This window comes from Oscillospiraceae bacterium (assembly GCA_025757685.1).
In the GTDB taxonomy this organism is placed as follows: Bacteria; Bacillota; Clostridia; order Oscillospirales; family Acutalibacteraceae; genus CAG-217.
The window spans coordinates 1,010,244-1,067,914 of record CP107220.1 but is presented as its reverse complement, the minus strand read 5'-3'; the positions used below and the strand labels follow the sequence as shown (position 1 = coordinate 1,067,914).

General features: G+C 52.6%; 48 protein-coding genes and 1 pseudogene (2 of these 49 cut by a window edge). 45 read left to right on the top strand and 4 right to left on the bottom strand.

All coding sequences use genetic code 11. The features are described 5' to 3' along the window. The 14 genes from OGM59_04905 to OGM59_04840 all read left to right on the top strand — a co-directional run. On the top strand, nt 1–694 hold the 3' portion of the coding sequence (locus OGM59_04905) for a hypothetical protein (protein ID UYI90050.1). Its footprint begins 200 nt before the window's first position; the window shows 694 of its 894 coding nt (coding positions 201–894); its start codon lies beyond the left edge, outside the window; its stop codon occupies nt 692–694. Next, nucleotides 691–1,632 carry a hypothetical protein gene (locus OGM59_04900; GenBank protein ID UYI90049.1) on the top strand — a complete coding sequence of 314 codons (942 nt, stop codon included), beginning with the start codon at nt 691–693 and terminating at the stop codon, nt 1,630–1,632. Before OGM59_04905 ends, OGM59_04900 begins: the two co-directional genes overlap by 4 nt. Then, entirely contained in the window at nt 1,629–2,345 is a 717-nt protein-coding gene (locus OGM59_04895) for a DUF1919 domain-containing protein (protein UYI90048.1), read from the top strand. The genes OGM59_04900 and OGM59_04895 overlap by 4 nt, the downstream gene beginning before the upstream one ends. After that, nucleotides 2,311–3,432, top strand: a complete 1,122-nt coding sequence (locus OGM59_04890; protein UYI90047.1) for a glycosyltransferase — start codon at nt 2,311–2,313, stop codon at nt 3,430–3,432. The genes OGM59_04895 and OGM59_04890 overlap by 35 nt, the downstream gene beginning before the upstream one ends. Before the next feature lie 21 nt (nt 3,433–3,453). Beyond that, a complete protein-coding gene (locus tag OGM59_04885) occupies nt 3,454–4,650 on the top strand; it encodes an EpsG family protein (GenBank protein UYI90046.1) in 1,197 nt (398 codons plus the stop codon). Nucleotides 4,651–4,659: 9 nt separating this feature from the next. Then, the gene (locus tag OGM59_04880; protein ID UYI90045.1) at nt 4,660–5,694 is read left to right on the top strand and encodes a glycosyltransferase; all 1,035 of its coding nucleotides are present in this window, start codon (nt 4,660–4,662) and stop codon (nt 5,692–5,694) included. Then, on the top strand, nt 5,694–6,638 hold the full coding sequence (locus tag OGM59_04875) for a glycosyltransferase (GenBank protein ID UYI90044.1): 945 nt from the start codon (nt 5,694–5,696) through the stop codon (nt 6,636–6,638). The genes OGM59_04880 and OGM59_04875 overlap by 1 nt, the downstream gene beginning before the upstream one ends. An 8-nt stretch (nt 6,639–6,646) precedes the next feature. Further along, nucleotides 6,647–7,561, top strand: a complete 915-nt coding sequence (locus OGM59_04870) for a beta-1,6-N-acetylglucosaminyltransferase (protein ID UYI90043.1) — start codon at nt 6,647–6,649, stop codon at nt 7,559–7,561. After that, a complete protein-coding gene (locus OGM59_04865; protein UYI90042.1) occupies nt 7,551–8,585 on the top strand; it encodes an acyltransferase family protein in 1,035 nt (344 codons plus the stop codon). Before OGM59_04870 ends, OGM59_04865 begins: the two co-directional genes overlap by 11 nt. A gap of 125 nt (nt 8,586–8,710) precedes the next feature. Next, entirely contained in the window at nt 8,711–9,112 is a 402-nt protein-coding gene (locus OGM59_04860; protein ID UYI90041.1) for a glycosyltransferase, read from the top strand. 149 nt (nt 9,113–9,261) lie between these two features. Beyond that, on the top strand, nt 9,262–10,353 hold the full coding sequence (locus OGM59_04855) for a polysaccharide pyruvyl transferase family protein (GenBank protein UYI90040.1): 1,092 nt from the start codon (nt 9,262–9,264) through the stop codon (nt 10,351–10,353). 94 nt (nt 10,354–10,447) lie between these two features. Beyond that, complete coding sequence (locus OGM59_04850; GenBank protein ID UYI90039.1) at nt 10,448–11,905, top strand: oligosaccharide flippase family protein; 1,458 nt, start codon at nt 10,448–10,450, stop codon at nt 11,903–11,905. Further along, nucleotides 11,899–13,032, top strand: coding sequence for a Coenzyme F420 hydrogenase/dehydrogenase, beta subunit C-terminal domain (locus tag OGM59_04845; GenBank protein ID UYI90038.1), 1,134 nt, complete (start codon nt 11,899–11,901; stop codon nt 13,030–13,032). Before OGM59_04850 ends, OGM59_04845 begins: the two co-directional genes overlap by 7 nt. A gap of 273 nt (nt 13,033–13,305) precedes the next feature. Beyond that, nucleotides 13,306–13,755, top strand: a complete 450-nt coding sequence (locus OGM59_04840; protein ID UYI90037.1) for an Hsp20/alpha crystallin family protein — start codon at nt 13,306–13,308, stop codon at nt 13,753–13,755. 142 nt (nt 13,756–13,897) lie between these two features. Here the strand turns inward: OGM59_04840 and OGM59_04835 are convergent, their stop codons facing one another. After that, on the bottom strand, nt 13,898–15,073 hold the full coding sequence (locus OGM59_04835; protein UYI90036.1) for a glycosyltransferase: 1,176 nt from the start codon (nt 15,071–15,073) through the stop codon (nt 13,898–13,900). A gap of 223 nt (nt 15,074–15,296) precedes the next feature. Here OGM59_04835 and hprK point away from each other — a divergent pair, with 223 nt between their 5' ends. The 9 genes from hprK (at nt 15,297) to spo0A (ending at nt 26,697) form a co-directional block, all read left to right on the top strand. Beyond that, nucleotides 15,297–16,262 (top strand): HPr(Ser) kinase/phosphatase, encoded by a 966-nt coding sequence (gene hprK, locus OGM59_04830; GenBank protein UYI90035.1) that lies wholly within the window; start codon nt 15,297–15,299, stop codon nt 16,260–16,262. Nucleotides 16,263–16,277: 15 nt separating this feature from the next. Beyond that, nucleotides 16,278–17,228: an ROK family protein gene (locus OGM59_04825; GenBank protein UYI90034.1), complete on the top strand. Its 951-nt coding sequence runs from the start codon at nt 16,278–16,280 to the stop codon at nt 17,226–17,228. Continuing rightward, nucleotides 17,228–18,139 (top strand): UDP-N-acetylmuramate dehydrogenase, encoded by a 912-nt coding sequence (gene murB / locus OGM59_04820; GenBank protein UYI90033.1) that lies wholly within the window; start codon nt 17,228–17,230, stop codon nt 18,137–18,139. The genes OGM59_04825 and murB overlap by 1 nt, the downstream gene beginning before the upstream one ends. Nucleotides 18,140–18,149: 10 nt before the next feature. Next, nucleotides 18,150–19,025 (top strand): RNase adapter RapZ, encoded by an 876-nt coding sequence (gene rapZ / locus OGM59_04815; GenBank protein UYI90032.1) that lies wholly within the window; start codon nt 18,150–18,152, stop codon nt 19,023–19,025. A 5-nt stretch (nt 19,026–19,030) separates the two neighbouring features. Next, a complete protein-coding gene (gene whiA, locus OGM59_04810) occupies nt 19,031–19,927 on the top strand; it encodes a DNA-binding protein WhiA (protein UYI90031.1) in 897 nt (298 codons plus the stop codon). 28 nt (nt 19,928–19,955) lie between these two features. Beyond that, complete coding sequence (locus OGM59_04805; protein ID UYI90030.1) at nt 19,956–23,402, top strand: DNA polymerase III subunit alpha; 3,447 nt, start codon at nt 19,956–19,958, stop codon at nt 23,400–23,402. A 133-nt stretch (nt 23,403–23,535) separates the two neighbouring features. Further along, nucleotides 23,536–24,504 carry a 6-phosphofructokinase gene (pfkA, locus tag OGM59_04800; GenBank protein UYI90029.1) on the top strand — a complete coding sequence of 323 codons (969 nt, stop codon included), beginning with the start codon at nt 23,536–23,538 and terminating at the stop codon, nt 24,502–24,504. A 126-nt stretch (nt 24,505–24,630) separates the two neighbouring features. After that, on the top strand, nt 24,631–25,845 hold the full coding sequence (spoIVB, locus tag OGM59_04795; protein UYI90028.1) for a SpoIVB peptidase: 1,215 nt from the start codon (nt 24,631–24,633) through the stop codon (nt 25,843–25,845). 87 nt (nt 25,846–25,932) lie between these two features. After that, on the top strand, nt 25,933–26,697 hold the full coding sequence (gene spo0A, locus OGM59_04790; protein UYI90027.1) for a sporulation transcription factor Spo0A: 765 nt from the start codon (nt 25,933–25,935) through the stop codon (nt 26,695–26,697). Nucleotides 26,698–26,795: 98 nt separating this feature from the next. Here spo0A and OGM59_04785 read toward each other — a convergent pair whose 3' ends face one another. Further along, entirely contained in the window at nt 26,796–28,139 is a 1,344-nt protein-coding gene (locus OGM59_04785; protein ID UYI90026.1) for a glycoside hydrolase, read from the bottom strand. A 149-nt stretch (nt 28,140–28,288) separates the two neighbouring features. On the opposite strand from OGM59_04785, the gene OGM59_04780 reads away from it, so the two are divergent. The 5 genes from OGM59_04780 (at nt 28,289) to OGM59_04760 (ending at nt 34,916) form a co-directional block, all read left to right on the top strand. After that, nucleotides 28,289–29,500, top strand: a complete 1,212-nt coding sequence (locus OGM59_04780; GenBank protein UYI90025.1) for an iron-containing alcohol dehydrogenase — start codon at nt 28,289–28,291, stop codon at nt 29,498–29,500. A gap of 72 nt (nt 29,501–29,572) precedes the next feature. Further along, entirely contained in the window at nt 29,573–32,590 is a 3,018-nt protein-coding gene (locus OGM59_04775) for a hypothetical protein (GenBank protein ID UYI90024.1), read from the top strand. Then, on the top strand, nt 32,583–32,897 hold the full coding sequence (locus OGM59_04770; GenBank protein UYI90023.1) for a holo-ACP synthase: 315 nt from the start codon (nt 32,583–32,585) through the stop codon (nt 32,895–32,897). Before OGM59_04775 ends, OGM59_04770 begins: the two co-directional genes overlap by 8 nt. Before the next feature lie 4 nt (nt 32,898–32,901). After that, nucleotides 32,902–34,407, top strand: a complete 1,506-nt coding sequence (locus OGM59_04765) for an NAD(P)H-hydrate dehydratase (GenBank protein ID UYI90022.1) — start codon at nt 32,902–32,904, stop codon at nt 34,405–34,407. A gap of 14 nt (nt 34,408–34,421) precedes the next feature. Next, nucleotides 34,422–34,916: a hypothetical protein gene (locus OGM59_04760; GenBank protein UYI90021.1), complete on the top strand. Its 495-nt coding sequence runs from the start codon at nt 34,422–34,424 to the stop codon at nt 34,914–34,916. 61 nt (nt 34,917–34,977) lie between these two features. Here OGM59_04760 and OGM59_04755 read toward each other — a convergent pair whose 3' ends face one another. Together OGM59_04755 and OGM59_04750 are read right to left on the bottom strand one after the other, a co-directional pair. Continuing rightward, the gene (locus OGM59_04755; protein UYI90020.1) at nt 34,978–35,919 is read right to left on the bottom strand and encodes a TIGR01212 family radical SAM protein; all 942 of its coding nucleotides are present in this window, start codon (nt 35,917–35,919) and stop codon (nt 34,978–34,980) included. Continuing rightward, nucleotides 35,916–36,692 (bottom strand): inositol monophosphatase, encoded by a 777-nt coding sequence (locus OGM59_04750; GenBank protein UYI90019.1) that lies wholly within the window; start codon nt 36,690–36,692, stop codon nt 35,916–35,918. The genes OGM59_04755 and OGM59_04750 overlap by 4 nt, the downstream gene beginning before the upstream one ends. Nucleotides 36,693–36,788: 96 nt before the next feature. On the opposite strand from OGM59_04750, the gene OGM59_04745 reads away from it, so the two are divergent. From OGM59_04745 to hisD, 17 genes and pseudogenes are all read left to right on the top strand, one after another. After that, complete coding sequence (locus OGM59_04745; protein UYI90018.1) at nt 36,789–38,066, top strand: MurT ligase domain-containing protein; 1,278 nt, start codon at nt 36,789–36,791, stop codon at nt 38,064–38,066. After that, a complete protein-coding gene (locus OGM59_04740; protein ID UYI91757.1) occupies nt 38,063–38,803 on the top strand; it encodes a glutamine amidotransferase in 741 nt (246 codons plus the stop codon). Before OGM59_04745 ends, OGM59_04740 begins: the two co-directional genes overlap by 4 nt. Nucleotides 38,804–39,060: 257 nt before the next feature. Beyond that, complete coding sequence (gene rpsB, locus OGM59_04735) at nt 39,061–39,843, top strand: 30S ribosomal protein S2 (protein UYI90017.1); 783 nt, start codon at nt 39,061–39,063, stop codon at nt 39,841–39,843. 43 nt (nt 39,844–39,886) lie between these two features. Then, entirely contained in the window at nt 39,887–40,822 is a 936-nt protein-coding gene (gene tsf / locus OGM59_04730; GenBank protein ID UYI90016.1) for a translation elongation factor Ts, read from the top strand. Between the two features lie 251 nt (nt 40,823–41,073). Continuing rightward, nucleotides 41,074–42,732: an MBL fold metallo-hydrolase gene (locus tag OGM59_04725; protein UYI90015.1), complete on the top strand. Its 1,659-nt coding sequence runs from the start codon at nt 41,074–41,076 to the stop codon at nt 42,730–42,732. Between the two features lie 151 nt (nt 42,733–42,883). After that, nucleotides 42,884–44,743, top strand: a complete 1,860-nt coding sequence (locus OGM59_04720) for a leucine-rich repeat protein (protein ID UYI90014.1) — start codon at nt 42,884–42,886, stop codon at nt 44,741–44,743. 188 nt (nt 44,744–44,931) lie between these two features. Continuing rightward, nucleotides 44,932–45,648 (top strand): UMP kinase, encoded by a 717-nt coding sequence (gene pyrH / locus OGM59_04715; GenBank protein ID UYI90013.1) that lies wholly within the window; start codon nt 44,932–44,934, stop codon nt 45,646–45,648. 6 nt (nt 45,649–45,654) lie between these two features. Beyond that, complete coding sequence (gene frr, locus OGM59_04710) at nt 45,655–46,215, top strand: ribosome recycling factor (GenBank protein ID UYI90012.1); 561 nt, start codon at nt 45,655–45,657, stop codon at nt 46,213–46,215. Between the two features lie 135 nt (nt 46,216–46,350). Continuing rightward, nucleotides 46,351–47,082 carry a polyprenyl diphosphate synthase gene (gene uppS / locus OGM59_04705; GenBank protein ID UYI90011.1) on the top strand — a complete coding sequence of 244 codons (732 nt, stop codon included), beginning with the start codon at nt 46,351–46,353 and terminating at the stop codon, nt 47,080–47,082. Between the two features lie 12 nt (nt 47,083–47,094). Continuing rightward, nucleotides 47,095–47,964, top strand: coding sequence for a phosphatidate cytidylyltransferase (locus OGM59_04700; GenBank protein UYI90010.1), 870 nt, complete (start codon nt 47,095–47,097; stop codon nt 47,962–47,964). 11 nt (nt 47,965–47,975) lie between these two features. Then, on the top strand, nt 47,976–49,121 hold the full coding sequence (locus tag OGM59_04695) for a 1-deoxy-D-xylulose-5-phosphate reductoisomerase (protein ID UYI90009.1): 1,146 nt from the start codon (nt 47,976–47,978) through the stop codon (nt 49,119–49,121). After that, nucleotides 49,118–50,161 carry a site-2 protease family protein gene (locus OGM59_04690; GenBank protein ID UYI90008.1) on the top strand — a complete coding sequence of 348 codons (1,044 nt, stop codon included), beginning with the start codon at nt 49,118–49,120 and terminating at the stop codon, nt 50,159–50,161. Before OGM59_04695 ends, OGM59_04690 begins: the two co-directional genes overlap by 4 nt. A 9-nt stretch (nt 50,162–50,170) precedes the next feature. Then, nucleotides 50,171–51,220 (top strand): flavodoxin-dependent (E)-4-hydroxy-3-methylbut-2-enyl-diphosphate synthase, encoded by a 1,050-nt coding sequence (gene ispG, locus OGM59_04685; protein ID UYI90007.1) that lies wholly within the window; start codon nt 50,171–50,173, stop codon nt 51,218–51,220. Between the two features lie 8 nt (nt 51,221–51,228). Further along, on the top strand, nt 51,229–54,993 hold the full coding sequence (locus OGM59_04680) for a PolC-type DNA polymerase III (protein UYI90006.1): 3,765 nt from the start codon (nt 51,229–51,231) through the stop codon (nt 54,991–54,993). A gap of 73 nt (nt 54,994–55,066) precedes the next feature. Beyond that, nucleotides 55,067–55,975: pseudogene (gene hisZ, locus OGM59_04675) on the top strand (ATP phosphoribosyltransferase regulatory subunit). A 132-nt stretch (nt 55,976–56,107) separates the two neighbouring features. Then, entirely contained in the window at nt 56,108–56,680 is a 573-nt protein-coding gene (gene hisG / locus OGM59_04670) for an ATP phosphoribosyltransferase (protein UYI91756.1), read from the top strand. A gap of 14 nt (nt 56,681–56,694) precedes the next feature. After that, a protein-coding gene (gene hisD, locus OGM59_04665) for a histidinol dehydrogenase (GenBank protein ID UYI90005.1) crosses the window boundary here: on the top strand, nt 56,695–57,671 show its 5' portion. Its footprint extends 307 nt past the window's final position; 977 of the gene's 1,284 nt are visible here — the first part of the coding sequence; its start codon is at nt 56,695–56,697; the stop codon falls past the right edge of the window.

Genomic DNA, 57,671 nt, shown 5'->3' with positions numbered 1-57,671 from the left:
GGGTATGCTGGGGTATCGCACCGTATCTAAAGACGGCTGTGGCAAAATTCAAGTGTTTTACGAGAGCACTGGACACCTGTCTTATCCCTTCCTGTTCGAAAAAGAGGGCGAGTTATATATTATACCGGAATCCAGCGCGGAGAAAGAGCTGTTTTTGCTGCGCTGTGTATCTTTCCCGGATCAGTGGGTGAAGGAACGAGTGCTGCTGCAAGAGTCCCTTGCCGACACCACGCGCCTTGTGTTTTCCGGTGGCACATTCTATCTCAGTGAGCAAGTAGATGATACCCGCATCTTTGATCGCTTGGATTTGTTTTATGAAGACGGTGCGGGTCGCCTTTGTCCCTGTGCGGCCAATCCGGTAAAACGCGATCTGACTACCGCCCGCTGTGCCGGTGCCTGCTTTCAGCAGAACGATCAGTGGTTTCGACCCTCCCAGGATTGCGGTGAGACTTATGGCGGCAAGTTGAATTTTAACCGTATAGATGATTTGACAGCCGATGGCTATGCGGAGACCTGCATAAAAACCCTCTCTATTTCTGACATACAGACAAACAGCAGCGAGGTGTTTAGCGGTATTCACACTTACAACACTTGCGGGCCAGTGGAAGTGGTCGATCTAAAATTGCCGTCCTGTTTTCATCTGCTCAATTTGATTGGTGCTGTGTGGAAGCGTATAAGGAGGAAAAGCGGATGAACAAAGTTGCTTTGATTTCCCTGTACTTTGGCAAGTTTCCTGCAAATTTCGGCTTGTGGCTCAAGAGCGCGGCGCGTAATGCGGATATTGATTTTCTTTTGTATGGAGACTGTGATGTTTCCACTTATTTGCCGCTCCCGCCCAATGTTAAGTGCTTTTCCTATACCTTTGAGCAAATGAAAGCCAAAATCCAAAGCAAGTTTGACTTTACCATTGAGCTGTCCAGACCTTACAAACTCTGCGATTACAAGCCCATCTACGGTTATCTATTTGAAGAGGATCTAGCAGGGTATGACTATTGGGGCCATATTGACCTGGACACCATTTTGGGCGATCTGCGTGCTTACTTCCCCAAGGAAGCCTATGAAAAGGTGTACCAGTTCGGTCATCTGACGATGTATCGGAATACACCGGAGAACAACCGGCGGTTTATGGCTGATGTAGGGCAGGATTACAGAAAGTCATTTACCACTTCTTTTATCACTGTGTTTGACGAACTTCCGGGTATGAAGAAGAAATACGATCTGTTGGGTATTCCGCAGTACAGCGGACACGATTTTGCAGATATTGCCCGGCGGCGTAAAAATTTTACCCTAAACAGCGAGATCTGCCGCAAAAACTACAAGTACCAGATCTTTTACTATCAGGACGGGCGCGTGTTTCGGGATTATGTGGATAAGGGCGCAATGCATACGGACGAATTTAATTATATCCACTTTTCCAAACGCCAAATGCCGGACCATACCGGCGGAAGTCCGGCGTACTACATTACCCGGTTTGGCTGTGTGCCCAAGACCGGCGCCACCACGCCGGAGATCATTCGGCAATATAACCGACCGACCCCGGTGCAAAACCTGTTTTGTGCCATAGACACGCAGGTGATCCGCCGGATCAAACGCTATTCAAAACTGATATACACAAAGTTGATGAGAAAATGAAACAAAAGATTATTGATTTTTGGAAGAACTCAGCAATTTTAAGTCAAATCACAAAGGCGGAAAACCGATATTTTCGCCGCCGCTGTGAGAACACCCACTATACCATTTTGACCCCCAACTGTATGGCCGGTTTGATTTACAGTCGACTGGGCGAGCCGTTTTACTCGCCAACCATCAATACCAGTATGCAGAATGAGGACTTTATCAAGTTCCTGTCCGATCTGGATTACTATTTGGCACAGGATGTGCAGGAATGGGTGGACGATACGGTGGATTACCCTGTGGGTATTATACGCGGGCGCACCCCGGAGGACGATGTACGGGTAAACTTTGTACATTACCCCTCCTTTGCCGTCGGTCGGGAAAAGTGGAATACCCGTAAAAAGCGCATTGATCCCAATAATCTCTATGTGATCGTGTGCGATATTGATGATATTTATGAGAAGGATTACCGCCGCGTGGGGCGCTTGTCTGCGGCGCAGCTGGAGCGGCTGGAGCGCGTGCCTTGTGCCAACCTGGCCCTGCTTACCAGCCATAAAGACCGTACCCAGTCCTATGCGCATTATATTAAGCCGGATTACGGCCGACCGTATCCGCTGGTGTATATGAACAGGGACGCACTGGGATTAAACGGCTTTGAACGGCATTTTGATTTTGTAGGATTTTTGAACCATCGCAATGAACCAAAAGAAAAAAGTATTGATCGTAAATGACCCTTTGCAATACGGCGGCTCGGATATTGTGGCCGTGCGGTTGCAGCAGGGATTGAATACAGAAGAATTTGACTGCACCTATTGTCTGCGATATGAAGAACCGGGTCCCATGGAGCCTGAGATCGCTGCCACCGGTGTGCGTATTTTGCACCAGCCGGACGATCAGCTTTCCTACCGGCGCAGCTATCGTTATTACAAAGCGTTGTTTGCAAAGGAGCAGTTTAACATTGTGCACTGCCACCTGCCTTTTTACAGCGGCATTGTGCTTGCGGCGGCAAAGTGGGCCGGTGTCCCTAAGCGTGTGGCGCATGCACATTTTTCACAGCCGCTGGAATATGCCCATTCGCCCATAAGTCGGCTTGTTGCCAACTTGTACCGTTGGGTTATGCGCCATGTGGTCAGCGCCACTGCAACGGATATTATTGGGTGCAGTCAGGCGGCAGGCGAATATTTGGCAGGCAAGCGTGGCTTTGCCAAAAAAGGTGTGGTGCTCAATAACGGCATTGACTCGGAAAAGTATCGTTTGTCCGATGCAAAGCGCGCTGCCGTGCGCCGTGCGTTAGGCGTAGAGGACCAAATCGTTTTGGGTCATATCGGCCAGATGTATTATGTAAAAAACCACGGCTATTTGTTAGAGGTGTATGCCGCTTTTCATCGTGCGCATAAGAATAGTACCTTGCTGCTGGTCAGCGATGGCCCAGATAGGGAGGCACTTGAGCAGAGAGCGCAGGATCTGGGTATTCGGGACAGCGTGCAGTTCTTAGGTTTTCGTACAGATATACCGGAGCTGCTGATGGCCATGGACTGCTTTGTGTTTCCGTCTATTCACGAGGGCTTCCCACTGACACTGATCGAAGCCCAGGCGGCGCAGCTGCCCTGTGTGGTGTCAGACACCATTACGCCTACAGTGAAGCTCACCGAGGCGTTGCAGTTTGCCTCTATTGAGGCGCAACCGGAAGAATGGGTAAAAAAAATTGAAACGGCGTTGCGTATCGACCGCCACACCATTTCCCGCGATCGGGTGGTCGAGGACTTTGATATTGCCCGGGTGTGCAAAAAATTGGAGCAAATTTATTTGCGTAAATAAGAAAAGTAAAAAGAGGATTTCATGTTAGGATTATCTGCACTTACATGGTTTGTGATCATTGTTGCAGGCTATGCGCTGCTGCTTTTGATTTTGCCAAGAGAATATATGTGGATCCCGTTTGTTGCGGTTGTGGTGGCCATGACGGTTTTGGCCTATCACATTGTGCCGGATGAAACGGACGATCTGTATCGCTATTACGGTATGCTGGATATTATGCGAGAGCAGGGGAAGGCCGGTTTGGACTATATCGTCAATCTGAACTGGTACAACTGGAAGACATACATTACATTTCGCTATTATTTCTATTTCCTCAGCTTTTTTCCCAACAACCGCTATGTGGCTGCGGTGACCATGTTTATCGTTTATGCCTTAATGTTCCTGGTGATGTACAAAGCAGCCCAGCGCTATCAGGTGAGCAAAGGCTATGTGCTGCTGGGTACACTGTTTTTTCTGTCTACCTACTGGTTTTATGATACAGCGTCCGGCATTCGTAACGGACTGGCCTTTGCCATTGTGATCGCCTGCGCTTATTATCATTTGGCAGAAAAGCGCAATATCATCCTGTGCCTGTTTGGTTATGTGGCGGCGTGTCTGCTCCATTCCTCACCGATTTTGCCGGTGGCGTTGGTGTTGTTGACCTTATTGACCATGAAGTTTAACAGCAAGTTTATCAATGTGGTTATGATCTTGGGACTGGCTGTTGGTGGTGCGTTTATCCAATTTATTGCTGAAAAATCAGACAATGAATTCATACTTTCTATTGCTGAAAAGTCTGAAAATAATACAGAAGCAGTACGACTAAATACAAGTACAGGCTTTTTGGTTAATATCGTCACCTTAGTAATTGTGCTGCTCGTGATTTGGTACTTCTCTGTCTATTTTGTGCGGGATAAAGAGACAGATCCCATCTATCGCTTTTATCGCTACTGCTCCACCACTGCGTTTTTCATGATCGGCTGTCTGTTCAGTTCCCTGATCTTTTTGCGCTTTGCCCGGTGGATCCTGCCGATCATGGGCGCTGTGCTCTTTATGGTGGGTATGCAAAAGCAAGCGGATTTTGTGAAGAAGCAACCGCCTAATTTTATTTACACCGGTGAGAAGAAAATGGTGCTGCGTGTGCGTACCCAAGGCGCCATGCTGCTTGTCTACTTTGCTTATATCTGCGTGCATTTTTTGTATGCTTGCGTAGGAAGTTCATTGATTTGGATGCATTTTTAAGGAGCGTTTATGACCATTAGCGTAATTGTTCCCATATATAAGGTGGAAGCATATCTTCGCCAGTGCGTGGACAGTATTTTGGCCCAGACTTACACGGACCTGGATATTGTGCTGGTGGACGACGGATCAACCGACAACTGCCCGGCCATTTGTGATGCCTATGCCCGCAAGGACGCGCGGGTGCAGGTGGTGCATAAGCCCAACGGCGGCTTGATGTCCGCACGGCAGGCCGGTCTGCGGGTGGCCAAAGGGGATTATGTGGGTTTTGTAGACGGCGACGATTGGATCGAGCCGGATATGTATGCCCGCTTTGCGGCGGCGATTGACCGATATGCGCCGGATATGGCTCTTTGCGAGTTCTATTATGCCTTTGCGGACCATAACGAGCCAAGTACCCAGCATTTGCAGCGGGCGTATTATACGAAAGCGCAGTTGGCGCAGGAGATCTATCCCACTATGCTGTACCATGCACCTTATTATTCCTTTGGTATCAACCCCTGCTGTTGGTCCAAGGTGTTTAAAAAGGAGCTGCTGGAGCAGTGCCTGTACCCGGTCACACCGAAGGTGAAGATCGGTGAGGACGCCGCGTTTACTTATCCCTGTTTGCTGGCGGCTGAGAGTCTGGCGTATGTGGACGGCTGTTTGTACCATTATCGCAACAATGCCCAGTCCATGACAGCTGCGTTTGACCCGCATTTAACGGAGACAATTTTTATTCCGCTGGATATTTTGCGGACATATTTTGACACAGATAAACGGGCGCTTTTTGCCCAGTATCAAATGTATGCTGCTTATCTGCTGCAACTTTGGGTGCGCAATCAGGCATCACTGGACTGTGATCTGGATCGTAAGGGACTGCGGCAGTCCTGTGCCCGAGTTTGCCAAAATCAGGAGTTGCGGGCGCTGCTGGCGTCTGTTCCCGGTGCCTTGCCAAGACAGGTAGCGGTTGCCGTGCGTGCTGTGCAGCAGCAAAAGCCGGGTCAGCTGTATCTGCTGATCAAAGCCTGGAATTTGTATTACAAATTGCGTAATGGGAGAGCATAATGGATTATGGAAAAGTCAGCGTGATCGTACCGATCTATAAGGTGGAGTCGTATTTGGATCAATGCGTGCAAAGCATTGTGGACCAGACCTATAAAAATTTAGAAATCATTTTAGTGGACGACGGCTCGCCGGATAACTGTCCGGCCATGTGCGACACTTGGGCGGGGAAAGACAATCGTATTCGCGTAATACATAAAGAAAACGGCGGCTTTTCGTCAGCACGCAACGCGGGACTGGACGCGGCAACCGGTGATTACATACAATTTGTGGACAGCGACGACTGGATTTTGCCGGATATGACTGCCGCGCTTGTGTCCTGCGCCGTTAAGGAGAACGCAGATGTTGTGCGCTGTGGTTATTGCGAGAACGTGGACGGCGATATGCAAGAGATCTGTACCAATTCGCAGACATACTGCCCGGAGTACAACAAACTGGTTATTGACATTATGAACGATGGGCTGATGAGCGGCGCCGTGTGGAACAAATTGTATAAGCGCAGTGTGCTGAACGGTATGCGCTTTCGCCCCGGATATTCCGAGGATATTTTATTCAATTACTGTGTGATCCAAAAGAAGCCGAAGATGGTTTATATGACCGGCACTTACTATGTTTATCGGGTGAACCGGGCGTCTGTGACCAATTCTGTGTTCCGGCCGACGGCGTTCTCCATAATTGAAGTGAAAAAACAGATCATGGGTGAGCAGACCGATGAGCAGGTCAAACCCTATTGCTTGAAAGGTTATCTGAATTCCGCCATGATCGTGATGAACAATATGCTCAGCAGCGGGCGGTGCCTGGAGTATTATCCCGGTCTGCGGGCGGAAATCTTGAAGTATAAATGGACGGTGTGGTGCTCCTCTTTGTACGGGGCGAGAGACAAGGCAAAAATGCTGTTGCTGGCCCTGTCGGCCAAACTCTATCACAAGGCTATGCCTAAAAAGTAGGTGACTGTATGCAAAAGCACGCATATATGATTATTGCGCACAATGAATTTGACCTGCTGGAGATCTTGGTGCGACTTTTGGATGATCCGCGAAATGATATTTATGTTCATATAGATGCTAAGGTCAAGGACTTCGATTTTAAGTCCTTTCAGGCGCTGACACAGTATTCCAGGTTGCGGTTTACGCCGCGCCGAATATCCGCGACCTGGGGCGATTTTTCGTTAGTAAATACAGAGCTGCTCCTTCTACAAACGGCAGTGGCAGGGGAGGATCCGGCGCAGCCGTATGCTTATTACCATTTGATCTCCGGCGTGGATCTGCCTATTAAATCTAATGATGATATTCACGCTTTTTTTGAGAAAAATGCTGGGAAAGAGTTTGTACATTTTTCCGAAAATGAGCCGAATTCGGCTTTTGCTGCAAGAATTCGCTATTATCATTTGTTTCGTAAAAAGCGGAATTTCTTTACCAAGATACTTGCACAAATTGCTTTTCGGTTGCAAGTTCTGTTTCGTGTAGATCGGCTGAAAGGACAGAATCTGGTTGTACAAAAAGGCACCAACTGGTTTAGCATTACCGGGGACTTTGCTAAGTATATTGTCAGTCAGGCGGGGCGGGTTGAACAGCTGTTTGCCTATTGCTACTGCGGGGACGAAGTGTTCGTGCAGACCATGTTGGTGAATTCGCCCTTTGCCGCCAACTTATATATGCCAAATTGCAATAACGACCAAATGGCTTGCGCGCGGCTGATCGACTGGGAGCGGGGGCATCCGTATGTGTTCCGTATGGCAGACTATGATGAAATTATGCAATCTCCGGCTATGTTTGCCCGCAAGTTCAGTATGCAGGCGGATTCGGAAATTGTAAAAGCAATACAGGCTGCGTTATGTAATAGAAAAGGAAATATTGTTTGTGAAGAGTGAGCAGTGGAAATGGGTGGATATAGCTAAGGGTATTGGCATCATTCTTGTGTTTTTAGGACATTTCAATATCCCGGATACATTGAGAGCGGAAATATACACTTTCCATATGCCTTTATTTTTCTTTTTGTCCGGCGTTGTTTTTAATGGCCATAAACCGATAAATCGTTTCTTAGGTGATGAAGCAAAGCGAATGATCGTGCCTTACTATTGTTGGGCGTTCTTCTATTTTGTTTTGTTCAAGTTGCTTGTGCAGACCGTACGCGGACAAAGTGTCAATATTGGCAAAGATGTATATACATATCTGACCATGGGAAGAAAAGATACGATATGGTTTTTGAGCGCCTTATTGTGCGTGCAGGTGATGGCATACATATTTTTGCGTTTGGTCAAATATAATAAGGCATTGCTTATGTTCTTTGCATTGTTACTTTTTTCAATCTGTTATTTATTTTTCTACAAGCGCGGGATTCATAATTTCTGGATAAATGCAGATGCGGCAATGATGGCACTGCCTTTCTTTGCATTGGGGTACAATTATCGTTATTACAGAACTGATATCGAAGTAAAATTACTGCATGGCGGTTGGACATACTGGCTTTTGTTCATTACGCTTTCCTTAGCAAATATAGGTTTGGGATATTTGAATTATCATCTTACCGGTGTGCAGGTGGATATGTTTCACAACAGCTATGGAAATCCATTTTTGATGTTGCTGTCGGCTTGTAGTGGTATAGCGGCAGTGGTGCTGTTATCCTATCGGCTAAATGTGCGGTGGATTGCATACGTTGGTAAAAATTCTATGATTTATTTTGTAGCGCACCAAAGATTTTATACAGTAGTAGATCCGTATGTACTGCGCATATTGGGTATTTATATTAAAAATACACTACTATTGCAATGGATCAATGCTGTGGTGATGGTGATTGCTTCTATTTTGCTCTTTAGCTTGATTAATGCGGTTTTGTCGCATATTCCGGCTATGGCATTTATGTTTGGAATTAAACCGAACAGATCCTCTAAATGATAAAAGGGTCAGAAGAAAGATTGTTGTTACAAATGAGGTTGAATATGAATGAAGCGCCGTTGAACTCGGCGATCGTGCCGATCTATACAGCGGAGCCGTACCAGGATCGGTGCGTGTAAAGCATTGTGGACCAGATCTACAAGGAGTTAGAAATCATTTTGGTAGACGACGGCTCACCGGATAACTGCCCGGCCATGTGCGACGCTTGGGCAGAGAAAGACAGCCGTATTCGCGTGATTCATAAGGAAAACGGTGGCGTTGCGTCTGCGAGAAATGTCGGCCTTGATAATGCGGTTGGACAATATATTAGTTTTGTTGATTCGGATGATTGGATTGATTCGACGATGATAGCGGAGTTGGTTTCTTGTGCTGCCGAGTATCATACAGATGTAACCGGAATGCTTTATCGCATTGTTTATTCAAATGGCTGGAAGACGGATATGCGTATTGCGGATGATGTACCTAATATCATCTATTCTACACACTGCATGGAATCATTTTATGGATGCAACAAAGAATTCTGTTAAAGAAAACAAAAAGGCGCTCACAGGTATCACGCTTGACGGACAGGAGAAGTACTTGTGGCTGTTCTATTTTCGGTTTCCGCATTTGTATTGTAAGTTGCTGCATTTCTACTACTTTTTACGGAAAAATCTACATTAAGGATTAATTGAGGATGAATAATAAACGAAAAGACAAGGTCGGAATTGCCACAATTGTTGGCCAGGCGAACTATGGAAATCGATTGCAGAATTATGCACTGGATTCTGTTTTGCGCAATCTTGGCTTTGATACGGTGACTTTTAATGATCCGCTTCAAGTGTCCTTTTCAATAAAACATTGGGCCAAACAGGAAGTTAAGCGCATTTTTGGATTGCGGGATGGCTATAGGCTGCGGCGCTTTCGACAGTTTGGGAAATGGGATAAACGCCATCTGCGGTGGCAGGACTATCACCGGGCGAGTGATTGCGATTATGTAGTGCTTGGTTCCGATCAAATTTGGAACCCTGATTTTTGGTTTGTGCGTGAAGCGCTGGACTTTTATTTTGGCACATTCGCTGAATCGCAAAAACGGATTGCCTATGCGGCCAGTATTGGGGTGGATCAAATCCCAAAAGAATTAGAGGACAAGTATATACAAGAATTATCGGCACTTAAATCTATTTCTGTTCGAGAAACACAGGGCGCACAAATCATACAGAATCTAACCGGTCGATCTGTCCCTGTGGTGCTGGATCCGACGATGTTGCTGACAGAACAGGCGTGGACAGCACTGGAAAAGAAGCCAAACTATAAGGTGAAAAAGCAATTTTTATTGACTTATTTCTTAGGTGCGCTTTCTGCAGAACGGCAAGCGTTTATTCAAAACATTGCAGACAAGTACGATTTGCAATGGATCGCTTTAGATAGCGAATGGGTGGATGAGCCTCAAAATTTGGCGCACTATATGACCACGCCGGACGAATTTATTTGGCTGGTGCATCACTGCCGGTTGATGCTGACGGATTCGTTCCACGGCAGTGTGTTTTCTATACTCTTTGGCAAGCCGTTTCGCAGCTTTACTAGAGAAGACAACAACTTAGATATGGGAAGCAGGCTTGATACTCTTTTTGGCAGCCTTGGCATTGGCGATTGGTGCCGCGGCTCCGTGCAGGAGGACCCGAACCACATTTTCTATAAAGACTATGCTTCTGTTCCGCCGGTTTTGGAGCGGGAGCGGCGATTTGCACTGGATTATTTGAAAAACGCATTGGAGATTCATGAGTAACGACAGCAGGACGAAAAACGCGGCGCGGAATTTGTTTTTTGGCACGATAACGCGAATTTACAACTTAATCATTCCGTTTTTAATGCGCACGGCCATGATCTATTGGCTGGGTATGGAGTATGTGGGGCTGAACAGTCTGTTCACCTCTATTTTGTCCGTGCTGAATTTGGCAGAACTGGGCGTCGGTTCAGCCATGACTTTCAGTATGTACAAGCCCATTGCTGAACAGGACACCACCCGCATTTGCGCCCTGATGCGGCTCTATAAGATTTATTACCGTATTGTGGGGGCTGTAATCTTAGTGGCCGGTTTAGTGATTATTCCGGTGCTGCCCATGTTGGTGAAGAAAGACCTGCCGCCGGATGTGAATCTGTATGTGCTGTATTTGATCAATTTGCTGACCACGGTGGTCAGTTATTGGCTGTTTGCGTACAAAAACTGCCTGCTGTTTGCCCATCAGCGTAATGATATCGGCGACAAGATCGGCTATGTTATCAATACGGTGAAATACGGCGTGCAGTTGGCGGTGCTGTACTTTATGCGGGACTATTATGCTTATATTATTGTTGCGTTGTTGTCCGGCGTGGTGAGTAATATTGTAACCGCTATTGTGGTGGACAAGTTATATCCCCAGTACAAGGCCATGGGCAAGCTGCCGAAGGAAGATGTGCAGATCATCAACAAGCGGATTAAAGATCTGTTTACTTCAAAGATCGGCAGCGTGGTTTACGATTCTGCGGACACGCTTGTAATTTCCGCATTTTTAGGCCTGACTGCGCTTGCAAAATATCAAAACTACTTCTTTGTAATGAATACCATTTTCGGCTTTGTGACCCTGATCACCAGTTCCAGCTTGGCGGGGATCGGTAACAGCCTGGTAACCGAAAGCGAGAAGAAAAACTATAAGGATCTGCGGAAATTTACTTTTCTGCTGTCCTGGCTGTCGGCTTTTTGCATTTGCTGTTTTGCCTGCCTGTATCAGCCGTTTATGACCCTTTGGGTGGGCAAGGACAACTTGCTGCCGTATGGTATGGTAATTATACTCTGTGCCTACTTCATCATTCGCCAGATCAATAATCTGCTGAATTTGTACAAAGACGCAGCGGGCATGTGGCACGAGGACCGCTGGCGCCCACTGATCTGCTCCCTGGTGAACCTGGTGGTGAATCTGATCTTGGTGCAGTTTTGGGGGCTTTACGGTATTTTAATCTCCACCATCATTGCCATGTTGGTGGTGGGTATGCCATGGCTGACCCATAATTTGTTTACTGTGGTGTTCCATTGCAGTTGGAAGCCTTATGTGGGCCGCACCCTGCGCTATGTGGCACTGGCGGCGGTTTGCTGCGGCGCGTGCGTTGGCGTTTGTCATTTTATCACGCTGCCGTCGCTGATTGTGACTATGATTTTACGGCTGCTTGTGTGTGCCGTGCTGCCCAATGGTGTGTTCCTGATCGCGTATCGAAAAACAGATGAATTCGCCTATTTTGCCGGGTTGCTGAACCGGCTGACCAAGGGTAAGGTGCCTGTGCTGCGGAGGTGGTCCGGTTGCTGAATACGCCGAAAGTGCGGTGCACCGGCTGTACCGCTTGTGTGGCTGCATGCCCCAAAAGCTGTTTGCATATAGAGCGGGACAAAGAGGGATTTTTCTACCCTGTGGCAGAGGAAACGGTTTGTATAAGCTGTGACCGCTGCAACCGGGTTTGCCCGGCACAAAAGTCGTTGCCGGTGGATGATAAGGAACCCCTTTGTTATGCCGCCATTTCTCGGCAAGACCGACAGCGGACACAAAGCTCCTCCGGTGGTGTATTCTCCCTTTTGGCGGAGAAAGTGTTGGAGCAGTGCGGCGTAGTCTACGGTGCGGCAATGGAGCCGGATCTGACGGTGCACCATCTGCGCATAACGCATACAGAGGATCTGCCCCGTCTGATGGGCAGCAAATATGTGCAAAGCCGTATGGGGGATTGCTTTACTGGAGTACAACTGGATTTGGAACAGGGCAGGAAAGTGCTGTTCTCCGGCACCGGCTGCCAGGTGCAAGGACTGCTGGGCTATTTAGGCGGACCAAAGCCGGGACTGTTGACGGTAGATGTGATTTGCCACGGCGTGCCGTCGGAAGCGGTATGGCAGGCTTATGCCAAGGCCATCGATGCGCAGATGCCCTTGTTTTTTCGCGACAAATGCACCGGCTGGCAGCAGTATTCCGTGCAACTGAACGGTACGGCACACCCGTACAGGCAGGATCCGTATATGCGGCTGTTTCTTTCCGATGTGATCCTGCGCCCGTCCTGTTATCATTGCCCGGCAAAAGGTGCAAGCCGCGTGTCGGATCTGACCTTGGCGGACTTTTGGGGAATCCAAAATGTGGACTCCACCATGTTTGACGATAAGGGCACCTCACTGGTGCTGGTGCACAGCGCCGCCGGGAAACAAGCCTTGGCGCAGATCCGATCGGATCTACTACTGAAAGCAGAACCGTTGGAGTCGGCCTTAGCCGGGAACCCCAGTGCGCTGCATTCTGCTACGGAGCCGAAAGCACGGGCTGCGTTCTTTGCAGAATTTGAAAAACGGCAAGGTGATTTAGACTACCGGCGGGCGGCGGACAAATATTGCCTGTTCTATGGCAAAAGTGTAAAACAAAAGGCGGTTGCCTGTGCCAAAAAGCTGCTGCGCAGAGGATAAAGCACTGAAAAATGTAATAAGTGGCACATATTAGCACTCTTGCAAAAAGAGTGCTAATTGTTTATCTTTTGTTCACACATTATTCATAAATGGGGTCTATAGTAAGAATTGTTCCAAGGGAGGAACAAAAGAAAGAGCAATGCAAACCGTGCGTTAGAATCAGAAAGGAGTTGGTACCCATGGGTAGCAACCAAGCGCAGTCGGCAACTTAATCTTACCGAATCTGCATATAAAGTTAGCAACAGTTTGAATTTCATTTTGGAGGTAACAGATATGCTGAATCGTAGAAATAATCATGCAATGACCGCTTATGATCCCTTTAGAGAGATGGATAACTTTGAGCGCCACTTTTTTGAGGACCCCTTTGGTGTGTTCTTCAGTAACGATAGTCAGTCTGCCTTTAAGACGGATATTACCGATGAGGGTGACGCTTACAGATTGGAAGCGGACTTGCCCGGATTTGATAAGAAAGATATTCATGTGGACATTAACGGCGATCGGATGACCGTCAGTGCGCAGCGCCACTCCGACTATGAGGAGAAAGACAAAAAAGGCAAGTACATTCGCTCTGAGCGTTCTTATGGCACTTACAGCCGCAGCTTCGATGTAAGCGGTGTAGATACTGAGGGTATTAAGGGCGGCTACAAGGACGGCGTGCTGACCTTGACCTTGCCGAAAAAGGCGGAGGACACCCCCACGAGCCACAGAATTGAACTGGAATAACCGTTTACGCCCTCGGGCGCAGATAGACGCTGCTGTTGGATTTTCCCCTTTCTTTGATATACAACAGTACCCACGAACAATGGCAGCAAAAAAGCCGGCGGCGGACCGAAAGGCCCACCGCCGGTGTTTTTTTTATTATCCTTTATTGCCTGGATTTGAAGTTGTCGATCACAATATGGTAGCGATCGTAGGCGCGGCGCACAGCGTCGTCCCAGCTGATATAGATTTCCTCCTGGGCGGCCTTGCCCACGCGGTGGAGATAATCTTTATGGTGCATGATCTGTTGCAGGCGCACTGCAATGCTGTGGGCGCTCTCCAGGCAAAGAAAACCATTGTGATCGTCGGCAATGCCCTCGGCGGCGCAGCTGCCGGCCACCAGCAGACTGGGGGTGCCGCAGGAGGCTGCCTCACGAACAACTAAGCCGTTGGTGTCAAATACAGAGGGGAACAGCAGCAAATCGGAAATGCCGTAATAGCCCTGAATTTCTGCCCGATCCAGCACCTTGCCGGTGTAGATGATTTTGTCCGTCAGACCCAGTTTGCGAAAATACTTTTGTATGGCGTTCTCGTTGGCGCCGAAGCCTACCATCAGCAAACGAAAATCCTCGCCACGCTCTTTCAAAATCTTGCAGGCGTCTAAAATTAAACGAATGTTCTTGTACCAAATCATACGGCCTACATAGATAAACACCGGTACACCGTCAGGAATATTATGCTTGCGGCGGATTATATCCATTTGGGATTGGGACACATCTACCTTGGGCATATCGCAGCCGTTGGGCATCACCACATAATCGCCTTGGTAGCCAAAGCGGCGCAAACTCTCTACCGTGCCCTCGCTGGTGACCCATACTTCATCGGCGGCACTGATGTTCTTTAGCATAAAATTATAGGCGAAGTCCTTGGCTGGTTTGCCGGGAATGCACCGGTCGAAGTCATACTCATACTTGGTGTGATAAGTGAGTACCGTAGGAATGGGGTGCAACTGTGCTACCCGCTTAAAGTAGTAGCTGGTGGCCAGGGGACAGTGGGAGTGCAACAGATCAAAATGCCGGTCAATAATGGCTTGGTGCAGCTCCGGCTTAAATGGCCACCCGACGCTGTATCCTTCTTTGGTGGGAACCCACCAGCTTTTATAGCGGAAGATCTCATACGGATATTTATAGTCCTGCTGATTCGGATTCTTTGGGGTGACGATCACAGCCTCACCAAGACCTTGATTGATCTTCTCCGCATAGCTTTGGGCCACATTGCTGATCCCGTCCGTGGTGGGTGGGAATGCATCTGTGCCGATGGCAATTTTTAATTTATCGTTCAAGTTTTCACCTGCTTTTGCAAATCATAAGGATTTTTGGGCATTATAGCACAATTTTGCCTGAATGTAAATTGCCGGGCAGCGAATTTTACAGTTTGTTTATGCCCTGCGGCTAAATCCCGCGTTACGGCCTAAGAATTTGGAAAAGCGGCAAAAAAGGCTTGCTATCCCGGCCACCTTTCTATATAATGATATATGTATAAATACCTATGGGAGGGGGAGAAAAATGACCCAGAGCTATTCTGTATCGCTGGAGAAGATCATAACGGCGCATAATTTGGAAATCATCTATTTGCCAAAGCCGGCGGATGAGATCTTGATTACCACCAATGAGGTCAACCGGCCGGGGATCGTGATGACCGGCTATACGGATTATTTCGATGCCGATCGGGTTCAGATCTTAGGGTGGACGGAGTTTGGCTTTTTGCTGAATATGGAGCCGGAAAAACGGCGCCGGGCACTCCAATATTGGTTGGCACTGCACCCGGCTGCGGCTGTGGTGACTCGAGGGCTGGACATTCCGGATTATTTCGTTGAGGAGTGTAAGGCGCACCAGGTGCCGCTGTTGCGCACCCAAGAAGAGACCTCGCCCTTCCTGGCAACTTTAATCGCTTATTTGAATGCAGAACTGGCCCCTCGGATCACACGCCACGGCGTGCTGGTGGAGGTGTACGGCGAAGGTGTACTCATTACCGGTGAGAGCGGCGCGGGTAAAAGCGAGGCGGCCGTAGAGTTGATCAAGCGCGGGCACCGACTGATCGCCGATGACGCGGTGGAAATTCGCAAGGTCAGCGACAAAACGTTGATAGGCGCGTCTCCCAGCAACATTCGCCACTTTGTGGAGCTGCGAGGCATTGGCATTATCAATGCGCGTCGGATCTTCGGTATGGGTGCTGTTAAGAATACGGAGAAAATTGATATGGTCATTCAGCTGGAGGCTTGGGATTCCACCAAGGCGTATGATCGGCTGGGACTGGACAATGAGTACACCCGTATTTTGGATATTCAGGTGCCGGTGATTACCGTACCCATCACCCCCGGGCGGAACCTGGCGGTGATCGTAGAAACGGCGGCCATGAACAACCGCCAAAAGAAAATGGGCTATAACGCTGCCAAAGAGTTGATGGCCGGTCTTGGGATGGAAGAGATCGAGCCGGAGGATAAAGAACTGGAGATTTGGAAGAATTCATAACGGAGGATAAAAGATATGTACAGCTTAGGAATTGACTTGGGGGGCACGAATATTGTTGCCTCCGTGGTGGACGATCAATATAATATTATCTCTACTGCAAAAACCAAGACGAATGCGCCGCGCCCTGCCAACGCCATTTTTGACGATGTGGAGAAGGTGTGCCGCGAGGCCGTGCGGGAGGCCAAGCTCACCATGAGTGACCTGGTGGCCGTAGGTATGGGCTCTCCCGGTACCTGCAATGCAGACGGCGTGATTGAGTTTGCCAACAACCTGGCCTTTAACAATGTGCCTGCCCGGGAAATGCTTCGGGAGCGCCTGGGGGTCGACAATGTATTTGTAGAGAATGACGCCAACTGCGCCGCACTGGGTGAGGCGTTTGCCGGTTGCGGCAACGGGTCTAAGAATTTTGTGGCTGTGACCCTGGGCACCGGCGTAGGCAGCGGCATCATTTTGGACGGCAAGATCGTCAACGGTGTCAACTGCGCCGGTGGCGAGTGCGGCCACATGGTGATTATGGTAGACGGCGAGCAGTGCTCCTGCGGTCGTAAGGGCTGCTGGGAGGCTTATGCTTCCGCCACGGCGCTGATCCGCCAGACCAAGCGTGCTATGGACGATTACCCGGACTCCATTATGCACCGCCTGGCTGAGGAAGAGGGCGGTGTCAATGGCAAGACTGCGTTTGACGCCATGCGCCTTGGCGATATTGCCGGTATTGAAGTGGTGAATAACTATATCAAGTATGTGTCTTGCGGGCTGATCAATTTGGTCAACGCCTTGCAGCCTGAGATCATCTGCATCGGCGGCGGTATCTGCAACGAGGGCGATACTTTAATGGAGCCCCTGCGCCGCTATGTGCAGGCAGAGCGTTACAGCATTCACAGCAAAATTCAAACCCAGATTGTAAAGGCACAGCTGGGCAATAACGCCGGTATCATCGGCGCGGCGCTGCTGTACCAGGTGAAATAATGCAGGGTGATGGCGTGAGAGAACTCCTTGCGGCAGCCCGAGAAATGGGCTGTGATTATTTGGAAAACGAACCTATGCGCCTGCACACCACCTTTAAGATCGGCGGCCCGGCGCGGGTGCTGCTGTTCCCGGAGACGGAAGAACAGATCACGGCGCTGGTGCAGTGTGCCCGGGCAAACGGCGTGCGACTCTTGACCATTGGCAACGGCTCTAATTTGCTGGTGGCAGACAAGGGCATTGACGCGGCGGTGCTGGTGATGGATAAGCACTTTTCTGCCGTAACGGTAAAGGGCAATACCATTTTTGCCCAGGCCGGTGCGTCGCTGATGAAGGTGTGTCGCACAGCGCTGGAGCACAGCCTGACGGGGCTGGAATTTGCCTACGGCATTCCCGGCTCCTGCGGAGGCGCGGCCTTTATGAACGCCGGTGCCTACGGTGGTGAGATGAAGGATGTGCTGGTGCGCTGCACCCATATTGATCAAGACGGCAAATCGGGTCAGCTGGCAGGGGAGGACCTGCACCTGTCCTATCGCCACAGCGCGTATTATGGCAACGGCTGCATTATTACCGGGTTGGAGCTGCGCTTGCAGCCTGGCGATCCGGCGGAGATCAAAGCCAAGATGGACGATCTGATCGGCCGCAGAAGGGAAAAGCAGCCTATCGAATACCCCAGTGCAGGCTCTACTTTTAAACGCCCGCCCGGCCACTTTGCCGGTGCGCTCATTGACCAATGCGGTCTGCGAGGTACAAGTGTGGGTGGTGCCCGGGTCAGCGAGAAGCACGCCGGCTTTGTGATTAATACAGGCGGTGCCACCTGTGCCGATGTGCTGGCCCTTTGCCGGCAGTGCAGAGAAAAGGTGCTGGCGGAGACCGGTGTAGAGCTGGAAATGGAAATACGAGTAACGGAGTAAGTAAAAGTTAATGGAATTTGCAAACAAGGAACTGATCATTATAACCGGCGTCAGTGGTGCCGGTAAATCCAGCGCAATGGGCTTTTTGGAAGATGTGGGCTACTACTGCATTGATAATATGCCTCCGGTGCTGCTACCCACCTTTATCGGCTTGATTGCCAATCGGGAGGAGTATCGTAAAGTAGCCATTGTGGTGGATGTGCGCTCCAGTGAAGTGTTTGAGGACTTCATTAAGAGCGTGAACGACGCCAAGTCCAATTACGGCTATGATGTGAAGATTGTTTATTTGGATATTAAGACCCCGGTGGCTTTGAAGCGTTACAAGCTTACCCGCCGCAAGCACCCCTATGCAGATCGCTTTAACGGGGATATTGCCGCTGCACTGGCTTATGAAAAAGAGATTTTGGCGCCCCTGCGGCTGCGGGCGGATCATGTGATTGACACATCGGACGCAGCGCCCAATCAGCTGCGTACGCGCTTGGCCCAGATCCTTCTGGGCAGCGATAAGGATATGATGAACATTCATGTGATGTCCTTTGGATTTAAGCACGGTATTCCCAGTGAAGCGGATTTTGTCATTGATGTGCGCTGCCTGCCAAACCCCTACTGGGTAGAGGCGCTGCGCAGCAAAACCGGTCTCGATAAGGAAGTGAAGGACTATGTGTTCTCCTTTAAAGAGTCGGAGGAGCTGTTGCAAAAGCTCATCGGCCTTTTGGATTTCCTGAACCCGCTGTATATCCGAGAGGGCAAGAGCCAGATCGTCTTTGCCATTGGCTGCACCGGCGGCAATCATCGCAGCGTGGCGATTGCCGAGGCGCTGAAAGATCATTTTGAATCACGGTGGGACAATGTGACCGTCCATCATCGGGATATTAACCGAGGTTGACGCAAATGTCCTTTTCTCAAACCGTGAAGGGCGAACTGATTGACGCCCAATATACAGAACCCTGCTGCCGAAAAGCATTCCTTTACGGAATGTGCCTTTTCGGCAAAAGTTTTTCCTCCCGCCAGGTGGCGCTGCAAACGGAGAACCCCCGCATTGCAGAGAAATATAGTGTACTGCTGGCGGAAATTTGCCGGGTAGAGGCGGCGGTGGTGCCGTCTCCCGGGCGACGCAGTTTTACCGTCAGCGTAACGGACGGCAGTGACTGTGCCAAGATACTGAAGACCTTTGCCCACCAGGGTGCCGGCAGCCTGCGGGTGAATTACGCCAACTTTGACTGTGAGAATTGTCAGAATGCGTTTATCGCCGGGGCATTTTTATCCTGTGGCACGGTGTCCAGTCCTAAGAGTGACTACCATTTGGAATTTACCGTGCCGTATCAGAATTTGGCTGCCAGCTTTGTGACCATGTTAGAGGAAAAGGAATTAAAGCCCGGCCTAACGAACCGTAAGGGATACCATATCTTGTACTTTAAGGGCAGCGAGGCCATTGAGGACTGCCTGTACCTGATGGGCGCTTCCGGCGCAATGTTTGAGATGATGAATGTAAAGATTGTCAAAGACATTCGCAATTCCGCCAATCGTAAGGCCAACTGTGAGACTGCCAATATTGAACGTATGGTCCAAGCGGTACGGGTGCAGCTGGACGCCATTGAGAAAATTCGGCGCCTGCGTGGGCTGGAGTATCTCAGCGAGGATTTGCACGCCATGGCGATCCTGCGCGAGGAAAACCCGGACAGCTCTTTAAGCGAACTGGCAGAGATGAGCGCTTTGTCTCGCAGCGGGGTCAATCACCGGCTGCGGCGCATTGTAGATATTGCTGCGGCTTTGGACGAGAACGTGTAATTTACTACGCAAAGAAAAAGGAAATTGAATGATGTTTACGCATTTGCATGTGCATACGGAGTTTAGTCTGCTGGACGGCGCTTGCCGTCTGGACGATTTGGTGAGCCGTGCAAAGGCGCTTGGAATGCAGTCCCTTGCGATTACGGATCACGGTAATATGTATGGGGCTGTTGATTTTTATAAGGCATGCAAGCGGCAGGGGGTACGCCCCATTATCGGCTGCGAAGTGTATGTGGCGCCCCGCACCCGGTACGATCGGGAGCGGGTACAGGATAAGGCTTATAATCACCTGGTTCTGCTGTGTGAGAACGAAGAGGGTTATAAAAACCTGATCGCTATGGTGTCTAAGGGCTATACGGAGGGCTTTTATTTTAAGCCGCGCATTGACCGAGATCTGCTGCAAAAGCACCATCAAGGCCTGATTTGCTTGTCTGCCTGCCTGGCCGGGGAAATTCCCCAGGCACTGTTGGAGCGGGATTATGACAAGGCGAAGGAGACCGCCCTGTGGTACAGCGACCTGTTTGGTTCGGAACATTACTATTTGGAATTGCAAGATCACGGTATTCCGGAACAGCAGACGGTAAACGCCGGACTGCTGCGCCTGAGCCGGGAAACCGGTATTCCCTTGGTAGCCACCAACGATGTGCACTATGTGCGCCGGGAGGATGCCAAAATTCAGCAGGTGCTGATCTGCATTGCCACCAACCATGTGCTGGGGGAGGACACCGGGCTGGAGTTCCACTCGGATCAGTTCTACCTTAAAAGTGAGGAGGAGATGGCAGAGACCTTTGCTGCCGTGCCCCAGGCGCTGGAGAATACGGAGAAGATCGCCCGGCGCTGCAACTTTGATTTTGAATTTGGTAACACCAAGCTGCCGTATTATGAGACCCCCGGCGGTATGGATCACTACGCTTATTTCCAAAAGCTGTGCCGGGAGGGTATGGTGCGCCGCTACGGCCAACACCCGCCCAAGGCCTATGCAGAACGGCTGGAGTATGAGCTGAACACCATACAGAAGATGGGTTACACGGACTATTACCTGATCGTGGTGGATTTTGTGCAGTACGCCAAGGATCAGGGCATACCGGTGGGACCGGGGCGTGGCTCCGGCGCCGGGTCCATTGCCGCCTATTGTATCGGCATTACAGATATTGACCCCATGAAGTACGACCTGCTGTTTGAGCGGTTTTTGAACCCGGAGCGGGTGTCTATGCCGGACTTTGATATTGACTTTTGCTATGAACGGCGGCAAGAGGTGATCGACTATGTGACCCGCAAATACGGCGCGGACCATGTGGCACAGATCGTCACCTTCGGCACCCTGGCGGCCCGTGCGGCCATTCGCGATGTGGGTCGGGTGATGGGTATGCCTTATGCTGCTGTGGATGCGGTGGCAAAGCTGGTGCCTCGGGACCTGCATATCAGCCTGGATCAAGCTATTAAAAAATCAGCGCCTTTACGCAAGCTGATGGCAGAGGACCCCAAGGTGCAGGAGCTGTTGGATACTGCCCGCCAAATCGAGGGTATGCCCCGCAATGCCTCTACCCACGCCGCCGGTGTGGTGATCACCCGGGACCCGGTGGCCAGTTATGTGCCTTTGGCCACCAATGATAATGTGGTGGTAACCCAGTATATTATGACCACTCTGGAAGAACTGGGTCTGCTGAAAATGGACTTCCTGGGTCTGCGCACCTTAACGGTGATCCACGATGCAGCCCGGGCGGCAGATATAGACATCAATACGATTGATATTAACGATCCGGCGGTGTACAAGCTGTTTGCCGCCGGCAAGACGGAGGGGATTTTTCAGTTTGAGTCCGCCGGCATGAAAGAAATGCTGCAAAAGCTGCGCCCCACTTGCTTGGAACACCTGATCGCTGCCACTTCGCTGTACCGACCCGGTCCCGCGGACCAGATTGACGGCTATGTGGCCTGCGCCAACGATCCCTCCAAGGTGCGGTACAAAACCCCGCTGTTAAAGCCGATCTTGGAGAATACTTACGGCTTTATCGTCTACCAAGAGCAAGTCATGCAGATCTTTCGGGCACTGGCAGGGTATAGCTACGGCCAGGCGGATGTGGTGCGCCGTGCCATGAGCAAGAAAAAGCACGATGTGATGGAGCGGGAGCGCACCCACTTTGTCACCGGCGCTGTGGCAAACGGTGTGGAGGAGGCGGCAGCTAACGCCATCTTTGACGATATGGCGGGATTTGCCAGCTATGCCTTTAATAAATCCCATGCCGCCTGCTATGCCTTGGTGGCTTATCGCACTGCGTATTTGAAGGTGCACGCCCCGGCGCAGTTTATGGCAGCGCTGCTTACCTCTGTGCTGGATCGCAGCAACAAGGTGGCGTCCTATATTGCCGAGTGCAAGCGTATGGGCTTGCAGCTGGCGCCGCCGGATGTGAACACCTCTATGAAGGGCTTTACCGCAGAGGGCAAAGTGATTCACTATGGCCTTTTAGGCATTAAAAATTTGGGCAAAGAGTTTATCAACGATATTATCTCCGAGCGGGAAAACGGCGCCTTCGAGAGCATTTTTGATTTTTGCCGCAGGCTATGCGACAAGCATTTTAACCGCCGCGCGGTAGAAAGTTTGATCCGCTGCGGTGCGCTGGATCACTTGGGGGCGAACCGTCGCCAGATGCTTCAGGCGCTGCCGGCCATCGTCAGTAATTTGGACGAATATAAAAACAGTTTGCGTTACGGGCAGGTGGGTTTCTTTGAGTTGTCCGGCGGGCAGGATTTTGGCTTTGAATTCGATTTGCCCCAGGTGGAGGAGTTCCCAAAGAATGAGTGCCTGAAGATGGAAAAGGAAATGACCGGTCTGTTCCTGTCCGGCCACCCCATGGATAAATACGATCGGGTTCTGGACCATTTGGGCTATCCCCGCACAGCACAGCTGCTGGCACCGGACGGCCCCTACAAGGACGGCCAAACGGTGACCTTATGCGGCAGTGTAACCGGTATTACTATGAAAAAGACCCGCGCCGGGGAGAGTATGGCTTTCGTACAGCTCAGCGACTCGCTGGGCAGTATGGAGGTGCTGGTGTTTCCCAAGGTGCTCACCCGGTATGCCCGTTTCATTGCCGAGGGCAAGGTGATCACCGTGACCGGCGCTCTGTCTCTGGAGGAGGAAAAGGACGCCAAGATTTTGGCGAACACCATTGACGGACCACCTACGGCGCAAACACTGCCGTTGACGGCACACGCGGCGGTACTCCCGGCAGAGGAGAAGCGCCACAAGCACCGGGGACTGTTTTTGCGGTTAGACAGCCAAACAGACCCCAGGCTACACAAAGCGCAGGTGGTGACTTCCATTTTTGACGGACCGGAGCCGCTGTGGTACTACTATAAGGACACCGGACGCTATGTGCGTGCCCCGCAGCAGGACTTTGTGTCGGTCAATCCTACCATGCTGGCAGAATTGAAACGCATTTTAGGGCATGATAATGTTGTCTATATTGCACAGTGATAGCAGACAAAAATTTTGCTATTATGACGAAGTTTTACCGCTTTTGCCTAGAATTGGAAAGGGCATCTTGACTTTTTTCTGCCAAATTAGTACAATGTGGTTTGAATGTAATTTGATGTGGAGGCTGAAAGGCATGAAGACAATAGCAGTTTTGACCAGTGGTGGCGACTCTCCCGGCATGAATGCCGCTGTGCGCGCTGTGGTGCGTACCGCTTGTGAAAACGGGATTCGCGTGTTAGGCGTGGTTCGTGGCTATAACGGTTTGATCAACGGCGATTTTGTGGAGATGGATCTGCGTTCTGTTTCGGATATTATTCATCGGGGCGGCACCAAGCTCTATTCTGCCCGCAGCGTGGAGTTCGCTACGGAAGAGGGTATGCGCAAGGCCATCCGCGTTTGCCGTGAGAACGGCATTGAGGGCGTAGTGGTCATCGGCGGCGACGGTTCTTTCCGTGGGGCCCGTGATCTGTCCCAGAGAGGTATTCCCTGTGTGGGTCTGCCCGGCACCATCGATAACGATATTGCTTGCTGTGACTATACCATTGGGTATGATACCTGTATGAACACCATTATGGAGATGGTGGATCGCATTCGCGATACAGCCGAGAGCCACGACCGCTGCATGGTGGTTGAGGTGATGGGGCGTCGTGCCGGTTATTTGGCGCTGAACGCCGGCATTGCCGTAGGCGCTACCGCAATTCTGATTCCGGAGATCGAATTTGATATTCAAAAGGATGTAATTGAGCGGATGAAGCGCACCCTGCGCACGGACAAAAAGCACTTTTTGATCATTGTGGCCGAGGGTGTTGGGATCAATGTGAACGAGTTGGCCAAGGAGATCCAGGCTAAGACCGGCGTGGAGTCTCGTGCCTGTGTGCTGGGTCATGTGCAGCGTGGCGGTTCACCCACTGCTCGCGACCGTGTGTTGGCAACCCAAATGGGCAACTATGCGGTAAAGAACCTGTTGATGAAGGGCATTGGCAATCGCGTGGTGGCCATTCATCAGGACAAAATCGTAGATTATGATATTTTTGAGGCTCTGAATATGGAAAAACATATTGACCCTGAGCTGTATCAGACCGCTTTGGAAGTGTCTATTTAACTTTATCTTACAAAATTGTAAAAAACACCGTCGGTGCGTGCTTGCCCGACGGTGTTTTTTTATTTGCTGCCATTATTTTTCACGGCAGTTTTGGCACTTTTATCGCATACTAAAATGGGTGATAAAATGAAAAAGTGTGTGCGTGCAGCTACGGCAGTATTGGCCGTGGTGCTTGCGGTGATCTACGGCTTGGTTGGCTTTGGCTGTTGGGCTTTGCCGGACACGGTGCGTACCGGCGGCGGAGATGCAGCTTACTTTGGCGGCTTGTTTACCGTCAGCGGCGGGCGTACCGGAGTGGTGGACGCCCGGCAGGAGACGGCCGTCTCCGGGACGCAAAAAGAGGTGCGCCTGTTGAACGCGGTGCCGGTAAAGACTGTGGCGCTGCAAAAAACGGCGCCGCGGCAGGTGGCGGTCAGCGGCAGTGCCTTCGGAATTAAAATCTATACAGACGGGGTGCTGGTGGTGGGTACCCGGGATGTGCAGGTGGACGGAAAGGCAATGAATCCTGCCGCCAAGGCCGGTATACAAAGCGGTGACTTGATTGTAGCGATAGACGGCAAAAAGGTTAGCGCTTCAGAAGATGTGGCTGCACTGTTTTCTCGCTCCGGCGGTGCCGTATCCGTGCAGGTGAAGCGGGACGGAAAATATAAGACGTTTTCGTTAACTCCGGTGTATTCCAAAGCGGACGGGTGCTGGAAGGCAGGGGTATGGGTGCGTGACTCCACTGCCGGAATCGGTACGGTGACTTACTATGACCCGCAGACCGGTGTAATGGCGGCGCTGGGTCATCCCATTACCGATGTGGACACCGGTGAGATTATGCCTATTTTACGGGGCGAGGCGGTTGCAGCCAAAGTCACCAAAATTTATAAAAGCAAGGCGGGCAGCACCGGTTCCATTTGCTGTGATTTTTTGCAGCAGCCATTGGGCGCACTGACAGAAAATGACAACGCCGGCGTGTTCGGTCGATACAGCTGCTCTTTGAAAGGCATGCGAACCTATCCGGTAGCGACTGCGCAGCAGGTAGAGAACGGAGACTGCCAGGTGCTTACCACCGTGGACGGCGACAACACACCCCGATTGTATAAGGCAAAGATCATTCATATCAGCTACCGGGGCGGCAGCGGCGAAAAGAATATGATTGTGCGGGTAACGGACCCGGCGCTGCTGGCCAAGACAGGCGGCATTGTGCAGGGCATGAGCGGTTCTCCAATTCTGCAAAACGGGCGGCTGGTAGGTGCCCTGACCCATGTGATCGTGGATAGCCCCCGGCGTGGGTATGCAATTTTTGCAGAAAGTATGTTAGCTGCGTCGGATGCTGTCGCGAAAGGCACAAGGTGAAAAAATATCACAAAAAGTAGTGAAAAAGTATTGCAAAACGCCTCCGAAAATGGTAAGATATGACAGAAACAAGAAGGAGGTTTCACTATGAAAGAAATGATAAGAGTATTGATTGCAGACGATTCGGCGGCTTTTGGCAAGGCCTGCCAAAAAGAATTGAAAGCCGGCGGGTTTGACTGCGTGCTGACCCAAAAGGACGGCAACCGGGTGATCTCGCTGCTGGACACGCAGCACTTTGATGTGGTGGTGATGGATGTGTTTATGAGCGGCGCAGACGCCATGGAAGTGCTGGAACACATGGAGCCCATGGCAGAGAAGCCGCTGGTGCTGCTGTTGTCCTCTATGGACACGCCGGAGTTTGAGGAGCAGATGATTCGAGCAGGTGCGGACTACATGCTCATCAAGCCGGTACGGCCCCAGTCGGTGGCGCATCGAATCAGTCGACTGTCCCAGTGGAAGGCGAAGAGCAAGAACCCCCGTTCCGCCGATGTGCAGGGTGCGGATTTGGATTTGATTATTTCGGACATTATGCGCCAGATCGGCGTACCTGCCCACATTAAGGGCTATCAGTACCTGCGCTCGGCCATCAAGCTGTCCGTGGAGGACCCGGAGATGATGAGCAGCGTGACAAAGCTGCTGTATCCTACGGTAGCCAAGATGCACGGCACCACTGCCTCTCGGGTGGAGCGGGCAATCCGCCACGCCATTGAGGTGGCCTGGGATCGGGGCGATGTGGATGTACTGTCATCTTATTTCGGCTATACCATTCAATCCCAGCGGGGCAAGCCCACCAACAGCGAGTTTATCGCCATGATCGCCGATAAATTGAAACTAACCTTTAAGTCTGCGTAAAACAGACCGTTTTGTGATTAAATTTGTGATTAAAATTGAAGAATAAAAAATAGAGCTGTACGGCAAAGCGTCGTACAGCTTGTTTTATGCTTATGCAGTTAACCCGTCAGTTCCGCCAGTTCAAAGGTTTGAAACTGAATATGGCTGGAGGGTCGGTCCTCGTAGAGTACGCCCAGGGTGTGCGCGTCTATTTGCGCCAGGCAGGAGTAGGCAAAAAAGCCCTGGTTGATAGGCACATGGCGCACCCAGTCCACATGGGTGTAGCCGCCTTTTTTGCGCCGCAGTTTGCCTACGGAGAGCATACCGTTTTCACGGGTGTGCCCGGAGGGATGGCTGCAAAAGACGGTGTCTCCGACAGCGATCACGCTTTTTTGGCACTTGGGGGCGTACAGCCCGGTTTTGCCGCATTTGCTCCAGCTTTTTCCCTTGTTGGCAGAAATGGACATAGGGGTCTTTCCGAAGCGCTTTTGCCGTCCGAAGCCCACAATACTGCCGTCCGGCGCTTCCACCATTTGCCACTCGTCCGTATTCTCCGCATAGGGCTGGGAGGTCATGCGGTGCCAGGTGTCACCGTTGTCAACACTGTAAATGGAGACGGTGCTTTTGCGGTCCACATACAAGGGCATAATGATCCGCCCGTCTGTGGTGGTAATGCCCGCACCGGGTGCTACGCCCAGGAAGGTGCCATCCGTTTCATGGAGTACCATATTGGTAATATCCACCGGGTCGCTCCAGGTTTTGCCCCGGTCATTGCTGCGCAGCATAAATACATAGCAACGCTTGGGTGCCTTTAGCGGCGCACCGAAGGTGGTGACCGCTCCGGCTTCGTTCTTGCCAACTGCGCCGTTTAAGTAAATGTTGCCCACATATTCGTCGCCTTTATAAAGATCGCCAAAGCCGCTGCCCAGGCGATAGGGGGTGGGCTGCTTTTGACTGTCCAGCACCGCGCCGCTTTCTTCTATGTAGTAAAAATTGCCGTCCCGGTCATAGATCAGCGGCCGCATTCTACCGTTGAGTTGGGCGTAGGGCACCTTGTGCTTATCCAGCAGATGCTGATTGTGCAGTCCCTTGCACTCCGGCCAAAAATCCGCCAGCAGGATCACATCGCCGTTTGGTGCCACCGCCATACAGGGATCAATGTAAAAAGCGGAGGCATAGCAGTCGGCGCTGATCTTGGTCTCCCTTGCCGGGGGAGCGGCAATGGTTTCAATGGGCGACCAGGTTTTGCCGCCGTCTTCACTGCGGCGTACAGCCAGCTCAATATAACCCCAGTCCGCCCCGCAGGAGGCGCGGTCGATAGCGGCGATCAGGGTGCCGTCGGCGTTAACTAAACTGGGAATACGAAAGGCGTTGCCGCCGTTGTCCGCATTGCTGTCTGCGGTGAGCGCTTTGTCGAGAAAGGTCTCGCTGCTGCCGCAGAAGATAAGTTGTTTCTTTGCCATGTGGGTGTTGCCCCTTTCCGTGTGCTTCATTATGCATATCTTAGCATATTAAAATTGAAAATGAAAGGGAATTTTTGCAAAATGGCTTGCAATACGGCGGCGAATTCGGTACAATGGAATTGAAATTTTTTGTAAAGGAGGTAAAGTTTATGCTTTGGACACTTAAAAAGTGCTGGTACAGAATTTATCAGCGCGTTTTTAAGGTAGCCATGTGTTTTATGGACTGGTCCGCACCCCAGCTGTTGGAGGGTGCCGGTTCCGTACTGCGCCTGCCTGAGCTGATTAAGAGCAAGGGCGTAAAAAAGGTGCTGGTGGTAACCGACAAGGGTTTGATCGCACTGCATCTGTTGGATCCGCTGTTTGCGAAATTGGACGAGGTCGGCATTGCCTATGTGGTATTTGACGGCGTGCGCCCGAATCCTACGATCCCCTGCATTGAGGAGTGTAAGGACATGTATGTCAAAAACGGCTGCGAGGGCGTCATTGCTTTTGGCGGCGGTTCTGCGATGGACTGCGCTAAGGTTGCCGCTGCTCGTGTGGTAAAGCCCAATCAGTCTGTGCGCGCTATGCGCGGCCAGCTGAAAGTGCACAAGAAATTACCGCCGTTGTTTGCCGTACCTACCACTGCCGGTACCGGTTCTGAGACCACGGTTGCTGCTGTTGTCACGGATCCTGAAACCCATGAGAAGAATGCCGTCAACGATACCTGTCTTCGTCCCAAGTATGCGGTGCTTGACCCGGAATTGACCGTAGGTTTGCCGCCGCACATCACTTCGACCACCGGTATGGACGCACTCACCCATGCAGTTGAGGCTTACATCGGCAAGAGCAACACCAAGGAGACCATTGCAGAAGCTGAGGAGGCTGTGAAGCTGATCTTCGCCAATTTGGAGAAGGCTTACACAGACGGAAAGGATTTGGAAGCCAGGGGCAATATGCTTAAGGGCTCCTATTTGGCCGGTCGTGCCTTTACCCACGCTTATGTGGGCTATGTGCATGCCATTGCCCATAACCTGGGCGGCCTGTATGGTACACCCCATGGCTTGGCCAACGCAGTGATCCTGCCTTATGTGCTGGATTACTATGGTGACTGCATTTATCCCCAACTGGCCAAGTTGGCGGATATTGCCGGTGTGTCTGCACCCGGTATGTCTACGGCGGATAAGGGCAAGGCCTTTATCGCTGCCATTCGCCAGATGAACGAGAATATGAATATTCCCAGTACCTTTGATATGATCAAAGAGGAGGATATTCCGCTTCTGGTTCAGCGTGCGCTGAAGGAAGGTAACCCGCTGTATCCCGTGCCCAAGATTATGGACGCTAAGGATTGCGAAGCGGTGATCCGCTCCTTTATGGCGTAAAGGGCGCACAAACATAACAATTCGGGCGAGCAATCATTCTTATGTTTGTTCGCCCTTTTTTCAGGTGAACTTATGAGCGATTCTCTACGCACCCCAAACTACAATGACTTTTCGGTTTACAAAGACAATTTGCTGCCTCCGGCGGCGTACTTCGTGCCCTTTTCTACGGCACAGGATGCGCTGGAGAGCGACCCGGTGACTGCGCGCTATTCTTCGGACCGGGTGACCTGTCTGTCCGGGGACTGGCGCTTTCGCTACTATGCGAAAGAAAGCGATCTGCCGGCAGATTTGGACGCAATAGTGGCGGAGATGGACACCATGTCTGTGCCCTCCACTTGGCAGCACACCGGCTATGAGGAGCCGTACTATGTAAACGCGCGCTATCCCTTTGCACCCAAACCGCCCCAAATTCCGGCTGATTGTCCGGTGGGCGTGTATGTAAAGGACTTTGAAATTGAAAATACCGCACTGCACCATACCATCACCTTTTTGGGCGTTGCCGGGTCTTTGGATCTGTTTTGTAACGATCGGTATGTAGGGTACAGCGAAGGCAGTCACAACACGGCGGCTTTTGACCTGACTCCTTACCTGCACGCCGGGGTGAACCGGGTGGCGGTGGTTAATCATAAATGGTGCAACGGCACCTATATGGAATGCCAGGATATGTTCCGGGAGAACGGTATCTTCCGGGATGTGCTGTTGCGCAGCCATGGGGCGTTCTGTTTGGAAGATTATGTGGTACATACCAATTATGCCGACGGCAAATACACCCTGTCTCTGGATTTGTCCCTGGGCAGCGGCAGCGGTCAGGTAAAGGCCACTTTACTGCAAGAGGGCAGGGAAGTGGCTGCCCAACGGGTGGAGAATGCTGCCGGTACGGCGCATTTGGACTTTGGTGCGCTGGAAGTGGAGTCCTGGAGCGCAGAGACGCCGGTGCTCTATGATCTTTTGCTGGAGCTGACCGGTACGGAAGGCACCAGGGAGGCTGTGTGCCGCCCGGTGGGTTTTCGGCATATTGAGATTCGGGGAAATGTGTTTTATCTCAACGATCAGCCCATTAAGCTGCTGGGGGTCAATCACCATGACTCCCACCCGGTGCGGGGCTACGCAATGACCCTTTCGGATATGGAGCGGGATGTGCAGTTGATGAAGCAGTTTAATGTGAACTGCGTGCGCACTTCGCACTACCCGCCGGATCCTGCCTTCTTAGATCTGTGTGATCGCTATGGCTTGTATGTGGTAGACGAGGCGGATATTGAGACCCACGGTTGTCAAGTGGAGATGCGTCGTCCCGGCGCGCTGAGCCATAATCCCAAGTGGCAGGGGCATTTTTGGGATCGGGTGGAGCGCATGTTCTGCCGGGATCGGAATCATCCCTGTATTACGATGTGGTCGTTAGGCAACGAATCTCATGGATATAAAAACCAGGATTATTGCTATCAAGAATTAAAAAAGCGCACAACTGTTCCTGTGCATTATGAAGCTGTGGTGCGCACCCGCCGCTGGTGCTATGATGTAATCAGCGAGATGTACCCCTGGCATAATCGGGTGCATATGGTTGCTGATGGCAAGGGGGCGCTGCCAAAGTATTATAAAGCGCCGTACTTCCTGTGCGAGTACGCCCATGCCATGGGTATGGGCGCCGGGGATCTGGAACCCTATGTGCAGGACTTTTACCGAGGCGACAATATGCTGGGCGGCTGTATTTGGGAGTTCTGCGACCATGCGGCTTACCATGCGGACGGCCCGGTGCATTACACCTACGGCGGCGATCACGGTGAAAACAAACACGACAGTAATTTTTGCACCGACGGTTTGTTCTTCCCGGATCGAACCCCCCATGCCGGGGCTTATCAAATGAAAAATGCATACCGCCCGGTGCGGGCAACGGCGGTGGACGAAAACCGCTATTTGTTCCAGAGCATGCTGCGTTTTGCCACGCTGCAAATCCAAGTTCGGTGGGAACTGCTCAGTGACGGTATCTCGGTGGTCAGCGGACAGGCAGATCTGACCTTGAACCCGCTGGAAATGCGAGAGCTGACTTTCGATTTTGAGCTGACGCAGCGCAGCAGTTGTCACAATGTGCTGTTGGTGCGCTATTTGCGCGGTGAGGAGGAACTGGGCTTTGAACAGTTTACTTTGACCGCCCCTACACCCCTTTTCACTGTACCCGGCGTGCCTGCGCCTAGGGCGCAGGTCAGCGAAAACAAGCTGTGGGTGTACTTTGACCGGGGACACCTGGTCTTTAACGGCACCACCGGCCAAATCGAGAATTATGTGGTGGACGGCGTGCCGCTGCTCCACCCGGATCCGGAGGGCGAGATCGGACCGGCAGTGACTTTGTATCGGGCGCCGCTGGATAATGATATGAATCTGCGCCGCAACTGGGAGCGGCTGGGTCTGGACCGTGCCTGCTTTTACATCAAGAAGCCCGGCACCATTGCCAAAATGTATATGGTCACGGACAATGGGGTGGAGATCACGGCAGACTATGTGCTGGCCGGACCGCGTGTGCCCTGGTTGGGCAGTTTTCGGCTTACTTATACCGTGTACCGCACCGGCAAGGTGCGCGTGGATGTGTTGTGTCTGCGGCCCAATCGGCGGCTGCGGCACCTGCCTCGCTACGGTGTGGTGCTGGAAATGCCGTCTGCCTTTGATCAGGTGCGATATTACGGCATGGGACCGTACCCCAATTTGTCGGATTATAATTTGCATTGCCACACCGGTATTTTTGAGACAGCGGTGGCAACGATGCATGAGGACTATATCAAACCCCAGGAGAGCAGCGCCAGAACGGATACCCGCTGGGCGCAGGTGACAGATCGGCAGGGCTTTGGACTGCGATTTGATGCTATTGACGCGCCTATGACCTTTGCAGCGGATCCGTATACTTCCCAGCGGTGTGCCAAGGCGCGGCACCGGGAGGAATTGACAGCAGGGGGCACCACCTGTATACACTTGGATCAATATCAACTGGGTGCCGGTTCCAATGCTTGCGGGCCTGTGCCGCGCCATGGCCATACCCGCAACACGCCGGGCAACCGGGTGTTCAGTTTTAGCTTTGAACCAACGGGGGAGCGCCATGATTGAGATTGGTACGGATCTGGTGCTGGTGTCCAGAATGGAAAAGAGCCTGCAAATACCCGGCTTTGCGGAGAAGGTGTTTTCCCAGCCGGAGCGGGTATACTGTAAAACGACCGAGAGCTTTGCCGGTATTTTTGCCGCCAAGGAGGCCTACTACAAGGCGTTGGGCACCGGCTTGCAGTTGCCGCTAAATGCCCTTACCGTGTTGCACGATGATCGGGGCAAGCCGTATTTTGACGGCAAGCCAGAAGCAAAATTGAGCATCAGCCACGATGGGGACTATGCAGTAGCCACGGTTTTGTTATTGGAGTGATGGTATGCGCATTTTAACACGAGATGAGATCCGCGCGGTGGAAAATCGGGCTTTTGACGGCCTGTTTACCGAGGCGCAGCTGATGGAACGGGCAGGCCTGGCGTGTGCCGATAAAATGTTGGCTTTGTACGGCGACCAAATGAAAGGGCAGCCGGTGGCGGTGGTTTGCGGCAACGGTAAAAATGCCGGGGACGGCTTTGTGATTGCCCGGCGGCTGCGTGCTGCCCATGTGCCCGCCTATATTGTGCTGGCCGATCAAACGCCTACTTTGCCGGAACCGCTGGCATACTATAACGCAGCGGTGGAGGACGGCGTGGAGGTGCGCTCTTTTTCCGATGAAGCGGTGCATGCCCCCTTTGTTGTGGATTGCGTGTTTGGCATTGGATTTCACGGTGCACCGCGAGCGCCCTTTGATACGGTGTTCGCTGCCATCAACGACAGTGGAGCTACAGTGATCGCTGTGGATACCCCCAGCGGTACGGACGCCACTACCGGTGCGGCAGAGCAGGCGGTGCGGGCTGATCTGACCATTGCCATTTCTACACTGAAATACGCCCATGTGCTGCCGCCGTCCAACGGCCTGTGCGGCAAGACGGTGGTGGTGAATATCGGCATTCCGGAGAGTTGTTATCGGGAGCCTTATGCCCATACCGTTACTAAAAAAGAAGTGCAGGCGGCACTGCCCAAATTGGATAAAAACGCCAACAAGGGCAGCCACGGCCATTTGCTGCAAATTTGCGGCTCCTACCGTATGCCCGGTGCAGCGGTGATTTGTGCCGGTGGTGCGCTGCGCACCGGCGTGGGACTGCTAAAGTGTGTTTGTCCCAAGTCGGCGTATCCGTTGTTGGCTGCCCACCTGACCCAGCCGATTTTTGAGCCGGTAACGGAGAATGAGCAAAAGACCATTTCTATGGGCGCACTTACCGGGATCTTAGAGGACCTGCCCTGGGCGGACGCAGTGGTGATGGGCTGCGGCCTGGGGGTCAATGACGATACTTCCGTCTTGGTGAGCCAGGTACTGAAAGAATGTAAAAAGCCGGTTTTGTTAGATGCAGATGGTATAAATTGCCTGAGCGAAAGCATAACTATATTACAGGACATCCACACCCCGGTGGTTTTGACTCCGCATCCGGGCGAAATGGCGCGCCTGTGCGGCAAGACCGTAGAGCGCGTGCAGGCAGACCGGGTAGGTACGGCTGTGGACTTTGCCCGCCGCTACGGCGTGATTCTGGTGCTCAAGGGCGCAGACACGGTGATCACGGACGGGGAGCAGGTGTGCATAAACCGTACCGGTAATCCGGGCATGGCCATGGCCGGTTGCGGCGATCTACTGTCCGGCATGATCGGCTCGTTCTTAGCACAGGGACTAGAGCCGCTGGCAGCAGCCAAGGCCGGTGTGTATATCCACGGGCTGTGCGGTGATATTACCGCCAGAGAACTGTCTGCCCGGGGTATGACCGTGGCGGATATGACGGAACTGCTGGGTGCGCTGATGTCTGAATTTGAATAACGGACGGATGCTTTTTGAAACGGTGGCTCTCGCTTTTTAGCGCGCTTCTTTTGCTGGCCCTGGGCGGCTGCGCAACCAAACAATATACCCCCGATGTGACGGCGGACTTTGAACAGTCGGCAGTGGTCACAGCGGGGGATTTTTCTTATCACTGCAAAATTTGTCGAACCGATGGAACGGTTACCGTCACCGTGGGCGACACGGCAGCCAGGGGCATGGTGATGACCTGTGCAGGCACTATGGTACGCTACCGATTTGACGGTATGGAGTACGAAGCCAGGGCACAGGATTTGGAGAACACCAACCCGGCGATTGCCCTTTATGACGTGTTCTCCGTACTCCGGCAAAACGGCGAATTGCAGGCCCAAAAAACGCAGGACGGCTACAAATATCAGGGAACCGTACCGGCAGGCAAATTTGTGCTCTACCAGAATGAGGACGGTTCTTATGCCTCTCTGCATTTTCCCAGCAGCAACATACTCATTGAATTTGACCCGCCCACAAAATAAACCAAACGCCTGTCAACAGACAGGCGTTTGGTTTCTTCCGTAAATTTGAAAAAAGTTGGGTTTACCCCTTTATTTCAGCGGCGGAATCGTGTATGATAATAGACGATGTTCCGTCCTGCAAAGGATAGGGTGCAAAGCGGGCATGGATGGCGTTTAGCACCGCCTTTTTGTCTGCCGACCACAGGGGCGCGATCAGGTCTCGTTTGGGACCGTCGCCGGTGAGCCGGTGAATGACGACTTCCTTTGGTACCTGCTGTAAGCAGGCGTCCAGCGTGTCTAAGTATTCCGGCAGAGTGAGCACCGGGCATTTTCCTGCGGCATAGTCCGCTGCCAGATCTGTGCCCCGGAGTACATGGAGCAGCTGCAGCTTCAACCCGTCGGCTCCATGGTCCACGGCGTAGCGCACGCTTTCTGCCATTTGGTCCCGGCTTTCTCCGGGCAGACCTAAAATAATATGTACCACTTTGTTGACCCCGATGGCTGTTAGATTTGCCATCGCTTGATCAAAGACCAACAGGGGATAGCCACGGCGTATGTAGGCGGCGCTGTTCCGGTGGATGGTTTGCAATCCCAGTTCTACGAACACCGGCTTTTGCCGGTTCAGTTCTGCCAACAGATCCAGCACCTGAGGTGGCAGACAGTCCGGCCGTGTGGCCACCGATAGCGCTACCACCTGCGGGTCGGCCAGCGCCTCCGTGTAGAGTGCGCGCAGCCGTTCTACCGGCGCATAGGTGCCGGTATAGGACTGAAAGTAGGCGATATACTTGCCGTTCTTGATTTTTCCTGCCAAGGCAGCTTTGCCGCGGCAAAGCTGCTCGGTTATCGACTGTGCAGGATCACCGGCAAAGTCACCGCTGCCCCCTCGGGAACAGAAAATGCAGCCTCGGCTGTCCAGTGTGCCGTCCCGATTGGGACAGGTAAAGCCGCCGGACAGCGCTACTTTATACACCTTGCAGCCGAAGCGCTGCTGCAAGTAACGATTGACGGAGGTGTAGTACCTCACAGGTTCTGCACCAAGGCATCAAATTCCGCCAGGTTCTCGCCGTTGCCGCAGCGCACGCCGACGATCTGGTCAATGGGCATGGGTTGGTTCTCTGTGGTGCGGATCACGCCGCCGGCCTCTTCTACAATAACGACGGCGGCCGCGTAGTCCCAGGGCCGCAGGATCAATTCAAAATACAGATCGGCCTTGCCGGACGCCACATAGCAAATATCCAGTGCGGCAGAGCCGGTACGCCGGATTTCCAGCACTCGGGTGTAGGCTTTCTCTACCATTTGGAAGGTGCGGTGCGCCAGTTCCCGTTCATAGGGGCAACTGCCGAAGAGCAGCAGGGAGTGGTCCAGGTCACTGCGGTTCGCATGAATGGCACGGCCGTTTAAAGTAGCGCCGCAGCCTCGCTGCGCGGCGTACAGGTTGTCTTTGTCTACATCGTAGACCACGCCGGCCACCATCTTTCTGTCTACTGACAAACCGACGCTGATGGCGCTGTGCTCAAAATTCCGGATAAAATTGGTGGTGCCGTCGATAGGGTCGATGATAAAGCAAAGGCCCATGGGTACTTCTATCTTACCGCCGCCCTCTTCGCCGAGAAAAGCGCAGCCGGGGAACGCGGCAGACAGCTCTTTGTACAGAAAACCTTGAATTTGTTTATCATAGGCGGTGACCAGGTTGTTTTTGTCCTCGCCCTTCACTTCAATGTGCAGATCGTTTTTTGCACTGCGATAGATGTTGGCGGCGGCACGTACAGCCGCTGTCATCGGCTCTAAATAATCCATATTTTATTACCTCGCATTCTCTGTGGGCGGTGGGTCAGCCGCCCGGTTACAGGCTTATTGTAACACATTTTTGCAGAAGTGCAATTCCTTTTTGCTATGATTATTTTTCTTACCAAGTTGATTACCAAGGTGATGAACCTGCTGGGTTATGGGGCTACCACCCTACCCGGGCGCATTGCGCTGTTCTTTAAGCGGGATATTTTGGCCAAGCTCTCTCAGGGGGTTAAGGTGATCGTGATTACCGGCACCAACGGCAAGACCACCTCTGCCCGTATTGTGGAGGAGGGACTGAAAGAAGCAGGCAAGTCCTACTTTATCAACCGCTCCGGCGCCAATCTGATTACCGGTATCACCACTTCTTTTATTCTGAATTCTACCAATAGCGGCAAGTGCACCAAGGAGTATGCGGTCATTGAGTGCGACGAAAACGCCTTTCGTACCGTCAGTAAGTACCTGAAAGCCAAGGTGGTGCTGGTGACCAATGTGTTCCGCGATCAGCTGGATCGGTACGGCGAGGTGTCTCACACGCTGTCCGCCATTCAGGAATCGGTGAACAATTTGCCGGAGGCCACTTTGGTGATCAACGGCGATTGCTCCCTGACCAATACCTTGAAGCGGGAGAACACGGTGACCTACGGGGTCAGTGTGCCCCTGGACCAAACCTCCGCTGTGCGGGACGGCACCCGTTGTATCCACTGTAAGCACCAACTGGAATATGACTATTTCACCTATGCACACCTGGGCAAATACCGCTGTCCCGGCTGCGGCTATTGTCGGGAGACCCCGGATTATAATGTGACGGATATTGTAGAGACCACGCCGGACAGCAGCACCGTTATGTTAAACGGCACCACGCCGGTGAAGATCAACTTGGGCGGTGTGTACAATATCTATAATGGCATCGGCGCCTTGGCCGCATTGGTGAGTTTGGGTATTGACCGGGAGACGGCGCTCCACGCGCTGGAACGCTTTAGCGGTGCCTTTGGCCGGATGGAGAAGTTTGGCAATGTGCGGATGATCCTGGTGAAGAACCCGGCGGGGCTGACCCAAACCTGCAACTATATCAGCCAGTTTAAGGGTGACAAGACGGTGATCTTTTGCCTGAACGACAATGCAGCGGACGGCCGGGACATCAGCTGGATCTGGGACGCGGATATTCAGGCGGACGGCAAGATCTATGCTGCCGGCAAGCGCAGCGGCGATATGGCCCTGCGGCTGAAATACAGCGGAATGGATGCGGAAATTACAGACGATGTGCTGCAAACGGTGCTCCGGTGCAAGGGCGATGTGTTTGTGGTGCCTACTTATACGGCAATGATGGCTATGCGGCCTAAGTTTGCGGAGCATTTCGGCAAGGAGGCGTTTTGGAAATGAGAATTGCGCATTTGTACCCGGATCTGCTGAATCTGTACGGCGATCGAGGCAATATTATGTGCCTGCAATATCGCTGTCGGCAGCGGGGAATCCAGGTGACGGTAGACGAGATCTCCGTAGGCGACCCCTTTGACCATACTAAGTACGACCTGTTGTTTATCGGCGGTGGCCAGGACTTTGAGCAGGAGGTACTGCTGGAGGACCTGCACCGGGGTAAGGACGAGGAGATCCGCCGTGCAGTGGCAGACGGCACCGTGGTGCTGGCCATCTGCGGCGGCTACCAAATGCTGGGCAAGTATTACCAGACGTATACCGGCGAGCGGCTGGATTATATCGGCGCGGTGGATTTCTACACCGTTGGCGAAAAAGAGCGGCTCATCGGCAATTACGCCTTTGATACGGAATTCGGTCGAGTGATCGGGTTTGAGAACCACTCCGGGCGCACCTATTTGGGCAAGGGCGTGGCGCCCCTGGGCAAGATGGTGTCTGGCTACGGCAACAACGGCCGGGACGGCACTGAGGGCGTGCACTATAAAAACACATTTTGCACCTATTCTCACGGCCCGGTGCTGCCCAAAAATCCGGCTTTGGCAGACAAGCTCATTGAGACGGCCATGCGCCGTCGGGATCCGAGCTTTGCCCTGACTCCTTTGGACGACAGCGCAGAGGACTTTGCCCGCGACCAGGTGGAGCGGCTGTATATCCACCAGCAAAGTGGCAAAAAGCATAAAAAATAAACAGAAATACCGCATTTGCCCCGGGGCAGGTGCGGCATTTTTGATTTTGTCCGGCAAATGGCAGGAAATTTGAAAATTTTTCTTGCTTTTTTGCACCGGGCGTGCTATTATATTACGGCATTCGTGTGGTATATATAAATTTATAAATATATGCAATGCACGGAATACGCACACCGCTGCGGTCTGCCCCTGGTGCTATGTACGGGGCGTTGCCATGCCGCACGGTGGAGGATCAACCTAAAGGAGGAACTTAAATTATGGCAAATGTAGTTTCTATGAAGCAGCTGCTGGAAGCAGGCGTGCACTTCGGTCACCAGACCAGAAGATGGAACCCCAAAATGGCGGAGTATATCTTCACCGAGCGTAACGGTATCTACATTATCGACTTGCAGAAGACCGTGAAGAAGCTGGACGAGGCTTACAAGTTCGTTCACGATGTGGCTGCCGATGGCGGCGAGATCATCTTCGTAGGCACCAAAAAGCAGGCCCAGGAGTCCATTAAGGAAGAGGCTGAGCGCTGCGGTATGCCTTATGTTAACGCACGCTGGCTGGGCGGTATGCTCACCAACTTTAAGACCATTCGCGGCCGTGTGGCTCGTCTGGCTCAGCTGAAGGCTATGGCTGAGGACGGCACCTTTGATATGCTGCCCAAGAAGGAAGTGGCCGGCCTGGAGCTGGAAATTGAGAAGCTGGAGAAGTACCTGGGCGGTATCACCGAGATGAAGAAGATTCCGCAGGCTATGTTCATCGTTGACCCCCGCAAGGAGCGCATCGCTGTATCTGAGGCCATCAAGCTGGGTCTGCCCATCGTGGCTATCGTAGATACCAACTGCGATCCGGACGAGATCGACTATGTGATCCCCGGCAACGACGACGCTATCCGTGCGGTTAAGCTGATCGCCGGTGCAATGGCTAACGCTGTGATCGAGGGCCGTGACGGTAAGGACACTGCCGACGAGGCTGCCGAGGCTCCCGCTGCGGAGAAGAAACCGGCTAAGAAGCCCGCAAAGAAAGCAGACAAGGCTGACAAAGCAGAGTAATTCTGCCGATAGATTTTAGACTGAATTCAAGGAGGAACACACAATGGCATTTACCGCTATGGATGTTAAGGCGCTGCGTGAAAAGACCGGCGTTGGTATGATGGAATGCAAAAAGGCATTGACCGAAGCAGACGGCGACATGGACAAGGCAATCGACTTCCTGCGTGAGCGGGGTCTGGCTGCTGCCGAGAAGAAGTCCGCCCGTATCGCTGCCGAGGGCGTTGTGTACACTTATTATGACGAGGCTGCCAAGAAGGCTGTCACCGTTGAGGTCAACTCTGAGACCGACTTTGTTGCCAAGAACGACAAGTTCATGGACTTTGTAAAGGGCGTGGCGCGCACCATTATCGCTACCGCTCCCGCTGATGTGGAGGCGCTGTGCGCTACCGCTTATGACGGCACCGACCGTACCGTGACCGAGACTCTGAACGACCTGATCCTGTCCATCGGTGAGAACATGAAGATCCGTCGCTTTGAGGTGATGGATGGTGTTGTGGCAACCTACATTCACGCCGGCGGTTCCGTAGGCGTTATGGTTGGCTTTGATGTGGCTGACGAGAGCAAGGCCGCTACTGACGAGTTCAAGGTAATGGGCAAGGATGTGGCTATGCAGATCGCCGCTATGAGCCCCTCTTATCTGGATGAGGCTTCCGTTCCCGCTGAGGTGATCGAGCACGAGAAGGGCATTCTTTCCGCACAGTTGAAGGAAGATCCCAAGATGGCTAACAAGCCGGAGCAGGTGCTGGAGAAGATCGCTGCCGGTAAGCTGGGCAAGTTCTACAAGGAGAACTGCCTGGTAGACCAGGAGTTCGTAAAGGCTGAGAACCACGAGAATGTACAGACCTACATCAACAATGTGGCTAAGGCACTGGGCACGGAAATCAAGTGCACCGGCTTCGTGCGTATGATGAAGGGCGAGGGCCTGGAAAAGCGCGAGGAGAACTTCGCTGAAGAGATCGCAAAGCAGATCAACGGCTAAGTACAAGCATTTGGAGCACCTCTTTGGAGGTGCTCTTTTTTATGTTCGTTTTCTTTATATTTGATCATGAAAAGCGCCCGGTTTGTACCGAGCGCTTTTTTGCGGCGGTATAATCAATTTTACCCGGAAAAGCCTCTGCGCCTGTTCGGCGCTTTGGTGCTGATGATGGCGGTGCGCCGGGAATAACGGTTGCAATAACAAGTAAAATATGTTAGAATAAAATTCAATACAAAGAAAAGAAGGATGACGAAATGAAAAAATTTGGCAGTATAATATGCAGCGCTTTGCTGCTTTTGGGGCTGACGGTAGGCGGTACAGCGGTGGCTAATGCGGCGCAGCCGTCCATGACAGTCACTTTTATTGATTGCGATCAGGGCGACAGTATTCTAATAGAAAGCAACGGACACCGAATGCTGGTGGATGGAGGTAAAGCTGTGCATGCCCAAGCGGTTGAGGATTGTCTGCGCAGCAAATCCATTTCCACCTTGGATTATGTGGTGGCCAGCCATCCGGACGAGGACCATATCGGCGGGTTACCCCAAATTTACAATCGCTTTCAGGTAAATTATTCTTATTATTCACCATACAAGACCAACACAAAGTGCTACAAGAATTATCTCTCTGCCATAAAAAGCGAACCCGGTAGTAAAGCGGCGAACCCGACTGCCAATTCCCGGTTTCAGGTAGGCGGCACCACTGTGCAGGTACTCAGTGACGGCACAGGGGCAGAGAACGCCAACGATGCGTCTCTGGTGCTAAAAGTGCAGTGCGGCAATCGTTCCTTGTTGCTGACCGGTGATATTTCGTCCGCGGTGGAGCAATCGCTGGTGAACAGTGGTGCTGATCTGCAAACGGATATTCTGAAGGTGGCGCACCATGGTTCTGCCGGGTCTTCCTCTGCCTCCTTCCTTGCAGAAGCTGCACCAAAATACGCGGCAATCTCCGTAGGGGCAGGGAACAGTTACGGCCACCCCACGGCCCAAGCTTTGCAGCGATTGCAGGTGGTTAAGGCCAAAATCTATCGAACGGATCAAATGGGCACCATTCAGATGCAGGTGCAAAACAGTGGAATTCAGGCCACAACCCAAAAAGGCAGCGCTGCCGTGTGCAAGCATAGGACGACAAAGAATGTTACAAAAACCACGCCGGCATCCTTTAACGGAGATGGTTGCGTGCAAACCAGCGCGGTTTGTGGGGCTTGCGGTTACACAAAGGTCACTTCCGCTGCAAAGATTGCTAAGGTGTCAGCGCCCAAGTTGGCAAAGACGGTTTATACTTATAACGGCAAGGTGCAAAAACCGTCGGTGACCGTGAAAGACAGTACCGGCAAACCGTTAAAAGCAAGTGCTGATTACACGGTGAACTACCCAAAAGGGCGCAAAGCTGTTGGGCGCTACGGCGTACAGGTGAAACTGAAGGGTAAGTACAAGGGCTCGCGCACCGTGTACTTTACCGTCAAGCCAAAGGGTACATCGATCAGCAAAGTGACTGGCGGGAAAAAGAAAATTACCGTAACTTGGAAAAAGCAGAAATCCCAAACCACCGGGTATCAAATCCAATACAGTACATCGTCGAACTTTAAAAACGCAAAGACGGTCACGGTGAGCAAAAACAGCACCACCCAAAAAACCATTACCGGACTTAAAAACGGCAAAAAATACTATGTGCGTGTGCGCACCTATAAGACAGTGAAAACCGGCCACAAGAGCACCAAATATTACAGCAACTGGAGCAAATCGAAGAACACCGGCAGCGCAAAGAAATCGGCGCCAAAGGGGAATACGGTGTATGTTTCGCCCACCGGCAAAAAGTATCATTATATAAAAAGCTGCGCCGGAAAGCATCCCATTAAAACCACGCTGAAAGAGGCGAAAAAGAACCATACGCCCTGTAAAAAATGTGCCATGTGATCTACAATACTAAAATCCGGTGCGCTTTTGCCACCGGTGTCCAAAATCTGCTCCCGCCTTGCACAGGCGGGAGCTTTGTGGTATGATGAAAGCAAAGGCGTTTGCACTTGTGTGTGCAGGCGGCGGCAATTTGCGCCTTGGAGGATTGCGTATGAAAAAATGGCTATCTGTGATTTTAAGCATCGTCATGCTGTGCACCGTGCTGGGTGGCGGCGCGTCTTTTGCCTTTGCGGCAACGGCGGCCACCAGCGGCAGCTGCGGTGATAATATTAAATACAATATTGACACCGGCACCGGGGTGCTGACCCTTACCGGCAGCGGCGCCACCAATAACTATTCCAATATGAATGTTAACTTTGGTTCCTCTATAAAGCGCTGCCCTTGGTACAATTTCCGTGACTCCATTAAGCGGGTTGTGATCAGCGAGGGCGTGACAGTGCTGGGTAACTATCTCTTTTTTGAGATGACCTCTGTCCAAACGGTGATTTTACCCTCTACCATTACGGGGGTGAACCGTTATGCCTTCGCCGGGTGTACGGCACTGTCCACCGTCAATTTACAGGATACCAAAATCACGAAGATTGGTCTGAACGCCTTTGAGAACGACGCCAAATTTACAACTTTGCGTCTGCCGGAGACTTTAACGGAGATTGGCGATTTCGCGTTTCGCAAGGCGGGGATCAACAGCGTAACTTTCCCGAAGGAGTGTGCCAAAATCGGCATTTCCGCTTTTGCCGGCTGCAAGTTTGTGACCATCACTTTACCGGAGAAAATCACTTCCGTGGGTACCACCGCCTTCTCTGACAACAGCTTTTTGCTGGATGTGTTTGTGGAGAATCCTAACTTGAATTACGGCACGCTGGATCCTTTTGCCAACTGCCAGTCCTCACTGACTTTCCATGCTTCCAGCGGCTCCACCACCCAGGCGTACGCCGAGAAAAAAGGATACAAATTTGTTGCTTCGGACAGCGGATGCGACCACGCCGAGACGTATACAGTTGTAACCCAGGAGCCCACCTGTACCGCTAAGGGCAAGCAGGATGTGTACTGCTCCAAGTGCCTGAAATATTTGCGCACCGAGGATATTGCTGCCACCGGCCATGATCTGCAAGTGATCCAAACCGACGATCAATCCGAGAAAAACGGCCATATTTTTGAATACCTGCGCTGCGCCAAGTGCAACGATGAGAGCACGGACACCATTCGTACCACCCATGTGCGGGACGAGGACGGCAACTATGTGTGGAAGGACGGCTGCTATACGGACATGGTGCTGACCGAGCCCGGCTGTACCACCACCGGGCGACTGATCCGCCGCTGCACGGTGGAGGAACCCACCAAGAACAGCAAATGCACCGCACTGCAATATATCAACATTCCCGCACCGGGTCATAAAGTAGAGGAGTGGACGGTGGTTGTACCTGCCACCTGTACCACGGATGGTCAAAAGACCGGTGTGTGCACCGTGTGTCACCAAAGCATTGCAGAGAGTATTCCCGCCGGGCACGATTATCAGTGCACGGAGGGTGAAACAGACGCCACCGGCCACCGGATCGATACGTATGTTTGCAGCGTGTGCAATGACACTTACACCACCCAGGTCCATGTAGAATGGGTGGACGGTTACTATGATACCCGGGTGATCGCCAAGGCCAGCTGTCTAATGACCGGTTCCTCTATTGACACCTGCCGCTATTGCAAGACGACGCGCACCAATGTGGTGCCCGCCTATGGCCATGATTTTAAGTTTTCCGGTTGTGACGGCACCAACTGCACCTATACTTGCAGCCGTTGTGCCACGACGCGTACCAATACGCTTTCCAATGTGGCCAGCTATTTCTTTGACAATATGGGTCGCACAGCAGATAAGCTACTGGGATACTATTACGATGTGAATAATGACGGTTATGTGAACCTGCGGGACTATGTGCTGATTCAGCGATTTCAAGCCGGGATCGGTTTGACCCAGCCGGAGCCGGAGACGCCGGAGACACCGAAGACCACAGGATAGGAAGCCTTATTTTGACAGACGGAAGACATTTGATCTTTCGTCTGTTTTTTTACCTGTTTTTTCTAAAATTCAGAAATTCTATTTACTTTATGCTAAAAATATATTAAGATATAGAGGACAGTGAGCAAGTGTGTACACAGGCGTGTTTGTGGCCTGCGGCGCTTGCCGAAACGGCGGAGGTAAAAAGTATGGCAACAGCATATAAACGGATTTTGTTAAAGCTCAGCGGCGAAGTGCTTGCCGGTGAAAAAGGCACCGGAATCGACAACGACACGGTGGTCAAGATTTGCACGGCGGTAAAGAAAGTAGCCGACCTGGGCGTGGAAGTCGGCATTGTGGTCGGCGGCGGCAACTTTTGGCGTGGCCGCTCCAGCGAACATATGGATCGTACCCGTGCGGACCATATCGGTATGTTGGCAACGGCAATGAATGCGCTGGCTCTGTGCGACGCTTTGGAGCAGCTGGGCGCCAATGTGCGGGTACAGACGGCCATTGAAATGCGCCAGATTGCAGAGCCTTATATTCGCAACCGTGCCATTCGTCACTTTGAAAAGGGGCGGATTGTGATTTTTGGCTGTGGCACCGGCTCTCCGTTCTTCTCCACAGACACGGCAGCGGCGCTGCGGGCAGTGGAGATCAATGCGGATGCACTGCTCAAGGGCACCAATGTGGACGGCGTGTACGATAAGGATCCCAATAAATTCGCAGACGCTGTAAAGTACGATCAGGTGACCTTTAAGGAAGTCATTAACCGGGATCTGAAGGTGATGGATTCCACCGCCTTTAGCCTGTGCAAGGATAACGATATGTCCATTTTGGTGTTCAATCTGGACGATCCGGAGAATGTGGTGCGTGCCGTCTCCGGCGAAAAGATCGGCACGCTTGTATCTAACGAAGAGAGGTAAAGAAAGATGGAATTGACCGAACTGTACACCAATGCGAAAGCGAAAATGGAAAAGTGTATGACTTCCTTGGAGCGTGACTTTTCCGCCGTGCGTGCCGGCCGTGCCAATCCCGCCGTACTGGATAAGGTGATGGTGGATTACTACGGCGTGCCCACCCCCGTTAACCAAATGGCCGCTATCAGCGTGCCGGAGGCCAGAATGTTGGTGATCCAGCCCTGGGACGCCTCCACACTCAAGGAGATCGAAAAGGCCATCAACACCTCTGACATCGGCATTAACCCGCAAAATGATGGCAAGGTTATTCGTTTGGCGTTCCCCCAGTTGACGGAGGAGCACCGTCGGGAGCTGACCAAAGACATCTCCAAGCGTGGCGAGGAGGCGAAGGTGGCCATCCGCAATGTGCGCCGCGATTTTATGGATGAGCTGAAAAAGATGAAGAAAAACAGCGAGATCACCGAGGACGATCTGCGGGACGGCGAGGAGCAGCTGCAGAAGATCACCGATGATTATGTGAAGCAGGCAGAGACTGCAGCCAAGAAAAAAGAGCAGGAAGTGCTGTCTATCTAACCAATAGCTAAAGAAAATGGGGGCGCCCTGTTTTCTTATTTGAATGAGGGCGGTTGCCGGCGGCTGTGCGCATCAATGGATTGTGTACGGCGGCTGGGCATTCGCCCGTCTATGCGTTTTACGGGGAGGTCGCTTATGGCACTGTTTAACAAAAAAAGTGCTGCACCGCAGCAAAAAAACGCGAATTTTGCCCTGCTGCCCAACCATGTGGGCATTATCATGGACGGCAACGGTCGTTGGGCCAAAAAGCGGGGCTTGCCCCGTTCTGCCGGACATAAGGCGGGGGCTGAGGTGTTCCGCACGATATCTAAGGCTTGCGGGCGTATCGGCATTCCTTATGTGACTTTTTATGCTTTCTCTACTGAAAATTGGAAGCGGTCGCCGGAGGAAGTGGACGCCTTGATGCGGCTTTTTAAGGATTATTTGCTGGAGGCGCAGGCAGACATTAGCCAGGCCGGTAATATCCGCTTAAAGTTTATCGGCTCGAGAGATGGGATCAGCGACGAGCTGTTGCAGCTGATGGACCAGGGCGAGCGGGATACCGCCGCCAACACCGGTACTACGGTGTATGTGGCGATCAACTACGGCGGCCGCCAGGAGATCGTACAGGCGGTGAACCGGGCGCTGCAAAGCGGTAAGCGGGAGATCACCATGGACGATATATCTGCCAATGTATATACGGTGCCGGATTGCGATTTGGTGATTCGTCCCAGCGGCGAGCAGCGGCTGTCCAACTTCCTTCTGTGGCAGGCGGCGTACAGCGAGTTTTGGTACAGCGATGTGCTGTGGCCGGACTTTACGGAGCAGGATCTGGCCGAAGCGCTTCACGCCTATGAGAATAGAAACCGTCGTTTCGGCGGAAGATAAGAGGAGAAAAAGATGAAACAGAGAGTGATTACCGCCGTGGTGCTGCTGGCGCTGCTGGCTGTGGTGGTGTGGCAGATCAATACCCCGGTGCTGGTGCTTGTGATCGCCTTCCTGGCGGCTGTGGCAGCAAACGAAATTATGCGTTGCGCCAAGGTGGAGAACACCTTTATCCGCGTGGTGGCTACCGGCTATGCGGCCTGCGTGCCGTTCTTTGCCTCTGCCAAGGCGTTGACTCCCTGGGTCAGCCAGGCTGTGTGGGGCAAGGTGATTGGTGCGGTTCCCGGCGTTGTGTATCTGATTGCGCTGGTGCTGGTGTTACTGTTGGCTATGCTTAAGGGCTACGCCTATACCACCTTTGAAGATGTAGCGGTGTCCGTTTTTGCTGGGGCGCTGGTGCCCTTTGGCTTTTCCGTTTTTATCCGGCTGCGGGATATGTTCCAAATCGAGCAGTTCGGCATTTATCTGATCTTTTACGGCCTGATTTGCGCTTTGGCAACGGACAGCGGCGCCCAGCTGGCAGGTATGGCTTTTGGCAAGCATAAGATGAGCCCTAACATTTCACCGAAGAAAACGGTGGAGGGCGCCATCGGCGGCTTGATCTTTTCTCTGATTTTGAATGCGGTGGCCATGATCCTGTATAATCGGCTGGCGGACTTTAAGATGGACGAATTTGCCGTGACAGTGCTGCTGGCTGCGTGCCTGCCGGTATCGTTCCTGGGCATGATGGGCGATCTGTCCGCTTCCGTCCTTAAGCGCAATTTCGGCGTAAAGGACTTTGGCAAGATCTTTCCCGGCCACGGCGGGGTCATGGATCGGTTTGACTCCTCTATGTTCACTTTGCCGGTGACTTATGCGCTGGCACTGACTGTTTTTTCTAAGTAAGAGGTAACCAGATGAAAGGAATTGCTCTTTTAGGCTCTACCGGCTCTATCGGTACACAGAGCCTGGATGTTTGCCGTATGCACGGCTACCGGGTGGTGTGCCTGACCGCTAACCGTCGCGTTGATTTGATGGAGACACAAATTCGGGAGTTTCGCCCGGATCTGGTGTCTATGATGGATCCGGTTGCGGCAGACGATCTGCGCACCCGGGTGGCAGATACGGGTACCAAGGTTCTGTCCGGTATGGACGGCCTGATCGAATGTGCTACCTATTCCGGTGCGGATACGGTGCTTAACGCCGTAGTGGGTATGGTGGGCTTGCAGCCTACGCTGGCGGCCATTCAGGCCAAAAAGACCCTGGCGCTGGCTAATAAAGAAACGCTGGTAGCCGGTGGGCACTTGGTGACCAATACCGCCAAGGCCTACGGTGTGGATATTTTGCCGGTGGACAGCGAGCACTCCGCCATCTTTCAGTGTCTGCAAGGCAGTCCGGAAAAAGGCGCGGTGAAGAAACTGATCTTAACCGCTTCCGGCGGACCGTTCTTTGGCAAGACTTTAGCGGAACTGGAAAATGTGACGGCGGCGGACGCCTTAAAGCATCCTAACTGGGATATGGGTGCAAAAATTACCATCGACAGTGCTACCATGATGAACAAGGGGCTGGAATTTATTGAGGCCAAGTGGCTGTTTGACATGCCCATTGACGCCATTGATATTGTGGTGCACCGGGAGAGCGTGGTGCACTCCGCCATTGCATATCAAGACAATTCCGTCATCGCCCAGCTGGGTGTGCCGGATATGCGTATTCCCATTCAGTATGCGCTGACCTATCCCCAGCGTCTACCCAGCCCGGTGCAGGAGCTGTCCCTTGTGGATTACGGTAAGCTGACTTTTTATGCGCCGGATTATGATACTTTCCGCTGTATCAATGTGTGTAAGGACGCCATTGCGGCAGGCGGTTTGCGCCCGGCGGCAGCCAACGGCGCCAATGAGGAGAGCGTACGGCTGTTCCTAAACGGCAAGATCAAGTTTACAGACATTGCGGTGCTGAACCGGGCGGCCATGGAGGCGTGCCCGCAAGTGGCGGATTACACCCTGGATGATGTTTTACAGGCCGATCGCGCGGCCAGAGATTATGTGATTGAGGCGGTTTCGTGACCTTATCTTCCCTGTGGCATACGGTATATCCTGTTCTGATTGCCATTTTATTTTTTGAGCTGATCATTCTGGTGCATGAGGGCGGGCATTATATTGCCGCTCGGCTAATGAAGATCAAAGTCAATGAGTTTTCCGTAGGTATGGGCCCTAAGATCATACAGCGGGAAAGGAACGGCACCAAGTTCACCCTGCGCTGGATCCTTTTTGGCGGCTACTGTCAAATGGAGGGCGAGGGGGAGGACTCGGAAGACCCCAACGCCTTTAACAAAAAGAGCGTGCCGGCTCGGCTGTTTGTGGTGGTGGCCGGTGCACTGATGAATTTGGTGCTGGGCTTTTTGTTGACCGTGCTGATTGTGTGCGGCAGCAATTTGATCGGTACTGCCCAGGTGGCGAAGTTTGAGGCGAATGCCGCCAGCGCAGCCTCCGGATTGCAAGTGGGCGATACCATTCAGTCCATTGACGGTATGCGGGTTTACACCGCTACCGATGTGACTACCGGCCTGTCTCGCAGTACAGACGATACATTGACAGTGGTCGTTAAGCGGGACGGTGCCAAAAAGACCTTGCAGGTCAAATTTGATACGGAAGAATATGAGGGCCATCGGTTTGTAAAGATGGACTTTTGGCTCCACGGTGTGCCCAAGAATGTGGGCAATGTGTTGCGGGAGAGCGTCATGCAAACGGTGTCTTACGCCCGCATGGTGTTCCTGTCCGTTGCAGATATGCTGTCCGGTCGCTTTGGCCTGGCAGACATCAGCGGCCCGGTGGGTGCCGTGTCCTATGTGAGCCAGGCGGTGAAAACCTCTGCCTACTCCGCACTGCGGCTGATGGCGATACTCACCATCAATGTGGGGCTGTTTAACCTGTTTCCCATTCCGGCGCTGGACGGCTGGCGGCTGTTCCTGCTGGTGGGCGAGGGGATTTGCAAACGCAAGCTGCCGGATAAGGCAGAGTGGGTCATTAACGCGGCGGGGCTGGCGCTGCTGCTGCTCTTTATGTGCGTGGTGACCTTTAGTGATATTACCAAGTTGTTTTCGTAGGTGAGCAAAATGGAAAGAAGAAAAAGCAGAAAAATCAAATTAGGCAATACCACCCTGGGCGGCGACAGCCCGGTGCTGGTACAGTCCATGCTGAATGTGCCGTCTACGAACATTGACGGCTCTGTGGCGCAGGCCAAGGCGCTGGCGGCTGCCGGGTGCCAGGTGATCCGCTTTGCCATTCCGGACGAGGCGGCGCTGGATCTGATTGAGCCTATCAAGAACGCCGTGGATTTGCCCTTGGTGGCGGATATTCATTTTAACTATCGCCTGGCGCTGGGCGCTGCCCAGCGGGGGATCGACAAAATTCGTATCAACCCGGGCAACATAGGCAGCGATGATCGGGTAAAAGCGGTGGCGGATATTTGCAGAGAGAAGCAGATCCCCATTCGCATTGGGGTCAACAGCGGCTCGCTGGAAAAACATATTTTAGCCAAATACGGCGCGCCTACCCCTGAGGCCATGGTGGAGAGCGCCATGTACCACGCAGCACTGCTGGAGAAGTTCGACTTTAACGATATTGTCATTTCTATTAAGTCCAGCAATGTGCCTACCATGATCGCCGCTTATGAGATGGCCGCCCAGCGGTGCGACTATCCCTTGCACCTGGGTGTGACGGAAGCGGGCACCGAGCGTATGGGTATTATCAAGTCTGCGGCGGGGATCGGCTCTCTGCTGTGCCACGGTATCGGCGACACCATTCGGGTGAGCCTCACCGACGACCCGGTGAAGGAAGTCTTTGCCGCCATGGATATATTGAAAGCCATTGGGCTGAAAAACGACAGCCCCTACTTAATTGCCTGCCCCACCTGCGGGCGTACCCGCATTGACCTGGTGGGTCTTGCAAAACAGGTGGAGGAGAAGCTGCGGGATGTGCACAAGCCCATTAAAGTGGCTGTGATGGGATGCGTGGTCAACGGCCCCGGCGAGGCCAGAGAAGCGGATATTGGCATTGCCGGTGGCGACGGCGAGGGCCTGCTGTTTAAGAAAGGCCAAATTCTTCGCAAAGTCCCGGAGGATCAACTGCTAACGGAATTGATGAAAGAGATTGATAAATTATAATGCAAGCAATGAATCGATTTGTTGAATATTTTGGCGCCTATATGGACGAGGCGGGACGCCTGGCTTTGGCAGATGCGGCCGTGGTGGGTATGTCTACTTACCACGACCGGCGGGAACTGCACATTGCTTTGCAGTTGCCGGCGTTGGTTGAGACGGCGGAGCTGGAGCGGTGCGCAGACCAAATTGCAGCCCAAATGGGACTGGAAAAGGCGGTGTTGACCCCTCATTATGCTTCGGCGGCGTTTTCTGCGGATTGTCTGCCCTCCCTAATTGCCAACATTCGGCGGCACCATGCGGAGGTTAACGGCTTCTTTAAGGACGCCAAGGCTACGGTAAACGGCAACACCCTGCATATCGACCTGCAATACGGGGGCAGGGAAGTGCTGTTGGCCAAGGGCACGGACAAGCTGCTGGCCCAGGAAATTCATAAGCTGTTCGATCTGGAACTGGCTGTAGAATTTGTAGAAGCCAAGACCTATGATATAGAAGCGGCGGTGCGCTCTGCGGTGGCAGAGAAGCAGGAGGCCGAGAAACAAAAGAAAGAAGAAGCGGAAAAGCAGGTGGAGCACCGGCCTATGCAGGGCGGTCTGCCGCTCTACGGCGACACGGTGCATGGCTTCTTTGGCAAGCCCATTCGGGAGCTGCCCAAGCCCATGAATGAGGTCAAGACCGACGACGGCTACATTACCGTATGGGGGGATGTGCTGTGCAGCGAGGCCCGGGAGACCAAGCGTGGCGGCAACAAGATTTTTTCCTTTAATATCAGCGATTACACATCTTCCATGACGGTGAAGATGTTTGACAGCAATAAAGTGATGGACCCGGTGATCAATAAGATCCAGAGTGCCAAGACTGTGATGGTCAGCGGTATGTACCAGTACGACAACTACGCCGGTGAGTATGTGCTGCGGGCCAATTCGTTGGCTACCGTGACCAAGATGGAGGAGATGGATACCGCGCCGGAGAAGCGGGTGGAGCTGCACATGCATACCTCCCTGTCGGAGATGGACGCCATTTCCTCACCTACCTCTTTGGTAAAGCGGGCGGCCAAGTGGGGCCACAAGGCGGTTGCAATCACCGACCACGGCGTGGTGCAGGCACTGCCGGAGGCCTGTAAGGCAGCCAAGAGCGCCGGCATCAAGCTGCTGTGCGGTATGGAGGGTTACCTGGTAGACGACGAGAAGTACCCGGACTTTATGAATATGAAGCTCAAGGACTTCCCTCGGTATCATATTATTTTTTTGATCCGCACCCTGGCCGGGCGCAAGGTACTGTATAAGCATATCTCCAAGAGCAATATTGAGTACTTTAAGAACCGTCCGCTGATCTTGAAGTCGGCGTTGAAAGAGCACCGGGACGGCATTATTATCGGCTCCGCCTGCGAGCAGGGCGAGCTGTACCAGGCCATTCTCCACGGCAAAAGCGACGAAGAGTTGGAGAAAATTGCCGATTTTTATGATTATTTGGAAATTCAGCCGAACGGCAACAATGCTTTTATGCTGCGTTCCAATAAAGAAATTCATGAGCAGATCCGGGAAGAAGAGGATCTGAACAATATTAACCGCAAAATTCTCGCCATCGGCGACAAGCTGGGCAAGTTGACCGTAGCTACCGGCGATGTGCATTTTCTTGATAAAAAAGACGCCAAGTTCCGCGCCATTATTATGGCCAGCAAAGGCTTTGAGGACGCGGATATGCAGCCGCCTTTGTACTTTAAGACCACCAACGAGATGCTGGAGGACTTTGCCTACCTGGGCGACCGGGCCAAGGAAGTGGTGGTGGATAACCCCAACAAGATCGCCGATATGATCGATGACGATATTGTGCCCATTCCTCCCGGCACCTTCCAGCCCCACATTGACGGCGCAGACGATGAGCTGACGGACATTTGCTGGAAAACCGCTAAGGAGAAATACGGCGATCCGGTGCCGGAGTATGTGGCCTCTCGCTTGCAGCGTGAGCTGGACTCTATTATCAAGCACGGGTTTGGCGTGCTGTATGTTATTGCCAAACGATTGGTTAAAAACTCGGAGGAGCACGGTTACTTGGTGGGCTCCCGAGGGTCCGTAGGTTCCTCCTTTGTAGCCCACATGGCGGGCATTTCCGAGGTGAACCCCTTGGCACCTCATTATGTGTGCCCCAAGTGCAAGCACAGTGAGTTTATACAGGACGGCTCTGTGGGCAGCGGCTTTGACCTGCCGCCTAAGGACTGCCCCCATTGCCATATACCCATGAACCGGGATGGCCACGAAATTCCCTTTGAGACTTTCCTGGGCTTTGACGGCGATAAAGAGCCGGATATTGACTTGAACTTCAGCGGCGACTACCAGTCCCAGAGCCATCGGTTCACGGAGGAGCTGTTTGGTAAGTCCCATGTGTTCAAGGCCGGTACCATGGCTACCGTGGCGGAAAAAACCGCCTTTGGCTATGTGATCAAGTACCTGGAGGAGCGGGGCCTCGACGGCTCCACCCCCAAGGCGGAGATTGAGCGACTGAAGGATGGCTGTACCGGTATTAAGCGTACCACCGGCCAGCACCCGGGCGGCATGGTGGTTGTGCCGGACGAGTACGAAGTGGAGGACTTTACGCCTATTCAGTACCCGTCTAACGATAAGAGCAAGGGCACCTATACCACACACTTTGACTTTAAGAACGCGCTTCACGATACGCTGCTGAAGCTGGACGAGCTGGGTCACGATGTGCCCACCCTTTATAAATTTCTGGAGGATGCCACCGGTATTCCTGTGATGGATGTGGACCTGTGCGACCCCAAGCTGTACCAGATGATCACCTCTACGGAGCCCATCGGCGTGTCGCCGGAGGATATTGACTGCCCCACCTCCACATTGTCTATTCCGGAGATGGGCACCCCCTTTGTGCTGGGAATGCTCATGGAGGCACAGCCAAAAACTTTTTCCGATTTGCTGCAAATTTCCGGCCTGTCCCACGGCACGGATGTGTGGTTGGGCAACGCCCAGGAGCTGATCAAAAACGGTGTGTGCACCATTTCTGATGTGATCGGCTGCCGTGACGGTATTATGACCTATCTGCTCCATAAGGCGGAAGCCTATGAGCAGCGCACCGGCAAACCCTCGCCCCTAAGTAAGAAGGACTGCTTTAAGATCATGGAATACACGCGTAAGGGCAAGGCACCCAAGGAGCTGCCGCCGTATGAGGAAGCCATGAAAGAAGTGGGCGTGGAGCAGTGGTACATAGACAGCTGCTATAAAATCAAATATATGTTCCCCAAGGCGCACGCAGCGGCGTATGTGATCGCGGCCCTGCGCTTGGGATGGTACAAGATCTATTACCCCTTGCAGTATTACAGTGCGTTCTTTACCGTGCGCGGCGGCGATTTAGACGCTGTGGCGGCGGTTCAGGGCAAGGATGCGGTTAAGGCCAGAATGGAAGAGATCAAGCGCAAGGGCAACGACGCCTCTGCCAAGGAGCAGGACACATACGGCATTTTGCAGATTGTGATTGAAATGTTGGCCCGCGGGTACCACTTCCTGCCGGTGGATATTTATAAGTCCGACTGGCGGGTGTATAATATTGAGGACGGCAAGATCCGTCTGCCTTTTAGCGCGATTGCCGGCGTAGGTGAGAACGCAGCTAAGCAGTTGGCCCAGGCCAAGGACGACGGTATGGGCGAGTTTATCTCCTGTGATGATCTGATGGCACGCAGCGGGGTAGGCAAGTCTGTGGTAGACTCCCTGCGCGAGGCGGGGGCACTGGGCGACCTGCCGGAGAGCAACCAAATTTCTCTCTTTTAAGTCCGGGCTTGACAAACGCTCTTTTGTGTGATAGCATATTACCACATTAGCGTACTAAAGCGAGGAAAACGACATGAAACAATATGCAAAAGTGACCCCGGAGGGCAGCCGTGATCTGCTGTTTGAGGAGTGCGACGATCGCCGCCGGGTAGAGAACGCCCTAACCGGGTTATATGAGGCTAACGGTTACCGCAAGGTGATCACCCCCACATTGGAGTTTTTTGATGTGTTCAACAGCGGCGATGCCGGGCTGGATGCAGACGAGATGTATAAGCTGACGGATAACAGGGGCAGAACCACTGTGCTACGGCCGGACAACACCCTGCCCATTGCCCGCCTGGTGGCTACTCGACTGTCGGAGGATGCCTTTCCGGTGCGGCTCTATTACAATCAAAGTGTATTTGTGCGCACCAAGGAGCTGGCCGGGCGCACCGACGAGGTGGCGCAGAGCGGCATTGAACTCATTGGCGACGGCTCTATGGCGGCGGATATTCAGGTCATTACGCTGGCTTGCCGTGCCATGCAAAGCACGGTGCCGGGCTTTAAGATCGAGTTGGGCCACGCCGGGTACTTTGGTGCGGTGCTGCGCAATCTGAATGTAAAACCGGCGGTGAAGGCAGAAATTTGCCACTTGATCGAGCAAAAGAACTTTGCAGCGCTGGGCGATTTGCTGGATACCTTGGAGGATTGCAGAGAGACCCGGGTACTGCGGCGGCTGCCTCGGCTGTTTGGCGGCCCGGAGGTGCTGGACGAAGCGCGGGAACTGTATACCGAGGGCGGCGCAGACGCCTCCTTGCAGTATATTAAAACATTATATGACACCCTGTGCGCCGCAGGCTTGCAGGAGCAGGTGCTGCTGGATTTGGGCATTGTTAATCGTTCTAACTATTACACCGGCGTGATCTTTCGCGGGTATGTGCAGGGCAGCGGTTTGACAGTGCTGTCCGGCGGTCGGTATGACAATCTGCTGGGCGAATTTGGCACGGACAAACCGGCCATCGGCTTTGCGGTGGATGTGTCGGCGGTGACCGATGTGCTCCACGAGGAGATCAATTTGGATCGCCCGCTGCGCATTGCGCTTACTAAGGGACGGCTGGAAAAGGCGTCTGTGCAGATGTTTAAGACCATGGGGCTGAATACGGAGGCTCTGGAGAATAAAGGCCGTCGGCTGATCTTGCCGGTGGATCCGTACGAGGCGGTACTGTCCAAAGCGCCGGATGTGATCACTTATGTGGAGCACGGCGTGTGCGACATTGGCATTGTAGGCAAAGACACCATTGTGGAGCACGGCAGTGCATTCTATGAAGTGCTGGATCTGAATATCGGCCGTTGTGCCTTTGCCCTGGCGACCAAGAAGGGCACGGATTTCTTCAGCGGCTACAAGCGCAAAACCGTGGCCAGCAAATACCCTAAGGTGGCTAAAGAATTTTTTAAGTCCAAGGGTATGGATGTGGATGTGATCAAGATCGAGGGCAGTGTGGAACTGGCGCCGCTCCTGGGCTTGGCAGACGGCATTGTGGATATTGTGGAGACTGGCTCTACCTTAAAGGAGAACGGTCTGGAAGTGGTAGAGAAGATCATGCCCATTTCTGCGCGGGTGATCGTGAATATGGCTTCTATGAAGCTGCGCAAGGACGAGATTGAGGCGTTCCTGCATGATATTGAACTGGCAGCGCAAGTGGGTTGAAAGAGGGTAGAACAATGAAAATCACAAAAGCAAACGGCGTGGTCGAATACCAGCTTCTGGCGCAGCTGAAACAGCGGGCAGGGGAGACGGATCCCAAGATCACCGAGGCGGTGACCACCATTATCAATGGTGTAAAAGAGGGCGGCGACGAGGCTGTGCGGGAGTACACCGTGCGGTTTGACGGCAGCGTGCCTAAGAAAATCGAATTTGACAAGGACGAGATCCATGCCTTTTTAGATCAGGTAGACCCGGCCTTTAAGGACGCTGTGGTGAAAGCGCAGCAAAATATCTATGACTTCCATCAGCGCCAGGCCCAGCAAAGTTGGATGACCACCAAGGAAAGCGGCGTCATTATGGGCCAGCGTATTCGCGGGCTGAAGCGTGTAGGCATTTATGTGCCCGGTGGCACGGCGGCGTATCCCTCCTCTGTGCTGATGAACGCCGTTCCCGCCAAGATCGCCGGTGTGCAGGAAATCATTATGGTGACCCCGCCCGGCAAGGACGGCAATCCCAATCCCAATATTATGGCGGCGGCCGCGGTGGCCGGTGTGGATAAGGTGTTCTTAGTAGGCGGTGCCCAGGCGGTGGCTGCTCTGGCCTACGGTACCCAGCGAATTCCCAAGGTGGATAAAATCGTTGGTCCCGGCAATATCTTTGTGGCTACGGCCAAAAAGCTGCTGTACGGCGTGGTAGATATTGATATGGTGGCAGGCCCCAGCGAAATTCTCATTGTGGCGGACTCTACGGCGGACGCCTCCTTCTTAGCGGCAGACCTGATGAGTCAGGCGGAGCACGATATGCGGGCTTCTGCCATTTTGCTAACCACTTCCGAGTCTTTGGCTAAGAACACGCTGCGGGAGATTGACCGGCAGATCAAGACCTTGGTGCGTCAGGAGATCATTCAAAAATCCTTTGATGACTACGGTGAAATCATTGTGTGCGACAATTTGCGCCAGGCGCTGGATTTTGCTAACGAATTGGCGCCGGAGCA

Coding starts and splice junctions, on each gene's coding strand:
- OGM59_04885 (UYI90046.1), top strand. CDS start 3,454: ATGTTAGGATTATCTGCACTTACATGGTTTGTGATCATTGTTGCAGGC.
- uppS (UYI90011.1), top strand. CDS start 46,351: ATGGCACTGTTTAACAAAAAAAGTGCTGCACCGCAGCAAAAAAACGCG.
- OGM59_04680 (UYI90006.1), top strand. CDS start 51,229: ATGAATCGATTTGTTGAATATTTTGGCGCCTATATGGACGAGGCGGGA.
- rapZ (UYI90032.1), top strand. CDS start 18,150: ATGGAATTTGCAAACAAGGAACTGATCATTATAACCGGCGTCAGTGGT.
- pfkA (UYI90029.1), top strand. CDS start 23,536: ATGAAGACAATAGCAGTTTTGACCAGTGGTGGCGACTCTCCCGGCATG.
- OGM59_04850 (UYI90039.1), top strand. CDS start 10,448: ATGATCTATTGGCTGGGTATGGAGTATGTGGGGCTGAACAGTCTGTTC.
- OGM59_04805 (UYI90030.1), top strand. CDS start 19,956: ATGATGTTTACGCATTTGCATGTGCATACGGAGTTTAGTCTGCTGGAC.
- OGM59_04840 (UYI90037.1), top strand. CDS start 13,306: ATGCTGAATCGTAGAAATAATCATGCAATGACCGCTTATGATCCCTTT.
- OGM59_04740 (UYI91757.1), top strand. CDS start 38,063: ATGAGAATTGCGCATTTGTACCCGGATCTGCTGAATCTGTACGGCGAT.
- murB (UYI90033.1), top strand. CDS start 17,228: ATGCAGGGTGATGGCGTGAGAGAACTCCTTGCGGCAGCCCGAGAAATG.
- OGM59_04775 (UYI90024.1), top strand. CDS start 29,573: ATGAGCGATTCTCTACGCACCCCAAACTACAATGACTTTTCGGTTTAC.
- OGM59_04745 (UYI90018.1), top strand. CDS start 36,789: ATGATTATTTTTCTTACCAAGTTGATTACCAAGGTGATGAACCTGCTG.
- OGM59_04895 (UYI90048.1), top strand. CDS start 1,629: ATGAAACAAAAGATTATTGATTTTTGGAAGAACTCAGCAATTTTAAGT.
- OGM59_04700 (UYI90010.1), top strand. CDS start 47,095: ATGAAACAGAGAGTGATTACCGCCGTGGTGCTGCTGGCGCTGCTGGCT.
- OGM59_04770 (UYI90023.1), top strand. CDS start 32,583: ATGATTGAGATTGGTACGGATCTGGTGCTGGTGTCCAGAATGGAAAAG.
- OGM59_04695 (UYI90009.1), top strand. CDS start 47,976: ATGAAAGGAATTGCTCTTTTAGGCTCTACCGGCTCTATCGGTACACAG.
- OGM59_04870 (UYI90043.1), top strand. CDS start 6,647: ATGCAAAAGCACGCATATATGATTATTGCGCACAATGAATTTGACCTG.
- pyrH (UYI90013.1), top strand. CDS start 44,932: ATGGCAACAGCATATAAACGGATTTTGTTAAAGCTCAGCGGCGAAGTG.
- OGM59_04890 (UYI90047.1), top strand. CDS start 2,311: ATGAACCAAAAGAAAAAAGTATTGATCGTAAATGACCCTTTGCAATAC.
- spo0A (UYI90027.1), top strand. CDS start 25,933: ATGAAAGAAATGATAAGAGTATTGATTGCAGACGATTCGGCGGCTTTT.
- OGM59_04880 (UYI90045.1), top strand. CDS start 4,660: ATGACCATTAGCGTAATTGTTCCCATATATAAGGTGGAAGCATATCTT.
- OGM59_04855 (UYI90040.1), top strand. CDS start 9,262: ATGAATAATAAACGAAAAGACAAGGTCGGAATTGCCACAATTGTTGGC.
- OGM59_04785 (UYI90026.1), bottom strand. CDS start 28,139: ATGGCAAAGAAACAACTTATCTTCTGCGGCAGCAGCGAGACCTTTCTC.
- tsf (UYI90016.1), top strand. CDS start 39,887: ATGGCATTTACCGCTATGGATGTTAAGGCGCTGCGTGAAAAGACCGGC.
- OGM59_04825 (UYI90034.1), top strand. CDS start 16,278: ATGTACAGCTTAGGAATTGACTTGGGGGGCACGAATATTGTTGCCTCC.
- rpsB (UYI90017.1), top strand. CDS start 39,061: ATGGCAAATGTAGTTTCTATGAAGCAGCTGCTGGAAGCAGGCGTGCAC.
- frr (UYI90012.1), top strand. CDS start 45,655: ATGGAATTGACCGAACTGTACACCAATGCGAAAGCGAAAATGGAAAAG.
- hisG (UYI91756.1), top strand. CDS start 56,108: ATGTTTAAGACCATGGGGCTGAATACGGAGGCTCTGGAGAATAAAGGC.
- spoIVB (UYI90028.1), top strand. CDS start 24,631: ATGAAAAAGTGTGTGCGTGCAGCTACGGCAGTATTGGCCGTGGTGCTT.
- OGM59_04750 (UYI90019.1), bottom strand. CDS start 36,692: ATGGATTATTTAGAGCCGATGACAGCGGCTGTACGTGCCGCCGCCAAC.
- ispG (UYI90007.1), top strand. CDS start 50,171: ATGGAAAGAAGAAAAAGCAGAAAAATCAAATTAGGCAATACCACCCTG.
- OGM59_04780 (UYI90025.1), top strand. CDS start 28,289: ATGCTTTGGACACTTAAAAAGTGCTGGTACAGAATTTATCAGCGCGTT.
- OGM59_04900 (UYI90049.1), top strand. CDS start 691: ATGAACAAAGTTGCTTTGATTTCCCTGTACTTTGGCAAGTTTCCTGCA.
- whiA (UYI90031.1), top strand. CDS start 19,031: ATGTCCTTTTCTCAAACCGTGAAGGGCGAACTGATTGACGCCCAATAT.
- OGM59_04725 (UYI90015.1), top strand. CDS start 41,074: ATGAAAAAATTTGGCAGTATAATATGCAGCGCTTTGCTGCTTTTGGGG.
- OGM59_04720 (UYI90014.1), top strand. CDS start 42,884: ATGAAAAAATGGCTATCTGTGATTTTAAGCATCGTCATGCTGTGCACC.
- OGM59_04765 (UYI90022.1), top strand. CDS start 32,902: ATGCGCATTTTAACACGAGATGAGATCCGCGCGGTGGAAAATCGGGCT.
- OGM59_04875 (UYI90044.1), top strand. CDS start 5,694: ATGGATTATGGAAAAGTCAGCGTGATCGTACCGATCTATAAGGTGGAG.
- hprK (UYI90035.1), top strand. CDS start 15,297: ATGACCCAGAGCTATTCTGTATCGCTGGAGAAGATCATAACGGCGCAT.